Genomic DNA, 57,671 nt, shown 5'->3' with positions numbered 1-57,671 from the left:
GCGAGCGCGGAGAACCCCGCTGACGGGCAGACCGCGGCGAAGGCGGTCGACGGGGTCGTCTCGGGCTACCCGGCGAACCCGTCCGCGGAGTGGGTGGCGCCGAACGGCCGCGCCGGCACGTGGATCCAGCTGTCCTGGACCTCGGCGCGGCGACTCGTCGAGGTCGACCTCGCCGACCGGCCGAACACCACCGACCAGGTGACCGGTGGGACGCTGACGTTCTCGGACGGGTCGAGCGTGACGGTGCCGGCGCTGCCGAACGGTGGCGCGGTGCAGCAGGTGACGTTCCCTGCCCGGTCCGTGACGTGGGTGCGGTTCACCGTGACCTCGGTGAGCAGCGGGACGCAGAACACGGGGCTCGCGGAGATCCGGGCGATCGCGGCGACGGACTCGGGCACCACGACGCCGAGCCCGACACCGACGCCGACGCCAACGCCGACGCCGAGGCCGACGCCCACCCCGACGCCGACGCCCACGCCGACGCCGACGCCCACCCCGACGCCGACGCCCACCCCGACCCCGGGTGACGTCACGGGTTCGGCCACCCCGACCGCGAGTGCGCAGAACCCTGCCGACGGGCAGACCGTCCAGAAGGCCGTCGACGGCGTCGTGTCCGGGTACCCGGCCAACCCCTCCGCCGAGTGGGTCGCGCCCAACGGGAAGTCCGGTACCTGGATCCAGCTCACCTGGTCGTCGGCGCAGAAGCTCGGACGGATCGAGCTCCACGACCGACCCAACACGACGGACCGGATCACGAGCGGCACGCTCACGTTCTCGAACGGCACGAGCGTCCGCGTGGGCTCCCTGCCGAACGACGGATCGACGCTCAACGTCGACTTCACCGGTCGGTCCGTCACCTGGGTGCGCTTCACCGTCACAGGGGTTTCCTCCGGCACGCAGAACACCGGCCTCGCGGAGGTGCGCGCGTGGACGACGAGCTGAGCCGGTCGACGACGGTGGACCTCGAACTGGTCCGCCCCACCACGGTGGACCCCGAGGCGGCGTCCGCGAACGGCGCGCCGCCCGCACACGGCACCGGGCTCTCCCGGCACCGGCGACCCGGTCGTCCTGCGCGGCGGAACCTGGCGATCACCGCAGGGGCCTTCGTGGTCACGGCGGCGATCGTCGCAGCCGCGGCCACCGGATCCTCGACCGGGAGCGCCGTCGACCCGAGCGGCGAGACCATGCCCACCGCCGCCGCGTCGGGGTGGAAGCGCGTGTTCTCCGAGGACTTCGCCGAGCCGACGGCGACCGGCCGCTTCGAGCAGTCCTACGCGGACCGGTTCTCGGTGTACCACGGCTTCGCGGACACGGCCGGCACCGGACGGTACTCGGCGTCCGCGTTGACGGCGCACGACGGCGTGCTCGACATGCGGATGCGCACCACCGCCGGCGGGACACCGCTGGCAGGCGGCATCGTGCCGCTCGTGGACGGGAAGTGGGGCGGTCAGACCTCCGGCCGGTACAGCATCCGGCTCCGGAGCGACGAGGTCGACGGGTACGGCGTCGCCGTCCTGCTCTGGAGCGACCGGAACGTGTGGGCGGACGGGGAGATCGACTTCCCGGAGGGGGCGCTCGGCGCACCGGCGTGGCTCAACGTGCACTGCCTCGTCGACCCTGCAGAGAAGTGCATCCACCAGGAGACGGCAGCCTCGCTCAAGGACTGGCACACGTACACGATCGACTGGACGCCGCAACTAATGACGTTCTCGATCGACGGTCGGCAGATCGCGTCGACGGACAAGGACATCCCGACGATGCCCATGCACTTCGTCGTGCAGGCCGGGTCGCTCGGCGGGGTACCGCCGAAGGACTCTGACGGCTCACTGCTCATCGACTGGATCACGGTCGACGTCCCCGAGGGCTGATCGCGGTACCGTCACCAGGTGGCTGACCTGGACCGACGACTCGTCGACCTCGACACGGGTACGACATCGCGCTGATGACGGGGAACGTCGTCCAGCACATCGGCGACGACGATTGGCGCCGCACGCTCCGTGACCTCTCCTCGATGCTGCGCCCGGGAGGGACGCTCGGGTTCGACAGCCGGAACCCGCGTGTGCGGGCGTGGACGCACTGGACGACGAGCGGGCGGAGCGTCCTGGCGACCGAGCACGGCCTGCTCGAGGAGTGGTCGACGGCCGACGTCGTCGCTCCCGGTGTCGTGCGACTCGTGGCGTCGAACCGGTTCGCTGACGACGACCGAACGCTGGAGTACACGCAGGACCTGCGGTTCCGCGACCGCGACGAGCTCGAGCACGACCTGCGCGCAGCCGGGTTCGACTCGGTCGAGGTCTCCGGGGACTGGCAGCGGACACCGTTCGGGGACGACGATCCGGTGATGGCGTTCGTCGCCACCGCAGGCTGACCTCCTCGGATCAGCGTCGCGCGTGGTCCTCGAGCGCCGCGAGCAGCGCGGCGACGTGCGGGGTGCGGCCGTAGCGCGCACTCACCCAGGCCCGGCAGCGGGCACCGAGCGAGGGATCGACCGCGGCCTCGGTGAGCACCTCGACGATCCGTGCGGCGAGGGCGTCGGCGTCGGTCGGGTCGACGGTGTACCGCGCCCACTCGTCGGAGAGGATCTCGGCGGTGCCGCCCGACGCCGCCGCGACGACGGGCGTCCCGGTGGACATCGCCTCGACGACCGTGCGGCCGAAGCCCTCCGGCTCGATCGACGGCACGACGACGAGGTCCGCCGCGTGCAGGAGCGGCAGGACGTCGTCGCGTTCGGGGAGCACCACGACGCTGCCGTCGGGGAGCGCGTCGACCGCCTGCTGGACGGCGTCCCGCTCGTCGGGGTAGAGCGCACCCGCGAGGACGAGGACCGGCGCGCTCGACGTGGTACCGGCCGCGGACGGGCAGGCGACCCGTTCGCGGACGTGGGCCGCCGTGCGGACGCGACTCCATGCCTCCAGGAGGGCGACGACGCCCTTGGCACGGCTGAGGCGGCCGTAGTAGAGCACCACGGGGGCGTCGGCCGGCAGGCCGAGCTGCTCGCGCGCCGCGCGGGAGTCGTCGACCGTCGGCGGCGGGAACTCGGCGGTGTCGACGCCGTTGGGGACGATCGTGATCCGGTCGCGCGGCGCGCCGACCGCGGCCCACGCGTCGGCCATCGCCGAGGAGACCGCGAGGTACCGGGTCCGGCCGCCGGCGAACGGGCGGAGGCGGCCGTAGTTGGGGGCGTGGTGGAGGTGGACGGCGAGCGGTACCCGCGACACTGCCGACACGACACGGCCGAACGGGAGGTACTCGGGCCGGTTCAACCAGATGACGTCCGGACGCCAGCTGCGGACGCGGAGCCCCTCCCGGACGAAGCGGAGGACGTCACGGAACGCGGTGCGGACGCCGAAGCGTGGGTCGGTGCCGTGCACGAGACGCACGCCCAGCCGCTCGTAGGGCGGTCGGCCCTCGCCGGCACGGGCCATCTCGTCGTCCCGGTGCCAGACCACGACGTCGTGGCCGGCTGCGACGAGCTCCTCCGTGTCCTCGAGGACGCACCGCTCGAGCCCGCCGGTGATCGCCAGCCCGGAGGTGACGAGTGCGATGCGCAGGGGGCGTGCGGTGGTCATGAGGACCCTCCTCGGGCAGCTCGGAGACGGCGGACGAACCAGGGCAGGCAGGCGAGCGCCCCGGCGAAGCGGAACCAGTTCCAGAAGACGTCCTGCGGGACGAACAACGTCGCGACGGCCACGGCGAGCGCAGCGGCGACCGGCACGGTCACACGCCAGCCCGGACCCTTCCACGCGCGACGGTCGGGCAGTGACGCCTGCTGCAGGACGGCGAGCACGACGTACGCCACGACGGTCGCCACGGCTGCGCCGGACAGGCCCAGCCACGGGACGAGGACGAGGTTCGCGCCGATGTTCACGACGCCGGCGATCGCGGCGATCACCCCGACGGCGACGCCCCGCCGCTCGATGACGAGCAGTCGGCCGGTCGCGCCGCTGGCGACCACGGGCAGGGCGGTGACCGCGACGATGAGGACGACGACGGTCAACTCGTGGACGCGGTACGACGCGGGCGCCAGGATCGGCAGGGCCACGGGCGACACCAGGGTCACGGCGAGGAGCACGGGCGCGAGCATCCTGTAGAGCTCGTCCCGGGCGTGCATCGCGAGGTCGCGGCGGGCGACGGCGTCGCGGAGTGCGGCGAAGTGCGGGGCCCACGCCTGGTTGGTGAACGAGAGCAGGAGGATGACTGCCGACCCGACGACGTAGGCGATCTGGTACCGCGCGACCTCCTCGGGGCCGAGGATCCGCTGCACGACGATGCGGTCGCCGGCGTTCAGGACGAAGTACGACAGGTTGCCGAGTGCGATCGGGATGCCGAGACGGAACGCCCGGGCGGTCGTGGCGCGGTCGAACAGGCCGGCGATCCGGGGGCGCGTGGCCGCGACACCGATCACCATCGCGATGCCCTGCGCCACGACACCGCCCCACGCGTAGGTGACGGCGTCGGCGTGCACGAACGTGAGGAGGCCGAGACCGATGATCGACCCGCCGACCGACGAGAGCAGGCTCGTCACGGCGAACACCCGGATGCGGTCCTGCGCGACGAGGAGCGCGAGCGAGAGCTGCACGATCGCGGCCGGACCGACCCAGAGGACGGCGATGAGGAGCAGCGGGTGCTGCCCGACGAACCCGGCGGCGTCACCCCACACCGGGATCGACGCGAGCGCGACGACCGTGACGAGCACGGCGGTCGTGATGCCGACGCTCAGCAGCCCCCGAGCGCGACGGTCGTTCCCGTCCTCCGCGCGCTGCAGGACCGCGGCCTGGTCGAGCCCGGCAACCGCGAGCACGCCGAGTGCCTGGTAGAGGGCGATCGCGGAGGCGAGGACGCCGAACTCGGCTGGCGGCATCAGGTGCGCCAGGACGGGGGAGATGAGGGACGAGACGACGAGCTGCATCGACCAGACGACGACGTAGAGCAGCCCGCGGCCGAACAGCTTCGACGACACGGTGCGGGTCGTGCCGGTCGTGGTGCCGGTGCCGGGCTCGGACGCGTCGGACGCAACGGACGACACGGCGGGGGCGATGTCGCGCGCTGCCTGCGCCGACCGTGCTTCCCGTGCCTCGCGTCGCGTCGCCGGCTGGTCCGTCCGGGTCTCCTGCGGCACGCTCACCGGATCACCACCCCGTGGTCGACCCCGGCGGTGTCGTGCCGCTCCGCCGCACGCAGCCCGAACGCCGCGTCGACGAGGTCGAGCAGCTCCGAGCTCCGGTCGGTCGAGAACTTCCGGGCGAACAGCTGCGGGGCCCGACGCGCCTCGGCGGAGGGCTGGGTGCGCCACTCCAGCAGTCGTCCGGCGTCCGCGAGGGTCAGCCACGGCGGGCTCTTCATCGCGGAGCCGTCCCACCCGATCCACCACAGCGAGTGCGGCACGTGGGCCTCGCGGAACCCCGGCGTCAACGACTCCGTCCAGAGCACGGACGGCACGAAGGTCTCGTCCGCGATCCACACGCGCTGCCAGAACCGGACGAGGTCCGGCCGGGTGTCGACGGCGCGGACGACGGCCTCGGCGTGCTCCCGGGCGAGGACCTTGAGCTGCGAGCCACCGGCGGGCGTGAGGTCGCGGGGGAGCCGTCGCGGGACGGGGACGCGCACCATGTGCTTCCGCCACGCCCAGTGCGGGTAGCGGAGCCGCGGGAGACCGCCGCCGCGTCCCCACTCGGCGTACGGCAGCGGGTGCACGCCGAGGAACGACGTCCCCCGGTGCTGCTCGAGCAGTGCGGTGAGTTCGGCGGGGTTCCCGAGCGGGTAGTCGCTCCCGGTGAGGACGGCCACGTGCGAGGCGTCGGTCGCGGCCAGCGCCGCCCGGTAGCCCTCGACCTCGGCGGCGACGTTCTCCCACTTCGCCCACCCGGTGCGCATGCGTGGCAGCAGCCGGACGCGCGTCGGCAGGTCGGTCGTCATCGCGGACCACTCCGACTCGGACGTGCGCGCGTCGACGTGCAGGAACACCGGGAACGGTGCGAGCGCTTCGATCAGGCGGCGGACGTGTGCCGGGTCCTCGTGGGCGAGGACGACGCACGCCACGGCGGGGGAGTTGGCCATGACCGCGACGCTACGGTGGCCGCCGGACCCCGACAAGGCGGGGTCGGACCGGGTGCGGGGAAGCAGCGGTTTCCCGCACCCAGGCTCCTGATCAGCGCTTCCCGCGGAACTTCGGGCAGTCGCAGAGCGCGCAGTCGGTGCCGGGGCGGTAGTGCTCGTGCGCCTCGCGGACGTGTCCGCACACACAGGTCACGGCGTCGTCGAGCACGACCTCGAGGAGCGTCCCGGACTCGGTCGTCGGGCCCAGCGGCATGCGTCCTCCTCGCGCCCCGACCGGATGCCCGGGATCCCCACGATCCTAGGGGAGCGGAGCTGCCAGGTGGCGGCAAACCGCAAGGTCCGCGCACGCGCCCTCGACCGTCGTTGACCGTCGCCCGACACCACCGGAGCATCGGAGCATGACCGACCGTCCCACGATGACCGGCGTGCTCACCCTGCAGCCCGCGATGCCCGCAGCGGACGCACCGACCTGGTCCGGTGCCGCCTGGGTCGGCGCCGTCGACCGACGCGAGGCGCTCGACGCCGACGCCGTCGTCCTCGCCGGTGCGGCGGGCTTCCGACGCGCGCGGCTCCTCGTCCGGGACGGCCGCGAACTCGCGGGCTCCGTCGACCTCGCGGTCGGCGAGGGCGGTGCCCTGGACCCGGCCGAGACGGCACGTGCGCTGCGCGCCCTGCGGGCCACGGGCCTCCCGGCCGCCCCGCAGGGTCCGACCGTCGGTCGGATCACCGTCGTCGTCGCGACCCGGGACCGACCGGAGGACGTGCGCCGGTGCGTCGCGTCGGTGCTCGCGTCCGAGTGGGACGACCTCGAGGTCGTCGTCGTCGACAACGCTCCCAGCTCCGACGCGACCCGCGAGGTGGTCGCGTCGTTCAGGGACCCCCGCCTGCAGTACGTCCTGGAGGCCCGTGCCGGGGTCTCGCGGGCACGGAACGCCGGTCTCGCGGCGGCCACCGGCGACGTGGTCGCCTTCGTCGACGACGACGTGGTCGTCGACCGGTGGTGGGCCGGGGCGCTCGCTGATGCGTACGCCCGCGACGCGGACGTCGTCTGCGTGACGGGACTCGTGCCGAGCGGGGAGCTCCGGACGCCGACGCAGCGGTACTTCGACGAGCGGGTGACCTGGGCGCGCAACACCGAGCGCCGGGTCTACCGGACGTCGGCGCCGCCGGCGGACCTGCCGCTCTTCCCGTTCTCGGTCGGCGCGTTCGGCACGGGCGCGAACATGTCGCTCCGTCGCACGGCGGCCCTCGAGCTCGGCGGGTTCGACGTCGCGCTCGGTCCGGGCACTCCGGCTCGTGCCGGCGAGGACCCGGACCTGTTCACCCGGGTGTTGTTCTCGGGTGGGGCGCTCGCCGTCGAGCCCTCGGCGATCGTGTGGCACAAGCACCGTGCCGATCGGGAGGCACTGCGCTCGCAGGCCCTCGGGTACGGCTCCGGGCTCGGGGCCTGGGTCGCGAAGCTGATGAGCCGACCGGGTACCGCGCTCGCCGTGCTCCGGCGGGCCGTCGGTGCACTCCGGCAGCTCGGGGCGCTCGGCCAGGGGAGCGGCGGTGCGGGTGGTGCCGATCAGGTGTCGGCGGCCGTGGACGCGGTCGGCGGGTGGCCGGTGGACGACGAGTTCCGCGCCGCCACGGCCGGGTTGCAGCGTGCCGAGCTCACCGCGGCGCTCGGCGGCCCGTGGCGGTACGTGCGCGGGCTGGTCGCGGCGCGTCGGTAGCGTCGGGCTGCTCGCGGTCGGCGGCCGGTCGGGCGCTGGCTGAAGCGCGCGCGGAGTGGTTGCCCGAGGGGAGGCCCCGCCGGTGACACGCGCGCGTTTCGACGTCCCGCGAGTCGATCGACTCGTAGCACGTCGCACGATGCGCTCGCATGGAGCGTCGTTGAGCGAGTTCGACGATGTGCGCGTCGATCGACACGAGCAATGTCGTGTCCGTGTCGGACGGCCCCTGGCGCTCCGCGGGCGAGGCCGGGCGAGAGCCTGGTCTGGCCGAGCTGGGCAGGGCCGGGGGAGCCGGGCGGGGCGAGCGTCGAAACGCACCCGTTCCGACGTCCCACGCGTTGATCGACACGCGGGACGTCGCACGATGCACCCGCATGATCTGGCGCACTGACACGTCGACGTTGCGCGCGTCGAACGACACGCGCAACGTCGCATCGATCTCCGAGATCGCGGAACACCGCGAATCCGCGCCGCCGCGCCGCCGCGCCGCCGCGCCGCCGCGCCACCGCGACCGGGGCAGGCCGGGTCAGGGGCGGAAGCGCCCCTCCTCCACGTCCCGCCAGAACCGACGGCTCCGGACGTACGCGGCCGGGCCGGCCGGGAAGCCCCGGAACTCGTGGTAGGCGAGGGACCGCGGGATGCTCGTCGTCGAGGCCTCCGTCACGGTCTCGGGTGCCGCGTCACGCTTGCCGGCGAGCCGGGTGACGAGCTGCTTGAGCTTGACCTTCGCCGCGATCGGCATCAGCCGGGTGAGGGCCGTCAGGTGCCGACGGTCCTTCACGATGAGCGCACACATGAGCGCGGTGAACCCGACGCCGTTCGAGTGCAGCTGGTGGTGCAGCCCCTCGAGGTCCGCCCGGTGCGTGTGGTGCACCACGGCCTTCGGCTCGAATCCGATCCGACCGCCGCCCCACAGGATGTCGATGAAGATCGCGAGGTCCTCGCCACCGCGTGCGGGGACACCGGCGCCGAGCACCGGGTCGAAGCCGCCGGCGGCACGGAACGCCGAGGTCCGGACTGCCCAGTTCGCGCCCGCTCCGTAGCCGCCGATGCCGTACACCGCGAAGTGCTTCAGGACCGTGCCGTCGGGGGCGATCGCGCGGACACGGGCGTTGCGCATCGCACCGGGGACGTCGTCGGGGACGATCGTGACCGGCTCGAAGGTGCGCTCGCCGCTGAACCCGCCGTAGTACGCCTCGTACCAGATCTGCGCGGGGGTGGAGAGCTCCTCGGGCAGGATCAACCCGGTCACCGCGGAGAGCGACGGCTCTCGGACGAACCGCGACCCGATCATCCGGAGCCACTGCGGGCTGATCCGGACGTCGTCGTCGGTGAACGCGATGACCTCGCCCTTCGCCGCCGCGACCCCGGCGTTCCGGCCGGCCGAGCATCCGGGGCGGCGCTCGACGACGAGGCGGACGTTGTGGCCCTCGAGGATCCGGGGGAGCTGGTCGTCCGCCGGTACCTTCACGCGGTTGTCGACGATGATGACCTCGTACCGCGGGTAGTCGAGCTGCTCGAGGACGGCCAGGAGCGTCGTGATGGTCTCGATGCGCGCGACGATCGTCGACACGACGACCGAGATGAGCGGGAGGTCCTCGTCCGGCACGGGCGTCGATGGCCCGGTGTCGGCGGTGACCGATGCGGTCTGCGCAACGAGGGGCTCGACGGCGCGCCGGGCGTCCGCGGGGTCGTCGGTGAGGAGCACGTCGAGCGTCGTCACCGGGAACCCGCCGCGGTAGCCGACGACCAGCGCAGAGGAGCCGCGCTCGTCGGCGACGAGCTCGGGGAGCGGCGCGTCGAGGTCGAGGCTGACGACGCGACGCGGGCCGGGCACGGTGACGGGGGAGATCAGGGCCATGTCCGCGACGCTACGGAGCCTGCGGGCAGCGGACAACGGCGCGGCCGGGCGACGGCGGGGTTCGTGCGGACTCCCGCACGCCCGCAGGACGACTCCGCACACGACGAACCCAGGATCCACGGGAAAGTGAGCGCGCACTTTCGGTCGTTCCACAGAAACCACCCGCCGGAAGGTCATCACGACCAGGTCACGGAACCAATGCAACCGGTTGCGGAACGTCGGAGCTGGGCGTAGCTTCCTCCGTCAGCAGGCAACGTCGCCTGCTCCAGGCCGCGTCGAACGCACCCGATCGGCGCCCCTGGTGATCTCGATGAGGAGACAACCCTGTGAAGACAACACGTGCCAAGGTGCGGTTCGCCTCCGTCGCCGGCATCGCCGCGATCGGGCTCGTGCTCACCGGCTGCTCGAGCGGCGGGTCCGCGAACTCCGGCGACGCCCAGAACGGCCAGGACAGCCGCGGCCCGATCACCTACGTGCAGGGCAAGGACAACTCGAACGTCGTCCGCCCGCTGATCGCGAAGTGGAACAAGGCCCACCCGGACGAGAAGGTCACCTTCAAGGAGCAGTCCGACCAGGCCGACCAGCAGCACGACGACCTCGTGCAGCACTTCCAGGCGAAGGACGAGAACTACGACGTGGTCGACGTCGACGTGGTCTGGACCGCGGAGTTCGCCGCGAAGGGCTGGCTCACGCCGCTCACCGGGAAGATGAAGATCGACACGTCGAAGCTCCTGCCGGCCACGGTGAAGACCGCTACGTACAACAACACGCTGTACGCGGCTCCGCAGACGTCGGATGGCGCACTGCTCTACTACCGCAAGGACCTCGTCAAGACCCCGCCGACCACGTGGGACGAGATGATGAAGGACTGCTCGATCGCGAAGCAGGCCGGCATCGGCTGCTACGCGGGCCAGTTCGCGAAGTACGAGGGCCTGACCGTGAACGCCTCGGAGGCGATCAACGGCTCGGGCGGCTCCGTGCTCGACAAGAGCGGTTCGCCGGACGTCGACACCTCGGACGCGAAGGCCGGTCTGCAGAACCTCGTCGACGCGTTCAAGGACGGGAACATCCCGGCCGAGGCGATCACCTACCAGGAGGAGCAGGGTCGCACCGCGTTCGAGAACGGCAAGCTCCTGTTCCTGCGCAACTGGCCGTACGTCTACAACCTCGCCAAGACCGACGGCTCGTCGAAGGTCAAGGACACCTTCGGCATCGCCCCGATCCCCGGCAAGGACGGCACCGGCGCCTCGACGCTCGGTGGCCACAACGCCGCGATCAGCGTCTACTCGAAGCACAAGGCGACCGCGCACGACTTCCTGGAGTTCCTGGAGTCGAACGACACGCAGAAGTTCTTCGCCACGCAAGGCTCGCTCGCCCCGGTGGTCGGTGACCTCTACACCGACTCCGAACTGACGAGCAAGCTCCCGTACCTGCCGACGCTGCTCAAGTCGATCGAGTCCGCGGAGCCCCGCCCGGTCACGCCGTTCTACCCGGCCGTGACGAAGGCCATCCAGGACAACACCTACGCGGCCCTGAAGGGTTCGAAGAGCGTCGACGAAGCCCTGAAGGACATGCAGGACGCCCTGAAGACGGCGACCAGCGGCAACAGCAACTAGCGGCTCGCGCCGCGTCGGACTGGAGGCACGGTGCCAGCGTGCACCGTGCCTCCAGTCCGCCCCCACTCGCGTCCCGACACCCGGCAAGGAGGCCGTCACGTGTCAGCAGCAACCGAGATCCCCGCCGCCATCCCCAACCCGACGGGGATGGAGCCGCCGAAGCGGCGGAAGGGCGGCCTCAACGCCGAGCACGGCCGGTGGGCCGTGTACCTCATCGGCCCGACGATCGTGCTCCTCGCCATCGTCATCGGCTACCCCGTCGTCAGTGCCGTCATCCAGTCGTTCCAGCTCGACGCCGGTCTCGACAAGGCGACCGGGCTCTTCGTGGCCGGCGGCTTCGCCGGGGTCACGAACTACGTGCACTGGCTGGGGCAGCAGTGCGGCAACACCGCCTGCCCGCCCGGCAACCTCGGGTCCCAGTTCTGGACCGCGATGGGCAACACGTTCTTCTTCACGGTCGTGACCGTCGCCCTCGAGACCGTCATCGGCGTGTGGATGGCGATCATCATGAACCGCAACTTCAAGGGGCGGGCCTTCGTCCGCGCCGCGATCCTCGTACCGTGGGCCATCCCGACCGCCGTCACCGCGAAGCTCTGGTACTTCATCTTCGACGCGAACGGCGTCCTCAACCACGTCATCGGGCACCAGGTCCTCTGGTTCTCGGGGGAGTGGGCGTCGCGGTGGGCGATCATCATCGCCGACACGTGGAAGACGACCCCCTTCATGGCGCTCCTCATCCTCGCCGGCCTCCAGCTGATCCCGGACGAGGTGTACGAGGCCGCGAAGATGGACGGCGCGTCCACGATGCAGCGCTTCTGGAACATCACGCTCCCGCTCGTCAAGCCGGCGCTCATGGTCGCGGTGCTGTTCCGTGTCCTGGACGCCCTCCGCATCTACGACCTCATCGCCATCATGACCGGCGGCGGTGGTGGTTCCGGCAACGCGACCGTCTCGCTGTCCGTCCTCGTCGTCGACCAGATCCGGCAGGGCTTCAACTCGGCGTCGGCCCTCTCCACGATCACGTTCCTCGTGATCTTCCTCGTCGCGTTCATCTTCGTCCGGTTCCTCGGCGCGAACGTCGTCCAGACCCAGGCAGCCCAGCAGAAGGGTGAACTCCGATGAGCATCGCCGCAGACCGACCCCGTTCCACGACGAGGTCCCGCGAGCGCGAGGTCGACCGGACGCAGGTCCGGGTCCAGCGCCACACCGGTCAGAAGCTCCGGACCGGGATCCAGGCGGTCGTCATCGCCGTCTGGTGTCTCCTGCCCTTCTACTGGATGGTCGTGACGAGCTTCCGCGACGTCGGGTTCACCTTCGACCCGACGCCGTGGTTCACCCACTTCACGTTCGCCAACTACGAGACGGCCTTCTCGACCGCGCTCGGCAACCACCTCGGACGCGCACTGCTCAACAGCGTGTTCATCGGCGTCACCGTGACCGTCATCGCGCTGCTCGTCGGCACGAGCGCGGCGTACGCCCTGGCACGGCTCGAGTTCAAGGGGAAGTCACTGATCGCCGGTGCGATCCTCGCCGCGTCGATGTTCCCGGGCGTCGCGCTCATCTCGCCGCTGTTCCAGCTCTTCACGGACATCGGGTGGATGGGCACGTACCAGGCCCTGATCCTGCCGAGCATCTCGTTCGTGCTCCCGCTCACGGTGTACACGCTCGCGAGCTTCTTCCGCGAGATGCCGTGGGACCTCGAGGAGGCGGCCCGGATCGACGGCTGCACGCGCATCGGAGCGTTCCGGCGGATCATCCTGCCGCTGGCCGCGCCCGCCGTGTTCACGACCGCGATCCTGGCGTTCATCTCGTCCTGGAACGAGTACCTCATCTCGTCCCAGCTGTCCTCGGACGCCACCCAGCCGGTCACGGTCGCGATCGCGTCCTTCGCCGGGTCGCAGCCGCACCAGGAGCCCTACACGGCGGTCATGGCCGCCGGCACGATCGTGACGATCCCGCTCGTCATCCTCGTGCTCGTGTTCCAGCGGCGCATCGTGGCCGGCCTCACCGCCGGCGGCGTGAAGGGCTGACGACGATGGCACAGCGCGGCCCCACCCGCCCCACGGCCCGGATCGAGGAGGCGATCGGTTTCGTCGGCACCTTCGGCGTCCTGTTCCTCGGGGTGACCGTGTTCTGCGAGGTCACGGAACGGCCGGCGCTCGGCTGGGCCCTCACCCTGCTGGCGGCCGTCGTGGCGATCGTGCTGCTCGACCGCTGGCGGGTGTCCGTGCTCCGGCGGCACCACGAGGCCACCGGCGAGGTGGACGGCGTCGGCGCGGTCCCCGCGCGGACCGCCCCGGCCCGCACCGCACCGGTCCAGGGCGCGTCGAGCCGGTCGGCGACAGCCGGGGCGCCGGCCGGCCACGCCCGGGTCGCGGCGGACGGGCATGCGCACGTCGGCTGGGACGAGGTCGCGGCCCGCGGGCGCCGGACCAGCCGTCCCGCCCGCCCGACCGGCGTCGTCCGGTCCGCACCGGTCGCCCCGGCCGGCCACGGGACGGACGCGGGTCGCCCGGCGGACGGGTGACGCGCCTCCAGGCCGAACCCATGGGCATCCAGGAGATCGCCACCGTCACCGGACTGTCGAAGTCGACCGTGTCCCGTGCCCTGCGCGGCCTGCCGTCGGTGGCGGGGCCGACGATCGACCAGGTGCGGCGGGTCGCCGACGAACTCGGGTACGTGCCGAGCTCGGCAGCGGCCGGCCTCGCCACCGGGCGGCAGCGCGCGGTCGGCGTCGTCGTCCCCGTGATCGACCGGTGGTTCTACGTCAAGGCGCTCGGCGGGGTCGACGCGGAGCTCCGCCGGGCCGGGCACGACCTGGTGCTGTACAACCTCGGCGGCCCCGGGGGTGACCGCGACCGGGCCTTCCGGCGCTCGATGCTCCGGCACCGTGTCGACGCGCTCGTGCTGCTGTCGCTCGTGCTCGACGAGACCGAGCGCGCGGAGCTCGAACTCACCCGGCACCCGATGATCGTGATCGGCGGACCCGCCCCGGGCCTGCGGAACGTCGGGGTCGACGACGCGGTGGTGTCGCGTCTGGCCGTCCACCACCTCGTGTCGCTCGGCCACCGGGCGATCGCCTACATGGGTGGACAGGACGAGGACGGCATGAACGTCGCCGTGCCGTACCTCCGGCACGACGGGTTCGTCGACGCGATGACCGCGTGCGGCGTCGATGCCCGTCCGGACTGGATGGTGGACGGACGGTTCTCCTTCGCCGGTGGGGTCGAGGCGGGTGCAGCCCTGCTCGCCGACACGACCGACCGGCCGTCCGCGGTCTTCTGCGCCTCGGACGAGATGGCGCTCGGGCTGCTCCTCGCCGCGAGCCGGGCGGGCCTCCGTGTGCCGGAGGACCTCTCGGTCATCGGCGTGGACGGGCACGAGTACGGCGCCACCGTCGGTCTGACGACGATCGCGCAGGACCCGGAAGACCAGGGGCGCACGGCTGCCCGGGCGGTGCTCGCCGAGGTGGACGGGCTGCCGACGGAAGCGCTGACGCCCGCAGCGGCCGAACTCGTGGTGCGGGGGACGACGGCGCCGCCGCGGTGACCATCCCGCGCGTAGGGTCGCGAGCATGGAGGTCACGAAGCTCGAACACGCCTGCCAGGTGCTCACCCGCGACGGTGCACGGCTCGTCCTCGACCCGGGGAACTTCACCCGGCCGGTCGACGTCACGGGCGTCGTCGGCGTCGTCGTCACGCACGCCCACCCCGACCACGTCACGCCCGAGCAGATCCAGCGGATCCTCGCCGCGAACCCCGGTGCGGTCGTCATCGGCCCGGCGGGGGTCGCCGACGCGCTTGCGGACAGCGGCCTCGCGGTGGACGTGGTCACCGACGGGGACGCCCGAACCGTCGGGCCGTTCGACCTCACGTTCCACGGCACACGGCACAACGTCATCCACTCGACCGTCCCGGTCATCGACAACACCGGCGTGCTCGTCGACGGGCGGCTCTTCCACCCCGGCGACGCGTACACGGTCCCCTCGGCGCCCGTCGAGGTGCTCGCCACGCCGATCGGCGCCCCCTGGCTGAAGATCGGCGAGCTCATGGACTGGGTCGCCGCCGTCGCGCCGCGTCGGGCGTACCCGGTCCACGAGGCGACCCTCTCCGAGATCGGGCTCGACATGCACGTCGGCCGCCTGCGCGAGGTGGTCGAGCCCGACGGCGAGGTCGTCGTCATCGCCCCCGGCGACACCGTCACCGTCTGACGGCGCTCGCCGACGGCCGGTCGGGAGGCGCGCCTCCCGGCCGTCACGCCGGGCGGGACCCGACGGGGTCGGTCACCAGGCGCGCGAGCCGGAGGGTGTCCCAGGGGGCATGTCGCTCGGCATCGTTGTCGAAGAAGACCCAGACGTCACGGCCAGCGTCGACGTGTCGACGGATCGTCGTCCGCCACGCCGTGAGCGCCTGCGGGGAGTAGCCGTCGTGGTAGGTCCGCGGCGCCCCGTGCAGCCGGAGGTACGCGAGCGGTGCGCCCGTGTCCGCACGGAACCGGGGGAAGTCGCCGGCGTGGGAGTCGACCAGCGCCGTGCGGTGCGAACGGAGGACCGCGAGGTGGTCCTCGGAGACGGCGCCCGCGTTCCGGACCTCGAGCACGTGGTCGATGTCCTGCAGCGGGACGTCGGTGGTCGTCGACGGCTCCCGGACCTTCCCGTCGTGCGCACCGGCGAGCGTCGCGGCCGCGCCCTGCGTCCGGGGGAGGGAGCCGAGGAAGGTGTCCAGCACGGCCGGCTCCGGCACGAACCGCTCCGGGAGCTGCCAGAGCACCGGACCCATCGTCGGCCCGAGCTCGAGCGGGCCGGACGCGAAGAAGTTCGCGAGCGCCGTGGTCGCGTCGCGGAGTCGCAGCATGTGCGTCAGGTACCGGCCGCCCTTGAGCGCGAACCGGAAGTCCCCGGGGACGACCGACCGCCAGTCGCGGTACCGGGTCGGTCGTTGCAGCGAGTAGAAGGAACCGTTGATCTCGACCGTGGGGAAGTGCTCGCCGACGTACCCGAGCCAGCGCCGCTTCGGGAGTCCAGCGGGGTAGAAGTCGCCGCGCCAGGCGTCGTACTGCCACCCGGACAGCCCGATCCGCACGACCATGCGACCACAGTAGGTCGGTCCGCCTCCGAGGTCCCTCGGCACGGCACACCCGGGCGACACGCCTCGTTTTGGCGAGATGCAGGCGCTGTGCCATACTTGTCGAGTTGTCGGAACGGCCCCATCGTATAGCGGCCTAGTACGTCGCCCTCTCACGGCGGTAACGCGGGTTCGAATCCCGCTGGGGTCACCACAGGTGGCTAGCCTCCGAGTCCGACAACGTGTGTGCCCTGCTCTCGAGCCGGGCCACGGCCCCATCGTATAGCGGCCTAGTACGTCGCCCTCTCACGGCGGTAACGCGGGTTCGAATCCCGCTGGGGTCACCACCGGAACGCCCCGCTCCTGCAGGAGCGGGGCGTTCGTCGTTCCCGTCGTCCGGGGTGTCCACTACGGTGAGCGCGTGGAGTTCCCGGGGGAGGCGGATGACGTACGCGGTACGTCGTCCTCTCCGGGGTCACCCCGGGGGACGCAGGACCAGCAGGACACCACGCCCCGAGCGGGCGGGCGCGCTCCGCGCGCGATGCCGCACGGACGCACCGACGGGTCCCCCGGGAACGCCACGCCCCTCGACGTGATCGCGGTCGCCCTCGCCGACGGGTTCCTCGCCGCCGGCGGCTGGGACATCGCGACGCTCCGGGCCGCGGGTCACGACACGGTCGGCGTCGAGCGGTCGTTCGTCGGCGCGGCGGTCGCTGCTGCGCTCGACGCGTTCCCGAGACCACCGAGGGACGCGCCCCGAGCCCTCGCCGACGTGCTCGCGACCACGCCCCGGCTCGTCTCCGAGCACACGCGGCGGCTCGCTCGTCGCCCCGTGGCCGTGGTCGCCCGGCAGGTCGCCCCGGTCCGCGCCGGCCGACACGTCGCGGGGCCGCTCGTCGTCGACACGCTGCCGGAACTGGCCCGTGCACTCGACCTCACGGTGGGTCGCCTGCTCTGGCTCGCCGACACGAAGGGCTGGAACCGGCGCGCCGACCCCGAGGGGCCGCTGCACCACTACCGGCACACGTGGACCGTCCGGCCCGGCCGGACGCCGCGGCTGATCGAGGCGCCGATGCACCTGCTCCGCCGGACGCAGCGGACGGTGCTCGACGAGCTCCTCGCGGGGATCCCGGTGCACGACGCGGCGCACGGCTTCGTCCCCGGGCGGAGCGTCGTGACGGGTGCTGCGCTCCACGTCGGGACGGAGGTCGTCGTCACGATGGACCTGACGTCCTTCTTCGCCACGGTCCGGGCGCCGAGCGTGTACGGGGTCTTCCGGCGGGCAGGGCTCGCGGAGCCGGTCGCGCACGTCCTCACCGGGCTCTGCGTGCACCGGGTCCCGCCGCACGTCCTCCGGGCGATGCCGAGCGGTGGCGCCGGCTCCGTCGACGAACGGTCCGCGCTGCGGCGTGCCCTGACCGAGGCGCACCTGCCGCAGGGTGCCCCGACGTCCCCGGCGCTCGCGAACCTCGTGCTGCGCCACCTGGACGCACGGCTCGCCGGCTGGGCGTCCGCCGCAGGGGCGACGTACACCCGGTACGCCGACGACCTGACCTTCAGCGGGGGAGCAGCGCTCGCGGCGCGGGCGGACGCGTTCGTCGCCGGGGTCGAGCGGATCGTGCGGGACCAGGGCCACGCCGTCAACCCGCACAAGACCCGGGTCCGCCGTCGAGGGGTCCGGCAGTCGGTGACCGGTGTGGTCGTCAACGACCGACTGTCGCCGGGCCGGGCCGAGGTCGACCGGCTCCACGCGATCCTGCACAACTGCGTCCGGTCCGGTCCGGAGTCGCAGAACCGGGACGGGCACCCGGAGTTCCGCGCCCACCTGCTCGGGCGGATCGGGTGGGTCGGGCAGACGCACCCCGGGCGCGCCGCGCGGCTCCGTGCGGAGTTCGACCGGATCGACTGGCGCTGACCTCCCGGGCACCCAGCGGTCTCTCCGCGCACCCGGCGGTCCCGGTGGCGGAACGACCGTTCTTCCCCGGTTCGAGGTTTCGCTCGTGCCGCTTGTGAGGTTAGCCTTACCTAACGTGAACAGCGTTACGCCTCAGCTCGACATCCTCGGCGCCGTCTCCGCCGACCGCTACCGCGACGTCGTGACCGCGGCCGTCGCCCGCACGGCCGCCCGGTTCGCCACCGTCACGACGCCCACGACCAGCACCCCCGCGCACGTCCTCCGGGAGCGCATCGCCGCCGTCGACCTCGACATCCCGCTCGGCAACGCCGACGCCGCCGCGGACGAGGTCGACCGGCTCTTCAGCGCCGAGGCCGTGTGGTTCCACCACCCGGACTCCCTCGCACACCTCAACTGCCCCGTGGCACTGCCCGCCGTCGCCGCCGAGGCCGTGCTCGCCGCGGTCAACCCCTCCGTCGACACGTGGGACCAGTCGCGCATCGGCACCGAGATCGAGCGACGGGTGGTCCGGTGGGCCGCGGGGACGATCGGGTTCGCGGACGGCGACGGGGTCTTCACCTCGGGCGGATCGCAGTCGAACCTGCACGCCCTGCTGCTCGCCCGTCAGGCCGCGACGAGCGCGCCCGTCGCGACCAGCGGGCCGGCCGCGACCGGTCGCTCCGCCGGCCCGGGCCAACGAGGCCGTCCGGCGCTCGCGGACCTCGCCGTGTTCGCCACCGCGTCCAGCCACTTCAGTGTCCGGAAGTCCGCGATGGTCCTCGGACTCCCGGAGCACGCGGTCGTCGACGTCGCGACGGACCCCGCCGGCAGGATGCGCCCGGATGCCCTGGCCCACGCGGTCGCCGACGCCCGCCGCGAGGGCCGGGTGCCGATGGCCGTCGTCGCCACCGCCGGCACCACCGACCGCGGGTGCATCGACCCGCTCGAGCCGATCGCCGACGTGTGCGACCTCGAGGGCGTCTGGCTCCACGTCGACGCCGCGTACGGCTGCGGGCTGCTCGTGTCCCCGACGCGCCGACACCTGCTCGACGGCATCGAGCGCGCGCGGAGCGTCACGGCGGACTTCCACAAGTCGTTCTTCCAGCCGGTGTCCTCGAGCGCACTGCTCGTCCGGGAGCCTGCGGACCTCGGACTCGCCGCGTGGCACGCCGACTACCTCAACCCCGAGGACGCCGACGAGCCGAACCAGGTCGACAAGTCGCTGCAGACGACCCGCCGGCTCGACGCGCTGAAGCTCTGGGCGACGCTCCGGGCGAGCGGGGCCACGGCGGTCGGCCGGGCGTTCGACACCGTGCTCGACGTCGCCGCCGAGGTGCACGAGCACGTCCGACGGCACCCCGACCTCGAGCTCGTCGCCCCGACGCAGTTGAGCACGGTACTGTTCCGCTGGAGCCCGGACGACGTGACCGACGATCGAGCGGACGCCCTCGTGGCTCCGCTCCGGGCCGCGCTGCTGGCCGAGGGGCGGGTGCTCATCGCGAAGACCGTGATCGACGGTCGACCGTGCAACAAGCTGACGCTGCTGAACCCCGGCACGAGCGCGGAGCAGGTCGTCGCGGCGCTCGACCACGTCACCCTGACGGCCGGACGGCTGCACGCCGCGCTCCACTCCGACCAGACGACCGGAGCAGCACGATGACCGCGAGCACCGGCACCAGGACCGGCATCAGCACCGCGGACGTCGTGCACGACGTGGTCGGCATCGGCATCGGCCCGTTCAACCTCGGCCTCGCCTGCCTCACCGATCCGCTCGACGACCTCGACGCCGTGTTCCTCGACCAGGCCGACGGCTTCGCCTGGCACCACGGCATGATGCTCGACGACGCGACGATCCAGGTCCCGTTCCTCGCCGACCTCGTGACGATGGCCGACCCCACGTCGCCGTTCTCGTTCCTCGCCTGGCTCAAGGAGACCGGCAGGCTCTACCCCTTCTACATCCGCGAGGACTTCCACCCCCTCCGGGTCGAGTACGACGCCTACTGCCGTTGGGCCGCGAACCGCCTCGACACGCTGCGGTGGGGTCGCCGGGTCGTCGCCGTCGAACACGACGAGGCCACCGACCTGTTCACCGTGCACGCCGAGACGGCCGACGGACCGGAGCGCTACCGGACCCGCCACGTCGTGCTCGGCATCGGCACCGAGCCTGCCGTGCCCGAGGCGCTGGCGGGACTCGCAGGCCCGGCCGTGCACTCCGCGGGCTACCTGCACGCCCGCGAGGACCTCCGCAGTGCCGACTCGATCGCCGTGATCGGGAGCGGACAGTCCGCCGCCGAGGTCTACCGCGACCTCCTCGAGGGCATCCGTGACGGCGGCTACCGCCTCGACTGGATCACCCGGTCGCCGCGGTTCTTCCCCATGGAGGACACCAAGCTCACACTCGAGATGACCAGCCCCGAGTACACGGACCACTTCCACGCGCTCCCGCGCGAGGTCCGCGACCGTCTCGGCCGCGAACAGCGTGGGCTGTACAAGGGCATCAGCGCGGACCTCGTCGACGAGGTCTACGACACGCTCTACCGCACCAGCGCGCGCGGACCCGTCCCGACGACGCTCCGGACCGACACGAGCGTCGTCGCCGCCAAGTGGCTCCCCGACCGGGACCGGTACCGACTGACACTGCGGCACGGACAGCTCGGCACCGAGGCGACGCACGAGGTCGCCCGACTCGTCCTCGCGACCGGGTACCGCCCGCGCACACCCGACTTCCTCGCCCCCGTCGAGCACCTCGTGGCCCGCGACGAGCGCGGTCGGCTCGCGGTCGCACGCGACCTCCACGTCGACACGCTCGGTGGTCGTCTCTGGGTGCAGAACGCCGAGGAGCACACGCACGGACTCACCGCCCCCGACCTCGGCATGGGCGCGTGGCGGAACGCGTCGATCATCCGGTCCGTCACGGGGCGCGCCGTGTACGGCCTGGAGGAACGGATCGCCTTCCAGGAGTTCGGCCTGCCCGGTGGACGACCGGCTCCACAGCCACCGGCCACCACCGACGCGCCGGGGACCGCCCGACCGGCGGACGCCGCGGCCGCGGCCGCTCCCCACGCGACCGGTGCGGTCGCGGCCGCTCGCCGCGCGACCGCGGAGGTCTCGGCGTGAGCGCCCCCGGTACGGTCGCCGTCGTCACGGACGCAGCCACGGGCCTCCCGTCCGTCCAGCGCGTCGACCCGGACCGCGACGCGGCCGTCGTTCAGACGTGGCTCGCGCACCCGGCGGCCGCGTGGTGGGGGATGACCGACCACGACGTCGCGGCGGTGCGCGCGTACCTGCGCGCCGTGCAGCACGACCCCGCCCAGCAGGGCTGGCTGCTGCACCGCCACGGCGCACCGATCGCGTACGCCGAGACGTACGACCCGGCGGCGGTCCTGCTGACCGACGTGTGGGACGCGGAGCCCGGGGACGTCGGCATGCACCTGCTCGTCGCACCTCCGCCCGCCGACGCCGCACCGGGCGGAGGTCGCGTGCACGGCCTGACGAGCGCCGTGATGCGCGCCGTCGTCGAGCACTGCCGTGACGCGCTCGGCGCCCGCCGGGTCGTGGTCGAGCCGGACGTGCGGAACACGGCGGTCCAGCGGAAGAACGCCGAGGTCGGGTTCCGGGCGCTGCGCGTGGTCGACGTCGACGGCAAGCGGGCACTGCTGTCCGTGCTCGACACGGAACGGATCGGGGCGCCCGACGACGACGGTCCTGCGGCGCACCTCCGCCCCGAGCACCTCGAGCCGTCGCAGCGGCACCTCGTCGCGAAGGCGATCGCCGAGTTCACCCACGAACGGCTGATCAGTCCGCACCCGGACGGCGACGGCTGGGCGCTCGACGCCGGGGACTCCACCTACCGCTTCCGCGCTCGCGTGCACGCGCTCGAGCACTGGTCGCTCGACGAGGCGTCGCTCACCCGGGTGCGTTCGGGGTCGCCGGCGCCGCTCGACGCGCAGGACCTCGTGCTCGCCCTGCACACCGTCCTCGGCATCCCCGACGAACTGCTCGGCACCTACCTCGAGGAGGTCGCGTCGACCCTCGCCAGCGCTGCGGCGAAGCACCGTCGTGGTGGTCCGTCCGCAGCACAGCTCGCCCGGGGGCGGTCCGACGGCGACGTGGTCGCGTCGTTCCAGGACGCCGAGGCCGCGATGACGGAGGGGCACCCCGCCTTCGTCGCCGCGAACGGCCGAATCGGGTTCGGACTCGACGAGTACCGCGCGTACGCCCCCGAGACCGGCGGGCGGTTCCGCTACCGCTGGCTCGCCGCCCGTCGTGAGCACACGCACCTGGCGCTCGCCGCCGGCCGCACCGAGGAGGCGCACTGGCGGGCCGAGCTCGACGCCTCGACCGTGGACCGGTTCCGGGACACGCTCGAGCGTCGCCGCCTCGACCCGGACGCGTACACGTGGTTCCCGGTGCACCCGTGGCAGTGGCAGCACCGGATCGCGGTCACCTTCGCGCCGGACCTCGGTCGGCAGGACCTCGTCGACCTCGGGGCGGGACCGGACGACCACCAGCCGCAGCAGTCGATCCGCACGGCGTTCAACCGGTCGCGTCCGGAGCGGTCGTACGTGAAGACGGCGCTCGCGGTGCAGAACATGGGGTTCCTCCGGGGGATGTCGCCCGCCTACATGCGCACCGCGCCCGCCGTGAACGACTGGGTCGCCGGTCTGGTCGCCGCCGACCCGGTCCTCGCCGACTGCGGGTTCGGGGTGCTCCGTGAGCACGCCGCGATCGGGTACACGGGCGACGCGTACCACCGGGTCGACGTGGTCTCGCCGCAGCGCAAGATGCTCGCCGCGCTCTGGCGCGAGAGCCCGGTGCCACGGCTCGCTCCGGGTGAGCGACCGATCACGATGGCCGCCCTGCTGCACCGCGACGCCAGGGGTCGGTCCGTCGCCGCAGCCCTCGTCGAACAGTCCGGGCTCGAGGCTGCGACCTGGGTCCGCCGGTACCTCGACGCCTACCTCCGGCCCGTGGTGCACTGCCTCACCGAGCACCAGCTGCTGTTCATGCCGCACGGCGAGAACCTCGTGCTCGTCCTGCGCGACGGGGCGGTCTCACGGGTGTTCATGAAGGACATCGGCGAGGAGGTCGTCGTGGTGGGGGACGTCGACGTGCCCGCCGGGACCGAGCGGATCGTGCAGCCGGTGGACGACGACGAGGCGGCGCTCGGTGTGTTCACCGACGTGTTCGACGGGGTGCTGCGGTACCTCGCGGCGATCCTCGACGAGGACGGCGTGCTGCCGGGCGCGGTGTTCTGGCGGCTCGTCGGGGAGTGCGTGGACGGCTCCGTCGGGCGGACCCGGTCCATCGACTTCCGCGTCCCCGACTTCGAGCACTCGTGCCTGAACCGCCTGCAGTTGCGGAACACCGTGCAGATGGTCGACCTCTCCGGTCAGACCGAGTCGCTCATCCGGGCGGGACGGATGCCGAACCCGGTCGCGCGGCGCTGACGGGCGGCGCTGCCGCGCGTGCGCGGGTGACGCGGCAGCCACGTGCCTGGCAGGGTCGGACCATGTCCTCCGCCGTGCAGCTCATCCGGTCCGCAGCGCTCAGCGACGTCGCGGAGTACGCGTACGCCGCGACGGCACCGGCGAGCGCACGGCTCGTGTTCCTGGCCGGTGCCTGTCCCCTCGACGCGGACGGCCGGACCGTCGCGGTGGGGGACCACGCGGCGCAGGCCGAGCAGTGCGTGGCGAACCTGGAGACGGCGCTCGCCGCGGCGGGCGCGTCTCTCGATGACCTCATCAGCACCCGGGTCCTCGTCGCGTCGTCCCGGCAGGCGGACCTCGTGACGGCGTGGCAGGTCGTCCGACGGGCGATGGGGGAACACGACGTGCCGAGCACCCTGCTCGGCGTCACCGTCCTCGGGTACGACGACCAGCTCGTGGAGATCGAGGCGGTCGCAGCGGTCGTCGACTGAACGGGCTGCGCGTCAGGCGACGAGCGCGGCGGCGAGCCGATCGGGAGCGCCCGGGTCGGCCTGGGGCAGGAACAGCGAGGGCTCCACGAGCTCGACCTCCAGCACGAGCGACGTGCCGTCGTCCGCGCGGACGAGGTCGACCCGGGCGTAGGGCAGGACACCGAACCGGGCGGTGACGACGGCCATCGCCGCCCGGGCGACCTCGACCTGCTCGGCCGTCGCGACGTGCGGCGCGTTGACCTCGGCCGCGAAGAGACCCTTGACCAGTGCGGCCTCGGGCAGGGCGACCCGCTTGCTCGCCGCGTGGCTGTACGCGCCGCCGAGGAACACGAGCGGCCACTCGCCCTCGACCGGGACGGAGCGCACGAACGGCTGGACGAGCACGACCTGCCCCGCGTCGTGCAGTGCTCGCACGTGGTCGGCAGCGGCGCCGTGCTGCGTCGGCCCGTACGCCGCCGCCCCGCGACTGCCGGCACCCACTGCCGGCTTCACGACGAACCGGCCCTCGGGGAACACCGGGTCCTCGCCGGGCGGGACGAAACGGGTCGGCGTGATCGGGACACCGGCGTCGTCGAGCTCGCGGAGGTACCGCTTGTCGGTGCTCCAGAGGACGGCGGGCAGTGGGTTGACGAGCGCCGTCTGCTGCTCGACCCGGTGCAGCCACGCGGTGAAGTCGTCGAGCCGGTCGTCGTAGTCCCAGGTGGACCGGAGGGCGACCCGGTCCCAGGCAGACCAGTCGACGTTCGGGTCGTCCCAGTCCACGACGTCCACAGTGACACCCGTGCGGCCCAGTGCCGCGAGTGCGAGGTCCTCGTCCTCGTCGAGCCCGCGTGCGGGCGCGGTGGTGACCCAGGCCAGGGAAGTGGTGCTCACCCGCACAGTCTGTCGGTTCGGACGCGGCGCCGCGCTACAGTGGGTGCGTCGTCAGACCCGGCAGTGGGGCCTGCCGGACCCAACCGCGGGCCGAACCGCCAACGGTCCCTGTCCCGAGGAGAGTCGCACGCGCCACGGTGCTGCGTGCTCGGCGATGGGAGAGTCATGCCCCGGGAACGACCCGCGCCCCACGAGGCACCGACGGCACACGAACGCCCGGTGCACGTGCGCTGGCGGTACCTCGGTCTCGTGGCCGTCGGCGGTGCGATCGGCACCGGCGTCCGTGCCGTCCTCGCCGGTGCGTTCCCGCCCGGAGCTGGCATCAGTTGGGCGATCCTCGCGATCAATGTCATCGGCGCGTTCTGCCTCGGGCTGCTGCTCGAGGCCCTCGCGCACCGCGGTCCCGACGTCGACCGGCGTCGCTCCCTCCGGTTGTTCATCGGGACGGGCGTCCTCGGTGGCTTCACGACGTACAGCACGCTCGCGGACGACACGGCACAGCTGCTCGACGCCGGTCGGTGGGCCGCCGGCAGCGGGTACGCGCTCCTGTCGGTCGTGCTCGGACTCGCGGCGGTCGCGGCCGGAGTGGGGCTCGCCGCCCGGCTGCGTCCGCGTCGTGCGGGAGACGCGTCGTGAACCCGCTCGAACTCCTGCTCGTCGCCGTCGGCGGCGGGGTGGGAGCGGCCCTGCGGTTCCTGCTCGACGGTGCCGTGAAGGCCCGGGTGTCCGCGTTCCCGCTCGGCACGCTCGTCATCAACGTGTCCGGATCGCTCGTGCTGGGCGTCCTCACGGGGGCAGGACAGGCCGGCGCACTGGCGCTCCCGACGGTCGCCGTGCTCGGGACGGGCATGATGGGCGGGTACACGACGTTCTCGACGGCGAGCGTCGAGACCGTGCAGCTCCTCCGATCCGGCAAGCCCCGGCTCGCCGTCCTGAACGGCCTCGGGATGCTCGTCGTCTCGGTCGGCGCAGCCGCGCTCGGCCTGCTCATCGGAAGGAACACATGACCTCGGAACGCCCCGGCGAACTCGTCCTCGTCCGTCACGGAGAGACGGAGTGGTCGAAGAGCGGGCAGCACACCGGCCGCACCGACATCCCGCTCACGGAGAACGGCATCGAGCAGGCGGAGCGCGCCGGACGGTACCTCGCCGACCGCAGCTTCGCGCTGGCCCTGTCGAGTCCGCTGCAGCGTGCGCGGGAGACGGCACGACTGGTCGGCGTCGACCCGGAGCTCGACGAAGACCTCTACGAGTGGGACTACGGCGCCTACGAGGGCCTGACCACCCCGCAGATCAAGGTCAAGCGGCACGGCCCGTGGGACCTCTGGACCGACGGCGTCCCCGCCGGTGACACCCCGGGCGAGAACGCCGCCGAGGTCAGGGTCCGCGTCGAGCGCGTCCTGGACCGCGTCCGACCGGTGCTCGCCGAGGGCGACGACGCGATCGTGGTCGCACACGGCCACGTCCTGCGTGCGCTCGGCGCCGCCTGGATCCGACTCGCCCCGCAGGACGGCGCGGGGCTCAAGCTCGGCACCGCGACGGTGAGTTCGCTCGGCTACGAGCACGGCCGCCCGGTCATCGACTCCTGGAACATCCAGCCGCGGGACTGACGCGCCAGGTCGTCTCGTCCCGGAGGGCGTGCACGTTCCTTCCCCTGTCACGTGCGATGGCGGGTGGGAACGGGCGTACCTGGTCGAAAGGACCGACAAGGTACGCCCGGATCGACCAGGTACGCCCGCTTCGACCAGGTACGCCCGGCCTCTCAGACGGTCGGGATCGCACTCGTCGCGCCGAGTGGACGGCCACGCCGACGTTCGACCGCGCGGCCGACGAGCAGCAGCCCCACGCTCACCAGCGCACCGAGCACGGTCTGCGCGATCCGGTCGAGTGCGAGGAGCTGCGGCGTCTCGGGGAGGCTCAGCCACGACACCGCGAGGGCGAGCGGCGTGAGGAACAGCAGCGTGACGGCGTACCGTCGTGCGACGAAGATCTCGGCGAAGAACTGCCCCACGACGGCGATCACGACGATCCACCAGACGCCGGGCTCGAGCAGCAGGATGCCGACCGCGATGACCGTCCCGCCGACGGTCCCGATGACACGCTGCCACGCACGACGGAGCGTGTGGCGCTGCCGGAGCGCCGGCAGCGTCGACACCACGGCGATGACCGCCCAGTAGGGGTGGCCGAGTCCGGGGATCGCCTCGGCGACGCCGCCGGCGACGAGCGACCCGACGACGTTGAGCGCGACGGTCTCCCGGAGCGCCGGGGTGCGGAGGACGTCGAGTGAGCGGTGCTTCCGCGGCGCGAGCGGCCGGAAGCGGTGCGGTGCGTGCGGGTGGAACACCCGACGGAGCACGACGCCGGACATCGCGACGAGCCACGCCCACGCGACCGAGCAGACGATGATGAGCAGGACCGTCGGGACGTCGGACGGTCGGAGCGGCACGAGCGCCGACACCACGAACGCGAACACCGGGAAGATCGGCTGCGCCGGGATCGTCTGCAGCGCCGTGAGGGTGCACACCGCGACGACCAGCACGGCCACCAGGCCGATCGCCTGCAGCCACAGCGGGTGCCCGAGCAGCGCCACGCCGATGCCCGCGAGCATGCAGGCCGCCTGCAGCGTTCCGGCGACACCGGTGGTCACGGCACGCTGTCGGTACGGTTCCGTCGCACCGAAGATCGCGGTGAACCCGGCGAACATCGCGAACGCGGCGTACCCGGGCATCCCGAGGGCGATGAGCAGCGCGAGCGGTGCGCCGCCGGCGATCGCGGCGCGGGCTGCGCCCTCGAGGTTCACGGTCCGGGTCGAGTGCGCAGGTGTCGTCATGTCGCACCCATCTTCCCACCGCGACGGATGTCGCCGGCCCGGGCCGCGCCTCCAGGCGGTTGCCGCCACCGGCCTGGAGGCGCGTGGCGGGCTCGCCACGCGCCTCCCCTCCGGACTGACGTGGCTTGGTATACCAACCTGCTAGAGTGACCGGAACGAGCCGCGACAGCGGCGTACCGACGTCAACGAGGAAGGGCCGGGCCGATGGGAAAGACGCTCGCCGAGAAGGTGTGGGACGACCACGTCGTGGTCAAGGGCGAGGACGGGAACCCGGACCTCCTCTACATCGACCTCCACCTCGTGCACGAGGTCACGAGCCCACAGGCGTTCGACGGCCTGCGCCAGGCGGGCCGTCCGGTGCGCCGCCTCGACCTGACCATCGCGACCGAGGACCACAACACCCCGACCCTCGCGATCGACCGGCCCATCGCCGACCCGACGAGCCGCACCCAGATCGAGACCCTGCGTCGCAACTGCGAGGAGTTCGGCGTCCGCCTGCACTCGCTGGGCGACAAGGAGCAGGGCATCGTGCACGTCGTCGGTCCGCAGCTCGGACTGACCATGCCGGGGATCACCGTCGTGTGCGGTGACTCCCACACGTCGACCCACGGCGCGTTCGGTGCGATGGCGTTCGGCATCGGCACGAGCGAGGTCGAGCACGTCCTCGCCACCCAGACCCTGCCGCTGAAGCCCTTCAAGACGATGGCGATCACGGTCGAGGGCACGCTGCGTCCGGGCGTCACCGCGAAGGACATCATCCTCGCCGTGATCGCGAAGATCGGCACCGGCGGCGGTCAGGGCTACGTGCTCGAGTACCGCGGCTCGGCGATCCGTTCCCTCTCGATGGAGGGGCGCATGACCATCTGCAACATGTCGATCGAGGCCGGCGCCCGCGCGGGCATGGTCGCCCCCGACCAGACGACCTACGACTACGTGCAGGGCCGCGACCACGCGCCGACCGGGCAGGACTGGGACGACGCCGTCGCGTACTGGGAGACGCTGCGCACGGACGACGACGCGGTCTTCGACGCCGAGGTGTTCATCGACGCCGACGAGCTCGAGCCCTTCGTCACCTGGGGTACGAACCCCGGCCAGGGCGTCTCGCTGTCCGAGGCCGTGCCGGACCCCGCGAGCTACAGCGACCCGAACGACCAGGCCGCCGCGCAGCGTGCGCTCGAGTACATGGACCTGCAGGCCGGGACCCCGATGAAGGACATCGCGGTCGACGCGGTCTTCATGGGCTCGTGCACGAACTCCCGCATCGAGGACCTCCGCGCCTTCGCGTCGATCATCCAGGGCCGCAAGAAGGCCGAGGGTGTCCGGGTCATGGTCGTCCCGGGGTCCGCCCGGGTGCGGCTCGAAGCCGAGGCCGAGGGGCTCGACAAGGTGTTCACGGACTTCGGCGCCGAGTGGCGCTTCGCGGGCTGCTCGATGTGCCTCGGCATGAACCCCGACCAGCTCGCGCCGGGGGAGCGGTGCGCCAGCACCTCGAACCGCAACTTCGAGGGCCGCCAGGGCAAGGGCGGCCGGACCCATCTCGTCTCGCCGCTCGTCGCCGCCGCCACCGCTGTCCGCGGCACGCTGTCGAGCCCGTGGGACCTGGAGACCGACGACGCGCTGGCGTCGGTCAGGGACACCGAGACCGCCACCACCGAGGGGACCTACTGATGGACAAGATCACCACCGTCACCGGGATCGCCGCACCGCTGCAGCGGTCGAACGTCGACACCGACCAGATCATCCCCGCGGTGTACCTCAAGCGCGTCACGAAGACCGGCTTCGAGGACGCCCTGTTCGCGGGCTGGCGCCAGGACCCCGACTTCGTACTGAACCGGCCCGAGTACCAGGGCGCGCAGGTGCTCGTCGCCGGACCGGACTTCGGCACGGGGTCGAGCCGTGAGCACGCGGTCTGGGCACTCCGGGACTTCGGCTTCCGCGTCGTCGTCTCGAGTCGCTTCGCGGACATCTTCAAGGGCAACGCGGGCAAGCAGGGCCTGGTCACCGCGATCGTGACCGAATCGGAAGTCGAGGCACTCTGGGCCGAGATCGAGCGGAACCCGGGGGTCTCCGCGACGGTCGACCTCGTGGCGCAGCGCGTGTCGCTGGGCGATGTGGACGTCCCCTTCGAGATCGACGCTTACACTCGTTGGCGGTTGATGGAAGGGCTCGACGACATCGGGCTCACCCTCCGTGACGAGACCGCGATCACGGAGTTCGAATCCCGCCGCTCCCGTTGGCGGCCGAAGACATTGCCGGTGAAGTAGTGAACTCTCTCGTACAGGACGCCGCAGCCGCAGGGGCTCGCGTGGGGCTCAAGTCGGACGAGATCGTCATCCGGGGCGGCAAGCCGCTCGTGGGACGCATCGAGGTCCGCGGAGCGAAGAACCTCGCGACGAAGGCCATGGTGGCGGCACTCCTGGGCGACACCCCGTCGATCCTCAAGGACGTCCCGGACATCTCCGACGTCAAGGTCGTCCGCGGCCTGCTCGAGGTCCACGGCGTGCGCATCACGGATCCTGCACGAGGCGAGCTCATCCTCGACCCGTCGAACGTCGAGTCGGCCCACTTCGCCGAGATCGACGCGCACGCCGGGTCGAGCCGTATCCCGATCCTGTTCTGCGGCCCGCTGCTGCACAAGCTCGGCGAGGCGTTCATCCCCGACCTCGGCGGCTGCCGCATCGGCGACCGCCCGATCGACTTCCACCTCGACGCGCTCCGTGCCATGGGTGCCGTCGTCGACAAGCAGGTCAGCGGGATCCACCTGACGGCGCCGAACGGCCTGAAGGGTGCGGAGATCGAGCTGCCGTACCCGAGCGTCGGCGCGACCGAGCAGGTGCTGCTCTCCTCGGTGCTCGCCGAGGGCGTCACCGAACTCCGCAACGCCGCGATCGAGCCCGAGATCATGGACCTCATCGCGATCCTGCAGAAGATGGGCGCGATCGTCACGGTCGAGCCGAACCGCACGATCTTCATCGAGGGCGTCGAGTCGCTCCGCGGCTACACCCACCGGGCGATCAACGACCGCAACGAGGCCGCGAGCTGGGCCTCGGCCGCACTCGCGACCAACGGCGACATCTTCGTCGAGGGCGCGAAGCAGCAGGAACTCATGACGTTCCTCAACGTCTTCCGCAAGGTCGGCGGCGGGTTCGACGTCCAGGAGGACGGCATCCGCTTCTACCGCGAGCGCGAGGTCCTCCGCCCCGTGGTCGTCGAGACGGACGTGCACCCCGGCTTCATGACCGACTGGCAGCAGCCGCTCGTCGTCGCGCTGACCCAGGCGGACGGCCAGAGCATCGTGCACGAGACCGTCTACGAGAACCGTTTCGGCTTCACGGACGCCCTCAACGAGATGGGCGCCGACATCGTCGTCCACAAGGACGGGCTGCCCGGGCACGACCGTCGCGTCGCCCGTCGCCCGTTCGAGCAGGCCGCGGTCATCACCGGCCCGACGAAGCTCCACGCCGCGGACGTCCGCGTGCCGGACCTGCGCGGCGGCTTCAGCCACCTCATCGCGGCGCTGACCGCCGAGGGCGAGTCGCGGATCTCGAACGTCGGCATCATCAGCCGCGGCTACGAGCACTTCATCCCGAAGCTCCGCAAGCTCGGCGCCGACTTCGACTTCGCCGGCTGAGCGCCGTGAGTGCTGCAGGTGACGGCCTGGAGGCGCGGCGTGACCCCGCCTCGCAGGTCACCACGGGTCTGCCCACGCCCGGGCGCCGGTGGCGCCGCGGTGAGCTGAACACCGCCTTCCGCATCACCGCGTCCGTGGTGATCCCGGTCTTCCGGTTCTCCGCGCGCTACCACTGGCACGGGCCGAGGCGCCTGCCCGAGGGCGGCGCGTTCGTGCTCGCGCCGAACCACTTCACGAACATCGACCCACTCGTGGTGGGCACGGCCGTGTGGCTGTCCCGTCGTGCTCCGCGGTTCCTCGCGAAGGCCTCGCTCTTCAAGGTCCCCGTCTTCGGCAAGCTCATGGCGGGCATGGGGCAGATCCCGGTCGAGCGGTCCGGACGGACCCGGCTCAGCGACCCCCTCGGCGGCGGCAAGTCCGTCATCGAGCAGGGCGGCGCGATCATCGTCTACCCGGAGGGCACGCTCACCCGCGACCCGGACCTGTGGCCGATGCGCGGCAAGACCGGTGCGGTGCGGATCGCGCTCGAGAACGACGTGCCGCTCATCCCGATGGCCCACTGGGGCACGCAGGGGATCATGGCGCGCTACGGCAAGAAGCTGAAGCTGTTCCCGCCGACGCGCGTCGACGTGATCGTCGGCGACGAGGTCGACCTCTCCGCCTACCGCGGCCGACCGATCGACCAGCAGATGCTCGTCGAGGCCACCGCGATCGTCATGCAGCGCATCACCGAACTGTTGGAGGAGCTGCGCGGCGAGACGGCCCCGGCGACCCGCTGGGACCCGGCAGCCAACAACCAGAAGGAGACCGGCAAGTTTGAGTGACCACGGCCCGGGCCTCCGCCCGCACGAGGACCACCCGGACCCCGTCGTCGCCGCACCGGGCGCCGTCGACACCGCCGCCATCCGGGTGGTCATGCAGACGACCGACAAGCCCCGCGTCGCCGTCATCGGTGCCGGCAGCTGGGGGACCACGTTCGCCAAGGTGCTCGCCGAGGGCGGTGCCGACACCGTCGTGTGGGCCCGGCGGCCCGAGGTCGCGCGGGAGATCACCGAGACGAAGCGCAACTCGGAGTACCTGCCCGGCATCAACCTGCCGCGGACGCTCACCGCGTCGACCTCGCTGTCCGCCGTGCTCGACGGCGCGCAGCAGGTCTACGTGTCCGTCCCGTCGCAGTCGCTGCGGTCGAACCTCGCCGCCATCGCGCCACTCCTGCCCGAGGCCGTCCCCGTCGTCAGCCTGATGAAGGGCGTCGAGAAGGCCACCGGCCTGCGCATGAGCGAGGTCCTGCACGAGGGGCTCGGCATCGACCGCGACCGGATCGCCGTCGCGAGCGGTCCGAACCTCGCGCTGGAGATCGCACGACGACAGCCCACCGCGGCCGTCGTGTCGTCCTCCTCGCTCGACACCGCCACCGCCGTCGCCGCGGTCGCCACGAACCCGTACTTCCGGTCGTTCATCAACACCGACGTGATCGGCACCGAGTTCGGCGGCGTGCTGAAGAACCTCATCGCGGTGGCGATCGGCATCGTGGACGGTGTCGGCTACGGCGAGAACACGAAGGCGTCGATCATCACCCGCGGCCTCGCCGAGATGACCGACTTCGCGGTGTCGCTCGGTGCCCAGGCCTCGACGCTGTCCGGCCTGGCAGGGCTCGGCGACCTCATCGCCACCTGCCAGTCACCGCTGTCGCGCAACAACACCGCCGGGCGCCTGCTCGGCCAGGGGTACCGGTTCGACGAGGTCGTCCGGCAGATGAACCAGACCGCGGAGGGGCTCGCGTCCGTCGCGCCGATCCTCGAGCTGGCGCGGACGAACGGCGTCGACATGCCCATCGTCAGCCAGGTGGGCAAGGTGCTCGCCGGTAGGCTCGACCCGCGCAACATCGCGCCGCACCTCACCGAGACCGACGAGCCCCAGGGCGAGTGACGGGTCCGCGACCACCCAGGGGGTCCTCCATGGCCAAGACCACCGTCGCCGTGCTGTTCGGCGGCCGTTCCAGCGAGCACGCGATCAGCTGCGTGACCGCCGGCGGGATCATGGACGTCGTCGACCGGGACGCCTACGACATCGTGCCGATCGGTATCACGAAGGACGGCGCGTTCACCCTGCAGCCGGACGACCCGACACGGTGGGCGATCCACGACCGTCACCTGCCCGAGGTCCTCGACAACGCCACGCGCGTGGCGTTCCCGACGTCGCCGGCGACCCGCGACCTCGTCGTCTCGCACGCGGACGGGTCCGTCACGACCGTGCCCGACGTCGACGTCGTGTTCCCGATCCTGCACGGCCCCTTCGGCGAGGACGGCACGATCCAGGGCCTGCTCGAGATCGCCGGCCTGCCGTACGTCGGTGACGGGGTGCTCGCGAGCGCGCTGGCGATGGACAAGCACGTCGCGAAGGCCGTCCTCGAGCACGCCGGACTGCGGGTCGCGCCGTGGACGACCGTGCTCCGACGGCAGTGGCTCTCCGACCCGGTGGACGTCGCCGAGTCGGTGGCCGCGCACGGGTTCCCGGTGTTCGTGAAGCCCGCCCGGGCCGGGTCGAGCATGGGCGTCTCCCGGGTGGACGAGCCGTCGCAGCTCGGTGCCGCGATGGACCTCGCGTTCGAGCACGACTCGAAGGTGATCGTCGAGCCGCGGGTGATCGGCCGCGAGGTCGAGGTCGCCGTGCTCGAGGGCCGCGACGGTGTGCCGCGTACGAGCCTCCCGGGCGAGATCGTCGTTGCCCAGGACGGCTTCTACGACTTCGAGTCGAAGTACCTCGGCGGCGACGAGTCCCTGCTCTGCCCGGCGCCCCTGACCGAGTCGCAGACCGACGAGATCCGGTCGATCGGCGCCCGTGCGTTCGAGGCGATCGGGGGAGCCGGTCTCGCGCGGGTCGACTGCTTCCTCACCGACGACGGCTTCGTGGTCAACGAGGTGAACACGATGCCGGGGTTCACCCCGCTGTCGATGTACCCGCGCTGCTGGGCCGCCACGGGCGTCTCGTACGGTGAGCTCGTCACCGAACTCATCGAGCTGGGCCGCACCGCCGTCCGCTGAGCGGGCGCGCCGCGAGCGGCCCGCGCGCGGCTGTCGCTCATGCGAAAGCGACAGTCCGCGGCCCGTTGACGCCGCCGATCTGTCGCTCTTGCGAAAGCGACGGGTCGCAACTGTCGCTTTCGCGGACCGGATGCTCTCGGGGCGTCCTCCGTTCGACGACGCGGAGCGATCAGCCGTTGACCTCGGAGGGGTCGAGGCACCGGTGGCCGTCCTTGGGCAGTGTCGACACCGCGGTGCCGATGTCCTGCAGGACCTGGTCGGTCGCCTTCGAGGACTCGATCACGACCTGCACCGCCGGTGACCGGCCGAACGTCGTGTACACGACCTGTGCGCCACGGTCGTCCCGGATCCAGTCCACGGAGCCCTTCGAGAAGCACGGCAGGTCGGACACGGTCGGCACCGCGACACCGCAGTGGTAGATCGCCACGGCCGGGTCGCCCCACGCCGCCGTCGACTGCGCGTCGGTGTTGCGGAGCGCCGCGTCCTGTCCGACCACGCTCGGGAGTCGCACCTGGGCGTCCGCGCACGCGGCCGCGTTCGCCGACGGCGCGGCGGTCATCGAGACGGCGTTCGTGCACCCGGTGAGGCCCGCGGCGAGGGCGATCGCCACGCCGACGATCGCGGCGGTACGGGAGGTGCGGCGCGCGGTGTCCATCGACGTCCAGGCTACCGTTCTCGTGTGGACGCGCAGCACCGGGACCAGCCCGCACCGACCGTGGGGGAGCTCGGTGAGCTCGACGTCCTCGACCGTGTCGTCCGTCGGCTCCCGGTGGGCGACCCGCTCGTCGGTCCCGGTGACGACTGCGCGGTCCTCGCCGCCCCCGACGGCCGGTACGTGGTGACGACCGACATGATGGTGCACGGTCCGGACTTCCGCTGGGCGTGGTCCTCACCGGAGGACATCGGCTGGAAGGCCGCCGCGACGAACCTCTCCGACGTCGCCGCGATGGGTGCCCGACCGACCGGGCTCGTCGTCGCGCTCGCGGCACCGCAGGACACGCCGGTGACCGTCCTCGAACGGTTCGCTGACGGGGTGCGGCTCGCCGTCGAGGCCCTCGCCCCGGGCTGCGGCGTGGTCGGCGGCGACCTCTCCACGTCGTCGACGTTCACGGTCGCGGTCACCGCGTTCGGCGACCTCGCCGGCCGCGCCCCGGTGCTCCGGTCCGGGGCACGAGCGGGTGACGTCGTCGCGGTGTCCGGTGAACTCGGTCGCGCCGGCCGGGGGCTCGCGCGGCTCTTCCGCGACGGGGTCGACGAGGCCGGGGAGCCCTCCCGCGCGGCGACGGTCGCGAGCGGGGCCGACACCGACCCGGACGTCGGCCGGCAGCGACGACCGGTCCCGCCGATCGGGGACGGGGTCCTGGCGGCGGCGTCCGGAGCGACCGCGATGCTGGACGTCTCGGACGGGCTCGCGATCGACGGTGGACGGCTGGCGCGGGCGAGCCGGGTGACGATCGACCTCGAGCCGCAGGCGCTGCCGGACGCGTTCGCCCTGCACGGCGGCGAGGACCACGGGCTCCTCGCGACCTTCCCCGCGGGCACGGCGCTGCCCGGCGGGTTCCGGCGCATCGGCACCGTGCGGGAGCGTGGGACGCACGACGTGCTCCGGGACGGAACACCCGTCGAGACGACCGGCTGGGACCCCTACGCGGACTGGGACGGTGCGTCGGGCTGACGCCACCGCCAGCCGTGCAGCGATACGCATCACGTCCGGTCCCGCGTCGTGCGGCGCGACCCGTCGTGGGACGCGCGTCGAGCCGACGCACCGACCCGTGCCTCCAGGCTGCCACGCGGAGCGTGACGGTCAGGAGGCGGCGACCACGGCCTCCCACGCGACGGTCTCGCCGTAGCTGCGCTTGCTGAACGGCTCGAGCCCCGCCGGCCACGTCGGCTCCGGCGACCGCTTGCTGCGCTCCACGATGACGACCGCGTCGCGGGTGAGCCGTGGCACCAGCGCCTCGAGCACCTCGCCGATCTCGTGCTCGGTGACCTCGTACGGCGGGTCGAGGAACACGAGGTCGAACGTCCGCACGGTCTGCCGCAGGAACCCCAGCGCCGGCTGCGCGTGCACGTCGATCCGCACACCGGGTACCCGCTTCCGGACCGCGCGCGCGTTCTCCTTGCACGCCGCCGCCGCACCGGGTGCCCGGTCGACGAGGACGACCTCGACCGCGCCCCGGGACGCCGCCTCGAGCCCGAGGGCGCCCGTCCCCGCGTACAGGTCCGCCACGGCCGTGTCGTCGACCAGGCCCCGCGACTCGAGCGACGAGAACACCGCCTCGCGCACGCGGTCGCTCGTCGGCCGGGTGCCGGACCTCGGCACCCGGAGCGTCGTGGAGCCGGCGGCGCCGGCGATGATGCGGGTCATGCAGCCACCGTAGCGGCCCGGAAGGACGCTCCAGCGTTCTCCACGGGCCGGCCTGGAGGCACGGTGCGCGTCGGTCGTGCCGGGTAGCGTTGTCGCGTGGTCACCATCCGTCCGAACGCTGCCCCGGCCGCGCCCGTGCCGTCCGCCGACGGCGGGCTCGACACGCGGCTGTCGAGCGTGCTCGGCGGACGGACCGCGAGTGCGATCGAGAAGGCGTTCGGGTACCGCACGGCGGGGGAGCTCCTCGAGCACGCGCCGCGTCGGTACGCCGAGCGCGGTGCACTGACCGCGCTGGACTCGCTCGCGATCGGTGAGTCCGTGACGATCGTCGCCGAGGTCGTCGACGTCCGCGAACGCACGATGCGTGCTCGCCGTGGGTCCATCCTCGAAGCCAAGATCGGCGACGGCAAGGGCTTGCTCACGCTCACGTTCTTCAACCAGGGCTGGCGGACGAAGGACCTCGTCCCGGGCGCGCGTGGGGTGTTCGCCGGCAAGGTCGGCGACTACCGGGGCGCCCGGCAGCTCGCCCACCCCGACTACGAGCTGTTCGACCGCGACGACCCCCGCTCCCTGGCCGACCCCGGCTCGGACGAGGCCATCCGGTGGTCGCGGCAGCCGATCCCGATCTACCCGGCGACCGCGTCGCTGTCGTCGTGGCAGATCGCGAAGGCGATCGGGGTGGTGCTCGACACCCTGCCCGACCTCGACGACCCGATCCCGGCGTCCGTCCGCGCCCGACTCGACCTCGTCCCGTACCGGCGGGCGCTCGAACTGCTCCACCGCCCCGAGAAGGTCGCCGACTTCAAGCGCGCACAGGACGCCCTGCGCTACCGCGAGGCCTTCGTGCTGCAGACCGCCCTCGTGCAGCGACGCATCGCGGCGCGGGCCGTCGCCTCGACGCCGCGGTCGGCCGCACCGGGGGGCATCCTCGAGCGGTTCGACGCGTCGCTGCCCTTCACGCTCACCGACGACCAGCGCTCGGTCGGGGCCGAGATCGCGTCGGACCTCGCCGGCAGCTGGCCGATGCACCGACTCGTCCAGGGCGAGGTCGGTTCCGGCAAGACGCTCGTGGCGATCCGCGCGATGCTCACCGTGGCCGAGTCCGGCGGACAGTCGGCCCTCATCGCCCCGACCAAGGTCCTCGCGGCGCAGCACCTGCGGTCGATCGTGAAGTTCCTCGGGCCCGACCTCGCGGCCGAGCTGCGTCCGGTGATCCTGACCGGGTCGCAGTCCACCGACGAGCGCCGACGTGCCCTGCTCGCGGCCGCGTCCGGCAGCTCGCGGCTCGTCGTCGGGACGCACGCGCTCCTCGGCGACCGGGTCGACTTCGCCGAACTCGGACTCGTCGTGGTCGACGAGCAGCACCGGTTCGGCGTCGAGCAGCGCGAGGCCCTGCGCACCAAGGGCCAGACCCCGCCGCACGTCCTGGTCCTCACCGCCACGCCGATCCCGCGCACCGTCGCGATGACGGTGTTCGGCGACCTCGACGTCTCCACGATCGCAGGCGTGCCCTCGGGGCGGGCCGGCGTCGAGACCTTCACCGTCGGGCTCGCCGAGCACCCCGGCTGGGAGTCCCGCATCTGGTCCCGCATGGCCGAGGAACTCGCCGCCGGGCGTCAGGCGTTCGTGGTGTGCCCGGCGATCGACGACGTGCACGCCGAGGACGACGGCGAACCCGTGCCCGACGCTCCCTCCGACGACACGCCGAAGCGCGCCCCGGCCACGGTCCTCGCCACGGCGGAGCGGATGCGGCAGATGCCGGTGCTCGACGGTCGGCGGATCGAGGTGCTGCACGGGCGGATGACCGCGGACGAGAAGGACCGCGTCATGACGACCTTCGCCGCCGGGGGCATCGACGTGCTCGTCGCGACCACCGTGATCGAGGTCGGGGTCGACGTGCCCAACGCCTCGATGATGGCGGTGCTGGACGCCGACCGCTTCGGGGTGTCCCAGCTCCACCAGCTCCGTGGGCGCATCGGCCGCGGGCAGTACGCCGGCGTGTGCCTGCTCGTCACCACGGCGGAGCTCGAGTCCCCGTCGCGGGAGCGTGTCGACGCCGTCGCCGCGTCCGACGACGGGTTCGAGCTCGCGCGGGTCGACCTCGAGCTCCGGCGCGAGGGCGACGTGCTGGGGGAGCGGCAGTCAGGTGGTCGTTCGTCCCTGAACCTGTTGCGCGTCGTCGAGCACGCCGACCTCATCGTCGATGCGCGCGAGGAGGCCGAGCGCGTCCTCGAGCCGGACCCGGAGCTCGTCGGGCACCCGGCGCTCCGGGAAGCCCTGGCCCGACGCCTGGACGAGTCCGACGCGGCCTTCCTCGGCAAGAACTGAGCCGGGTCACGGGCGCCCGGTAGGGTCGCTGGCATGGCGCAGATCGCGGTCGTCCCCGGCTCCTTCGACCCCGTGACCCTCGGGCACCTCGACGTGATCGGGCGCGCGGCGGGACTCTTCGACGAGGTCCACGTGCTCGTCGTCCACAACCCGGACAAGAAGCCCGCGATGTTCGAGGCCGCCGAGCGTGTCCGGCTCATCGAGGAGTCGCTCGTCGAGACGGGCGTCCGCGACAACGTGCGCGTCGGGGAGTGGACCGCCGGGCTCCTGGTCGACTACTGCCGTCAGGTCGGTGCGACGGTCCTCGTGAAGGGGGTCCGCTCGGGCGAGGACGTCGCGTACGAGACCCCGATGGCGATCATGAACCGGCACCTCGCCGACGTCGAGACGGTGTTCCTGCTGCCCGAGGCCTCCCGTGCGCACGTGTCGAGCTCGCTCATCCGCCAGGTCGCGACCCTCGGCGGTGACGTCACCCCGTACGTGCCCGAGGTCGTGGCGCACGCCCTGGCGGAGCAGACGGCCCGCTGAACCGGATGCTCCGGCGGGGACACGCGGGGTACCCGCCTCGACGTACCGTCCGGATGCCGCTAGGCTTGTCGATCGTGTCTTCCCCCGTGAACAGCCCCTACGCCCTGCGCGTGCGCGACCTCGCGCACCGTCCGGGCGAGATGCGCGAGCACTCGCTCGACGTCGAGGTGCCGGACGCGATGGGTGCCGGGGTCATCTCCGTCCGTCAGGGCGCGCCGATGCACCTCGACGTCCGACTCGAAGGGCTGCACGAGGGCGTCCTCGTGTCCGGACACGCGTCGGCCGAGGCGTTCGGGGAGTGCTCCCGGTGCCTGATCGAGATCAGCGAACCCGTCGAGGTCGATTTCGCGGAGCTCTTCGCGTACGATGTCTCGGAGGATTTCGACTTCTTCGTTCGCGATGACCACGTGGACTGCGAACCGGTCGTTCGAGATGCGGTGGTGCTGTCGCTGCCGTTCCAGCCGGTCTGCCGACCGGACTGCCCAGGCCTCGACCCGGAGACGGGGGAGCGACTGGCTGACCTCGAGGACCACACCCCTCGTGAGGTCCTGGACCCGCGCTGGGCCGCCCTGAGCGGTTTCCAGCCGACCGACGACAGCAACACCCCTGACCAGAGCCCCGAGGGCGACGGCCGCACGTCGGCCTGAACCGCCCTCGCCACTGACCACCGACCAACCGAAAGAGAACCACCATGGCCGTTCCCAAGCGCAAGCAGTCCCGTGCCAACACGCACGCCCGTCGTTCGCAGTGGAAGGCCGCGCCGGTCCAGCTCGTGAAGACGATCGAGAACGGCAAGGTCACCTACAGCCTCCCGCACCGCGCGAAGGTCGTCGAGGACTCGGCCGGCACCCCGCTGTACATGGAGTACAAGGGCCGCAAGGTCGCCGACGTCTGATCGGACCGAACGCATGACCACGACGTCCGGCGCCACGGGGTCCCGCCCCGTGGGGCCGGACGTCGTTCGTCTGCGTGAGCAGCTCGCGGTCGACATCGACCTCGAACTGCTGCAACTCGCCCTCACGCACCGTTCGTTCGCGTACGAGCACGGTGGGATCGGGCACAACGAGCGGCTCGAGTTCCTCGGCGACTCGATCCTCGGCCAGGCCGTGACCGTGAAGCTCTTCCGGTCGTTCCCCGACCTCGACGAGGGCGAGCTGGCCAAGCGCCGCGCGAGCCTCGTCTCGACGGTCGCCCTCGCCGAGATCGCCCGCATGATCGGGCTCGGCCAGTACCTCCGCCTCGGCAAGGGCGAGGAGCAGACCGGTGGCCGCGACAAGTCGTCGATCCTCGCCGACACCGTCGAAGCCGTGATCGGCGCGACGTACCTCTCCGCGGGCCCGGATCCGGCGACCGAACTCGTGCTCCGGCTCGTCGAGCCACTCCTGGTCGACCCGGACCGCTTCGGGGCCGCGATGGATCCGAAGACGAGCCTGCAGGAACTCGCTGCGACGCTCGCACTGGGCAACCCCGCCTACCGGGTCACCGAAGAGGGCCCCGACCACGACAAGACCTTCCACGCCACGGTGGTCCTGCAGGGTGCGGACGTCTCGTCCGGTGCCGGTTCGAGCAAGAAGGCCGCCGAGATGGCCGCCGCGCTTCAGGCCTGGACGAAGCTCTCCGGCCGCGACGGCTCGCCGCGCGTCGACGCCGACAGCACCGCCGGGACCGCGTAGCCGGTGCCCGAGCTCCCCGAGGTCGAGGTCGTCCGCGCCGGTCTCGAGCCCGCCGTCAGCGGCGCCCGCGTGCTCCACGTGGACGTCGTCGACGACCGCGCGCTCACCCGGCACGACGGCCCCGCGGAGGACTTCGCGGACCGCCTGACCGGCCGGACCATCGCCGCCGCCGTCCGGCGCGGCAAGTTCCTCTGGTTCCCGCTGCGTCCCGAACACGACGACGACCGCCCCGAGGCGCTCGTGACGCACCTCGGCATGTCTGGCCAGGTGCTCCTCGGACGTGACCGCCCCGCAGCGAAGCACCGGCGGATCCTCATCGAGGTGCAACCCGGCTCGACCGACCGTGACGGTGTGCCCGAAGTGCCCGTCCAGCTCGAGTTCGTCGACCAGCGCACGTTCGGGTCGATGGCACTGGACCCGATGGTGCCGACGGTGGACGGCGCGCCCGCGGGCTTCGCCGGGCACGTCGACGACGCCGACCCGGACGCGCCGTGGCGTCGGAGCATCCCGCACCAGGTGTCCCACATCGCGCGCGACCCGCTCGACCCGGCGTTCGACGACGACCGCTTCATCGCCGTGGCACGGAAGCGCGCGAGCGGCATCAAACGGGTGCTCCTCGACCAGGGCGTCGTCAGCGGCATCGGCAACATCTACGCCGACGAGTCCCTGTGGGCCGCGAAGCTGCACCACGACCGCCCGGCCGAGCGGCTGACCCGAGCCGACCTCCGCACGCTGCTGGCCGAGGTCCGGAGCGTCCTCGGTCGGGCGCTCGAGGACGGCGGGACGAGCTTCGACGCGCAGTACGTCAACGTGAACGGCCAGTCCGGGTACTTCTCGCAGCGACTCAACGTCTACGGGCAGCAGGGGAAGCCGTGCCCCCGGTGCGGCACGACGATCGTGCGTGAGGCCTTCATGAACCGGTCGAGCCACCGCTGTCCCGTGTGCCAACCCGCTCCGCGCCTGCGCAGGCGTTAGCCTGACGCCCAGCAGCCCAGCCCGCAGCACACCGCCAGCAGCAGCGCAGCAGAACGCCCGGAGACCGCATGTACTTGAAGAGCCTGACCATCAAGGGGTTCAAGTCCTTCGCGCAGCCGACGACGTTCGCCTTCGAGCCCGGGGTCACGTGCATCGTCGGACCGAACGGCTCGGGCAAGTCGAACGTCGTCGACGCCCTGGCGTGGGTGATGGGGGAGCAGGGTGCGAAGACCCTCCGCGGCGGCAAGATGGAGGACGTCATCTTCGCCGGCACCTCGACGCGCGGGCCGCTCGGTCGCGCGCAGGTGCTCCTGACGATCGACAACACCGACGGCCTCCTGCCGATCGAGTACTCCGAGGTGACGATCTCCCGCACCCTCTTCCGGAACGGCGGCAGCGAGTACGCCATCAACGGCGAGAACTGCCGGCTGCTCGACGTGCAGGAGCTCCTCAGCGACACCGGCCTCGGCCGCGAGATGCACGTCATCGTCGGCCAGGGGCAGCTCGACAAGGTCCTGCACGCCACCCCGGAGGACCGCCGCGGGTTCATCGAGGAGGCAGCTGGCATCCTCAAGCACCGTCGTCGCAAGGAGAAGACGCTCCGCAAGCTCGAGGCGATGCAGACGAACCTCACACGGTTGTCGGACCTCGCGGGGGAGATCCGCCGTCAGCTCAAGCCACTCGGTCGGCAGGCCGAGGTCGCGCGCAAGGCGCAGTCCGTCGCCGCCGTCGCCCGGGACGCCAAGGCGCGCATCCTCGCCGACGACGTGGTCCGGCTCCGTCGCGAGCTCCACGAGCACCTCGAGGTCGAGACGGGCCGGAAGTCCGAGCGCATCGTGCTGCAGGAGCGGCTCGACCAGACCCGTGCCAGGCAACAGCAGGTCGAGCAGAGCATGGTCGGCGACGACGTCGACCGCGCCCGGACGGTCGTGCACCGGTTCGAGAGCGTGCAGGAGCGACTCCGCGGCCTGTCGAGCCTCGCGAACCAGCGCCTGATGTTCCTCGCACAGCAGGCCGACGCGCCGCAGCAGGGCCCGACGGTCACACCCGAGCGGGTGGAGTCCGTCCGGGACGAGGCCGACCGGCTCGAGGCACGCGCCGAGGAGATGGCGGCTGACTCCGGCGCTGCCGCGGCCCGGGTGCAGGACGCGCGGGCGGCGCTGGACGCCCTCGACGAGCAGATCGCCGCGCAGGCGGCCGTGGTGTCGCAGCACGACCTCGAGGCGCAGCGGCTGGCCTCCGCGGTGGACGTCGCCCGGTCGAAGCGCGGCTCCGCCGTCGCCGACCGGGAGCGGCGGGAACGCGCGCTGGCCGAGGCGACCGAGCGCGCCGAGCGCGCCGCCGCGGCCCTCGCGGACATCGGGACCGACCCGTCCGAGGGCGTGGACGAAGCCGCCCTGACGGCTGCGGTCACGGCCACCCGCGAGCAGCAGCAGGCTGCGCAGTCGACGCGTGACGAGCTCCGCGACCGACTCCACGCCCTCGAACGCGAGCGGGACGCGCTCGACGCGCGGGTCACGGCCCTCGCCATGTCGATCGACGTCCGTGACGGGTCGCAGGCCCTCATCGAGGCCGGGCGTGCGGGCATCACCGGTCGCCTCGCCGACAGCCTCACGGTCGAGCCGGGCTGGGAGGCCGCGGTCGCCGTGGCGCTCGACGGACTCGCCGACGCCGTGCTCGCGGCGGACCGGACGGTCGCGCTCGACGCGGTCGCGCACGCGCGGACCACGGACATCGGGCGCGTCGACGTCGTCGTCGCGGAACCCGACCCGGCCGCTGCTGCGGCAGCAGGGACCCTGCCGGACGTGCTCCCCGCTGGCGTCCGCCGGGCCGTCGACCTCGTGCAGGGGCCGGCGGCGATCGCGGCGATCCTGCGCGACACCGTGATCGCCGTGGACGAGGACGTCGACCTGGAGGCCGTGCTCACCGCCGCCCCGCAGGCGACGGTCGTCACGCGGTCCGGTGACGTCGTCCGCGCCGTCCGGATCACGGGCGGTGGTGAGCGGATGACCAGCCGCATCGAGCTCGTCGCCGAACGCGACGACGCCGTGACCCGTCGCGACGCGGTCGCGAGCGACGTCGAGGACGCAGCCACGCGCCTCCAGGCCGCCCGTGCCGCCGTCGACGAGGCACGACGCCGGGCGGAGGAGGCCGACCAGGCGTCGCGAGCGCACGCGAAGGCCACCGCGGAGTACGACCGCAGCAGCGCGTCCGCGCGGGCGCGCTCCGAGAACGCGACGGCCGAGGTCGAGCGGCTCCGGGCGGCCCTGGCCGAGACGGACGGCGCGGTCGAGTCCGCCGAGGCCGTGCTCGCCGAGGCCGACGCGGCCCTCGCGGCGTTCACCGACCGGCCGCGCCCGACGGTCGATGCTTCCGGTCGACCGGCGCTGCAGGAGGCACTCGAGGCTGCCCGGGCGGCCGAGATCGAGCAGCGCATCCAGGTGGAGACCGTCCGCGAGCGCGTGCGCGCCGAGCGGAACCGTGCCGCCGGGCTCGAGCGGCAGCTCCGAGCCGAGCGGGCCGCCGCCGAGGAAGCCGCCCGTCGTGCGGTGGTCCGCCGCGGGCAGATCGCCGTCGCCGAGGGCGTCCTCGCCGACCTGCCGGGGGTGCTCGGTGCGGTCGACCGGTCACTCGCGGAGGCCCGCGTGCGGCTGGCGAACGAGGAGTCCGAGCGGTCGAAGCGCAACACTGAGCTGCAGACGATCCGGAACGAGGAGCGGGAGCTCCGCGACCGCCTGCAGACCCTGACCGACGGGGTGCACTCGCTCGAGATGGAGATCTACGAGAAGAAGCTGCACGTGTCGGGCATCCTCGACCGGGCGCAGAGCGAGCTCGGCCTGGTCGAAGCGGTGCTCGTGGCCGAGTACGGGCCACACGTGCCGGTGCCGGTGGACGTGCTCGTCGACCCGCGGGTGCTCGCGCGCAAGCACCGGGAGGCCGAGCGGGAGCGGCTGGCGGCAGCGGCAACGGGGGCGGACACGGCGCCGGACGCTGACGACGAGGTCGACCCGGACGAGGTCGACCCGGACGAGGTCGACCCGGACGAGGTACTCGTGGACGCCGAGTCGACGCTGCCCGGCGGCCCGGCGCTGCCCGAGTACGACGCCTCGGACGACGTCGACCTGGACGCGGTCGAGACGGTGCCCTACGTCCGCGCCGAGCAGGAACGCAGGCTCAAGGCCGCCGAGCGTGATCTCGGGCAGCTCGGCAAGGTGAACCCGCTCGCCCTCGAGGAGTTCCAGGCGCTCGAGCAGCGGCACGCGTTCCTCGCGGAGCAGCTCGAGGACCTCCAGAAGACCCGCACCGACCTCATGACGATCATCGAGGAGCTCGACCAGAAGATGCAGACCATCTTCGAGGCCGCGTTCCACGACACCCGCGAGGCGTTCGACGTCATCTTCCCCATCCTGTTCCCGGGCGGCTCGGGGTCGATCACGTTGACGAACCCGGACGACCTGCTCGCGACCGGCATCGACGTGCAGGTCAAGCCCGCGGGGAAGAAGATCGACCGGCTCACCTTGCTGTCCGGCGGCGAGCGGTCCCTGGCCGCGGTGGCGCTCCTCGTCGCGATCTTCACCGCGCGTCCGTCGCCGTTCTACATCATGGACGAGGTCGAGGCGGCGCTCGACGACGCGAACCTCGGGCGGCTGTTGACCGTGTTCGAACGGCTCCGCGAGTCGTCGCAGCTCATCGTCATCACGCACCAGAAGCGGACGATGGAGATCGCCGACGCCCTGTACGGGGTGTCGATGCGGCAGGACGGGGTCTCCGCGGTGGTCGGGCAGCGGGTGCAGGCGCGGTCGGCGGAGCCGGCCGACGCGGTCGCGTAGCGCCGCGGCGATCTGTCGCTTTCGCGAAAGCGACAGATCGCCGCGCTCCGGCCCGACGGATCTGTCGCTTTCGCGAAGTGAACCGGGGCCAGCTCGCCGGATCCGTCGCTTCCGCGATCCGGACGACGGACGGGAGGCGCGGTGCCAGCTGGCACCGCGCCTCCCGTCCGTCAGGTGGAACCGACTACTGCGCGTCGGCCTCGACGGCCTCCTTCGGCTGCCCCGTCGGGGTGAGCCCGCGCTCCTGCCGCTTCTTCGAGACCACCAGCGAGGCGACCGTCGCAACGGCGATCGTCAGCGCGATGAAGCTCAGCGAGAACCAGATCGGGATCTCCGGCGCCCACTCGATGTGCTCGCCGCCGTTGATGAACGGCAGCTCGTTGACGTGCATCGCGTGGAACACGAGCTTCACGCCGATGAAGGCGAGGATGACCGCGAGGCCCTGGCCGAGGTAGATGAGACGCTCGAGCAGGCCCGCGATGAGGAAGTAGAGCTGCCGCAGACCGAGCAGCGAGAAGGCGTTCGCGGTGAACACGATGAAGGCGTCCTGGGTCAGCCCGAAGATCGCCGGGATCGAGTCGAGGGCGAACAGCACGTCCGTGAGGCCGATCGCGACCATGACGAGCAGCATCGGAGTGAAGAGGCGCTTGCCGTCGATCTTCGCGGTGAGCTTGTCGCCGTGGTAGTCGTCGGTCGTCGGGATCACCCTGCGCAGGGTCCGGATGAGCTTCGAGTCGCCCTCGGAGTCGTCGTGGCCGCCGCCCTTCGCCTGCGACCAGGCGAGCCAGAACAGCAGTGCCCCGAACAGGTAGAACACCCACGAGAAGTTCTCGATGATCGTGACGCCGAGGGCGATGAACACGCCGCGGGCCACGAGGGCGATCGCGACGCCCACCAGGAGGACCTTCTGCTGGTACTCCTTCGGCACCGCGAAGCTCGTCATGATGATGAGGAAGACGAACAGGTTGTCGACGGACAGTGCCTTCTCGGTGAGCCAGCCCGCGAAGTACTCGCCACCGGCCTGCCCGCCGCCGAAGACGAGGATGCCGACGCCGAACAGGATCGCGAGCCCGACGTAGAACGCCGACCAGAACGCCGATTCCTTGATGTGCGGGACGTGCGGGGTGCGCACGTGCGAGTAGAAGTCGAAGATCAGCAGGCCGAGGATGCCGGCGATGGTGATCAGCCAGACGAGGATGGGGACGTCCACGGGTCCTCCTTCAGGTCAGGGACGCGCCGTCACGGCGCGTCGGAGCCTGAAGGTCTCTTCCGCCGTCGGGCCGCAGGAGCGGATCGAGGGCCGGCGCCCCGGGTCCGGATCGTCCCGGACCGTACTGACGAGGTCGCCGAGGAGGAATACTCCCCTTCGTGTGACCGATCGTACCGGGCACAGCGCACACCCGCCGCGCTCTAAGCTGGGAACATGGCGAGTTCCTGGTCACTGTCCTCCCGGCTGCGCGGGCTGTTCCAGCGCAAGACGATCGACGAGACCACGTGGGACGACCTCGAGACCGCGCTCATCGGAGCCGACTTCGGACCGGACATCTCCGAGGCGATCATCGAGGACCTCCACGAGCGCGTCGACCGCTACGGCACGACGGACCCCGCCGACCTGCAGCGCATGCTCCGCGAGGTGCTCGAGGAACGGCTCTCGAAGCTCGACACCACGCTGAAGCTCAGCAACCGACCGGCCGTCGTGCTCGTCGTCGGCGTGAACGGCGTCGGCAAGACCACCACGATCGGCAAGTTCGCCAAGTTCCTCAAGACGTACGACCGCTCCGTGGTCGTCGGGGCGGCCGACACGTTCCGCGCAGCAGCGGTGGAGCAGGTCGCGACGTGGGCCGAGCGTGCCGGGGTCGACGTCGTCCGGCCCGCCCAGCCCGGGCAGGACCCGGCGTCGGTGGCGTACCAGACGGTCGAGAAGGCGATGCGCGAGGGCACCGAGATCGTCGTCATCGACACCGCGGGCCGGCTGCACACCAAGGCCGGGCTGATGGACGAGCTGTCCAAGATCAAGCGCGTGGTCGAGAAGCAGACCGAGATCGCCGAGGTGCTCCTCGTGCTCGACGCCACCACGGGGCAGAACGGGCTCGCGCAGGCGCAGGCGTTCATCGAGGGCGCCGGGGTCACCGGACTCGTCATCACGAAGCTCGACGGCTCCGCGAAGGCCGGCTTCGTGCTGAGCGTGCAGGAGAAGACCGGGATCCCGATCAAGCTCATCGGTCAGGGCGAGGGCATCAACGACCTCACGGGTTTCACGCCCCACGTGTTCGTGCAGAACCTCGTCGGCTGAGGGCCGCCTCGTCGGTTGAACGACACCCGTCCGCGAACGCGCTCGCCGCGCGGCGAGTAGCGTCTCGGTCGGCCCGGGCACCCGCTCGGTCTTCGTTCCAGGGATTGGAGACCCCCATGCCCGCACTGCTGATCATCGCGATCATCGTCGGCCTCGTCCTGCTCTTCAGCGGCATCTTCGTCGGTGCCCTCAAGTTCCTGCTCTGGGTGGGACTCGTGATCGTGATCCTCGCGATCATCGGGTGGCTGCTGCGGAGCATCCGCGGCCGCGCCTGACGCGACGCGACCCATCGACGGACGGGAGGTGCGGTGCCAGCTGGCACCGCGCCTCCCGTCCGTGCCGTGGTGCGTCCCGGTCGCGGAAGCGACAGTCTGCGCCGCACCGTCCGCGTGGTCCTGTCGCTTTCGGGAGGTGAGCACTGTCGCTTTCGCGAGAGCGACAGTCTGCGCCCGACGGTTCGCGCGCTCTTGTCGCTTTCGCGGGGGCCATCGCCCAGTCCGCGTGCGGCGGCGCGCCCCGCGGCGCGCGCCTGTCAGACGGCTTGGCGGCCGGCCGGTGCCTCGAGCAGGTGCGACAGGTGCTCCGGCACCGTGCCGCCCCGCGCCACCGTGGCCCGCGCCCAGAGGCGGCCCGCGCGGTAGGACGAGCGCACGAGCGGCCCGGCGAGCACGCCCGAGAACCCGATGTCCTCGGCGATCTCGCGGAGGTCGACGAACTCCTCCGGCCGCACCCAGCGCGCGACCGGGAGGTGCCGCGGCGACGGGCGGAGGTACTGCGTCAGCGTGATGATGTCGGTGCCGGCCTCGTACAGCTGCTCGAGCGCGTCGATGACCTCGTGCCGCTCCTCGCCCATGCCCAGGATGAGGTTCGACTTCGTCACGAGCCCGGCGTCCCGACCCTGCGTGATGACGTCGAGCGAGCGTTCGAACCGGAACGCCGGACGGATGCGCTTGAAGATCCTGGGGACCGTCTCGACGTTGTGCGCGAAGACCTCGGGGCGGGCGTCGAACACCTGGCCGAGCTGGTCCGGGCGGCCGTTGAAGTCCGGCACGAGGATCTCGACGCCGGTGCCGGGGGAGTGCTCGTGGATCTGGCGGATCGTCTCGGCGTAGAGCCACGCGCCGCCGTCGTCGAGGTCGTCCCGCGCCACACCGGTGACGGTCGCGTACTTGAGGCCCATCGACACGACCGAGTCCGCGACGCGACGCGGCTCACCCCGGTCGAGCGGTGAGGGCTTGCCGGTGTCGATCTGGCAGAAGTCGCACCGCCTCGTGCACTGCGAGCCGCCGATGAGGAACGTGGCCTCGCGATCCTCCCAGCACTCGAAGATGTTCGGGCAGCCGGCCTCCTGGCAGACGGTGTGCAGTTGCTGCGTCCTGACGAGGGCGGACAGGTCGCGGAACTCCGGCCCCTGGGTGGCGCGGGTCTTGATCCACGCGGGCTTCGTCTCGATCGGGGTCTCGGCGTTCCGCGCCTCGACGCGGAGCATCCGGCGGCCCTCGGGGGCGATGGTCATGCGGGGGTCTCCTGCAGGTGGATGGTGCGGTCCGGGCCGGACGGGAGGCGCGAGTGGCCCCCGGCGGACCGGTCCGGGCTGGTCGGCTGGTCCGGGCTGGTCGGGTGGTCCGGCTCGACGGGCGGGGTCGGCTCGGCTGCGCGACCGGTCCCGGCTGCGCGGCTCGTCTGGGCTGCTCGGCTCGTCTGGGCTGCTCGGGCGCCGGACGCGATGCGGTGGCCGGTGTGCATCCCGTCGAACGCAGCCTGCACGCCTTGCGCGACGAGCGTGGCTACCTCCTCCACCGGCACCGGGCGACCGACGGCCCGGCTGAGGGTGGTGACCCCGGCGTCCGCGATGCCGCACGGCACGATCGCGGCGTACGCGTCGAGAGCGTTCGCGCAGTTGAGGGCGATCCCGTGACTCGTCACACCCTCGGCGACGTGCAGGCCGATGGCTCCGACCTTGTCGTGGTTCGCCCGGTCGGGCCGGGGGACCCAGGCGCCGCTGCGGCCCTCGACGCGTTCCGCCGTCACACCGACGCCAGCAGCGGCGTCGAGGAGCACCTGCTCCAGGTCGCGCACCCACGCCACGACGTCGAGCGGCTGCGCCAACCGGACGATCGGGTAGGCGACGAGCTGCCCAGGTCCGTGCCAGGTGATGCGTCCGCCGCGGTCGACCTCGACCACGGCGGAGCCGTCGGTCGGCAGGTCGCTCGGCTCGGTGCGGCGCCCCGCGGTGTAGACCGACGGGTGCTCGCACAGGACGAGCGCGCCGGGGGAGCGGCCGGCGACGACGTCGGCGCGGAGGCGCTGCTGCAGTGCGAGGCCCTCGGCGTAGTCGAGCAGGCCCGGCACCCGGACGATCTCGAGTTCCGGCATGGGCGCCAGCGTACGTCAGTTTCTGGACGCCGTACAACAACCGATCACGCGGTGGGAGGCTCGGGTGAGCGACCGGTCATCACGAGCTCGGTGTGCAGCAGCTGCGCACGCTCACGGTGCGGTCGGTCCACCACGATCCCGCGCACGGTGACGACCGCCCACACGACGGCCGAGCTGCCCGTCAGGAGCGCACCGTCGAGGTCGTGGTCGCCGACCAGGTCGGCGACGGCGGTCGCGCCGAACACGACCGCCATCGCCGCGCCGAGCCAGAGGTACCAGCCGGTCCGGTCGACGGTGTCGCGCAGGAACCGCATCTTGCGGTCGCGCCGCACGCCGTCGGGTTCTGAACCGCCGCGGACCCAGGCCCGCAGTGCCCGGTGCGCGGCGTACCCGCCCCCGCCGGCCCACGCCGCGACCACGACGACCACGAGACCGACTGCGGTGGCCACGCCGACCAGCGCGATGACCGTCGCGGAACCGGTGAAGCGTGCCGTGAACACCGCCGCCGTGAAGCCGCCGAACACGGCCGCGCCGGTCGCCCGGAGCCAACCGGCGACGTCGATCTCCCTCAGGTGCACGGTGTGGACGGTAGTCCCCGGGGTACCGGCGCGGTCGCGGTCGGGCTGTCGGCGGTCGCCTTGTAGAATCGTCGGATCATGGCGCAATTCGGTTCACTCTCCGACCGGCTGACAGAGACCTTCCGCAACCTGCGGAGCAAGGGTCGCCTGTCCCCGTCCGACGTCGACGGCACCGTCCGCGAGATCCGACGGGCGCTCCTCGACGCCGACGTCGCGCTCGAGGTCGTCAAGTCCTTCACCGCCTCGGTCCGCGAGCGTGCCCTCTCGGACGAGGTGAACAAGGCGCTCAACCCGGCACAGCAGGTCGTCCAGATCGTCAACGAAGAACTCGTCGGCATCCTCGGCGGGCAGCAGCGTCGGCTCGAGTTCGCCAAGCGTCCGCCGACGGTCATCATGCTCGCGGGGCTCCAGGGCGCCGGCAAGACGACGCTCGCGGGCAAGCTCGGCAAGTGGCTCAAGAAGGACGGCCACACCCCGATGCTCGTCGCGGCGGACCTCCAGCGTCCGAACGCCGTGCAGCAGCTCCAGGTCGTCGGTGAGCAGGCCGGTGTCCACGTCTTCGCGCCGGAGCCCGGCAACGGCGTCGGTGACCCGGTCAAGGTCGCGAAGAACGCCATCAAGGCAGCCGTGGACCAGCAGTACGACACCGTGATCGTCGACACCGCGGGTCGGCTCGGCGTCGACGCCGAGCTGATGAAGCAGGCCGCGAACATCCGCAAGGCCGTCGACCCGGACGAGGTCCTGTTCGTCATCGACGCGATGATCGGTCAGGACGCCGTGGCCACGGCACGTGCCTTCCAGGAGGGCGTCGACTTCACCGGCGTCGTCCTGTCGAAGCTCGACGGTGACGCCCGCGGTGGCGCGGCCCTGTCGGTCGCGAGCATCACCGGCCGCCCGATCATGTTCGCGTCCACGGGCGAGGGGCTCGACGACTTCGAGCCGTTCCACCCGGACCGCATGGCGAGCCGCATCCTCGACCTCGGCGACATCCTCTCGCTCATCGAGCAGGCCCAGCAGGCGTTCGACGAAGAAGAAGCGCGCGCCGTCGCCGAGAAGATCGCGAGCGACTCGTTCACGCTGGACGACTTCCTCGGCCAGATGCAGCAGCTCCGCAAGGCCGGCTCGATCAAGGGCATGCTCGGCATGCTCCCCGGTGCGAAGGGCATGCGAGAGGCGCTCGACAACTTCGACGAGGGTGAGATCGTCCGCACCGAGGCGATCATCCAGTCGATGACGAAGCAGGAGCGCCAGCTCCCGAAGCTCCTCAACGGCTCGCGTCGTCTCCGCATCGCGAAGGGTTCCGGCACCACGGTGACCGAGGTCAACGCCCTCGTGAACCGCTTCGAGCAGGCCGCGAAGATGATGAAGACCGTTGCCCGCGGTGGCGTGCCGCAGATGCCGGGCATGGGTCCGATCCCCGGCATGCACGGCGGCAAGAAGAAGCAGCAGCCGCAGGGCGGCAAGAAGAAGAAGGTCGGCAACCCCGCCAAGCGCGCTGCGCTCGCGTCGGGTGCCGCGGCCCAGCCGCAGCAGCAGGCGGCGAAGGGATCCGGCTTCGGCTTCGGCGGTGCGAACGCGAAGAACCCGAAGGCGCCCACCGAGGAAGAGATGCAGTCGCTGCAGAAGTTCCTGGGTCGCTGACGCGACCAGCCGACAGACTGGAGGCCCGTGGCGGATCCGCCACGGGCCTCCAGTCGGTCTGCCGGGTCGCGTCGCGGACGTTCCTTCCCATGACGGCCGCGATGGAAGGCGGAATCGGGCGTACCTGGTCGGGAGGTTCGACCTGGTACGCCCGGAACGACCTGGTGCGCCCGGAACGACCTGGTGCGCCTGGGGTGACCGGTGCGCTCGGGGCGGCGGCGCCCGGAGGCGGGCGGCTACAACGAGTCGCGCAACTCGGTGACCAGGTGGCGGACGACCGCGCGGAGGTCGCCGCCGTTCTCCTGCGCCACCTGCAGCTGCCGCTGGTACGACGCCCCGTGCTCGATCATCGTGTCGAGGTGGTGGAGCTCTTCCTGGCAGCCGAGCCGCTCGGCGATCGGGTCGAGGCGCGCGACGAGGTCGTGCACCTCGTCGGTGACGAGCCGCTCGTCGCCGGCGGCGTTCGTGATGATCTCCGCCTCCATGCCGTACCGGGCTGCGCGCCACTTGTTCTCGCGGATGAACCACTGCTGCATGGAGGGCAGGACCTCGCCGCGGTCGAGTCGGTCGGACAGTGCGGTGACGAGGCACTGGACGAAGGCCGTGACCGCGCCGACCTCGTGCAGCGTCGAGATGCCGTCCGACACCCGGTTCTCGAGGGTGCCCCAGCCCGGCGACGGGCGGATGTCCCAGCGGAGGTCCTTGAACCCGTCGATCACGCCGGTCTTCGTGAGGTCGTCGACGACCGTCTCGAAACCGCCCCAGTCGTCGATGCCCGGCGGCAGTCCGCCCGTCGGGAGCTGCTGGAACATGAGCGCCCGGTTGGACGCGTAGCCGGTGTCGGTGCCGCCCCAGAACGGGCTCGACGCCGTGAACGCCTGCAGGTGCGGCACGTACGCGAGCATCGCGTTCATGATCGGCACGGCCTTGTCGCGGTGGTCGATCCCGACGTGCACGTGCACGCCCCAGATGAGCATCTGCCGGCCCCACCAGCGTGTGCGGTCGATGAGGGTGTTGTAGTGCTCGCTGTCCGCCGTGATCTCCTGCTGGTCCCACACCGCGAACGGGTGCGTCCCCGAGCACATGACCTGGGCGTCGAGGGGTTCGGCCGCGTCGATCACCTCGCCGATGATCCCGGAGAGCTCGGACGTGGCCCCCGCGACGGTGGTGTGCACGCCCGTGACCACCTCGACGGTGTTGGTCAGGAGCTCCTCGGTGACCTTGTCCGGATCACCGAGCCGCTCCTGCACCGCCCGGATCACCGCCGGAGCACGGGGGGCGAGGTCGCCGGTGCCCCGGTCGACCAGCGGCAGTTCCCACTCGACACCGATGGTCGACGGATGGGACTCTGTGAAGCGGATGTCCATGCGGCCATCCTGCCGGTCGGTTGTCGGACATGCACAAGGAACGCCGTCGCCGGTCGTGCACCTCGCTCCACCTAGTTGTTCCATCACGGTACTACCGTGGAAACGCTCACAGGGAAGAGGTCCGCATGCAGTTGGTCGTGCGCGGTTCGTCCGCACCACTCGTCGGGGAGATCGACGTCCCGGTCTCCAAGTACCACGCGCACCGAGCGCTGGTGCTGGCATCACTCGCGAAGGGGACGAGCATCGTCTCCGGCATCAGTTCCACGCGACAGGTCGAGTGGACCGTCGGGACGCTCCGGGCCCTCGGCGTCGACGTCAAGCGCCGAGGGGACGAGTACCACGTCACCGGCCTCGGCGGGCGCTACGCGGCGACGGACGTCGTCGACCACGGGTCCCGCGGCGCGGACGGGATCCTCAACATGGGGTCCTCGGGCACGACGCTGTACTTCATGACCGGGCTCGCCTCGTTGGCCGACCGACCGATGACGCTGGTCGGCATGAAGTACTTCCAGCGCCGACCCATCAAGGCGCTGCTGACCTCGCTCACGCAGATGGGCGTGGAACTCGAGGCGACGAACGACTGCCCGCCGGTCACGGTCCAGCCGCGGAGACCTCGCGGCGGAGACGTCTCGATCGCCGGGACACTCTCGCAGTGGATCTCCGGTCTGCTCCTCCTCGCGCCCTTCGCCGAGCAGGAGACCCGGATCCACATCACCGGCGGTCGGCTCAACGAGCAGCCCTACGTCGAGCTGACGGTCCGGATGATGCGCGAGTTCGGACTCACGGTCGAGGTGTCCGACGACTGGCTCGAGTACCGGGTCCCTGCGGGGCAGCAGGCGACCCCGCACGACTACGTCATCCCACCGGACATCGGTTCCGCGGCGTTCGGGATCGCCGCCGCGGGCATCCGCCGGTCGGACCTGCTGCTCCGGGGCATGCGGGCGACCACCACGGCCCAGACCGACCACCCGGAGAGCGAGTTCCTCGACCTCGCCACCGCGATGGGCGTGCCCATGCGGATCGACGAGGAGACCGGTTTCGTCCGGATCCAGCACGACGGCTCGCCGCTCCGGGCGCTCGACATCGACTGCCAGCCGATCCCGGACCTCCTGCCCGTCCTGTCGACGATGGCGACCTTCGCCGAGGGCACGACCCGGCTCTGGAACGTGGCGCACATCCGGTTGAAGGAGTCCGACCGCGTCGCAGCGATGCTGCAGCTCAACCGCATGGGCGGCCGCGCCGAGCAGGGAGCCGACGAGCTCCGCGTGACCGGCGTCCGGCCCGGCGAACTGCACGGCTCGCCGATGTCCTCCTTCAACGACCACCGCGTGCTCATGTCCCTCGCCGTCGCCGCGTCGAAGGCCGAGGGCACGAGCTCCCTGACGTACCCGCGCGCCTACCGCATCTCGTACCCGACCTTCCTCGAGGCCATGAACGGCGTCGGGCTCGACATGGAGGTCGGCGACGCCCTGCTGGCCCGCGTCGACCGGGACGACCGGGTGGACGCCGCCACGTCCGAGCCGACCGACCTCGGCGAGGACACCGGGACGCCCGCCACGCAGGAAGCACCGGACGCGGCGCTCGTGACGTCTCCCGACCTCCCCGAGCTCGTCGGGGTCGACGCCGAGCCGCTCGTCCTCAGCGAGAAGGTCCGGATGCTGTCCGAGCAGGACCCGGACGGTCTCGCGGTCGTCGAGGTCGGCGGCGTCGCCCCCGTCGAGACCACCTGGAAGCAGCTGCAGGACGAGGCCGACCGGGTCTCCGCGCTGCTGCTCGAACTCGGCGTCCGGCGGGGCGAATCCGTCGCGATGCAGCTGCCGAACTGGCGCGAGTTCGTGTCCATCACGCTCGGCGCGGTCCAGATCGGAGCCGTCGCGACGCCGATCATGCCGGTCTTCGGTCCCCGCGAGACCACCATGACCCTCGCCCGTTCGAAGGCCCGCGTGGTGTTCCTGCCGAACGTGTTCCGGAAGCGCCGACCCGCACTGGAGCTGCTCGACGTCGTCGACGAGGCACGGGCACAGCGGCGCCGGCTGTCGGTCGAGCACGTCGTCGTCCTGCGTGCCGAGGCCCGTGGCCAGGGCGACCTGCCGAACGACCAGCCGCCCCTGCCGGCCGATGCCGCCGAACGGGTCGCATCGAGCGCCTGGAACTGGCGTTGGTTCGACACCGCCCTCGGGTCGGTGCAGGTGGACGTCGACCAGATCCGCGCGCACGCGCCCGGCCCGGACGACGTCTGCCAGCTCCTGTTCACGTCGGGTACCACCGGCGAGCCGAAGGGCGTCCAGCACCCGCACCGCACGCTCGGTCTCGCGACCGCGATGCACGTCGCGCAGTCCGGGCTCACCCCCGACGACCGGATCTACATCCCGTCGCCGCTCGCGCACCAGACCGGGTTCCTGTACGGCATGCTCCTCGCCTTCCGGCTCGGCGCGCCGCAGGTCATCCAGCCGGTGTGGGACGGCCGGGTCGCGCTCGAGCAGGCGTTCGGCGCCGCGAAGGCGTCGTTCGTGCAGTGCGCCACACCGTTCCTGACCGACCTCGTCGACCTCGTCGAGGGCGGCGCACCCGCTCCCGAGAGCCTGCGCATCTTCGTCCCGACCGGCGCCGCGGTGCCGCGCGCGCTGGCGCAGCGCGCGAGCACGGTGCTCGGGAGCGCGATCCTCGGGGCGTTCGGCACGAGCGAGACCTGCCTCGGCGCGCTGTCGAGCCCGTCGGACGACCCGGCCGACGCGTACGGACACGACGGCCGAGCCCTGCCCGGCATCCGCATCCGCATCGTCGACGACGAGGGGCACGAGCTCCCGGCGGGCACCGAGGGCAACTTCGAGCTGCACTCGCCGACGATGTTCGACGGGTACCTGGACCGACCGGACCTCACCGACGACGTCTTCACCGAGGACGGCTGGTACCGCACGGGCGACCTCGCGACCGTGGACGAGAAGGGCTTCCTCTCGATCACCGGGCGCGTCAAGGACGTCATCAACCGCGGTGGCGAGAAGATCCCGGTCGTGGAGATCGAGAACCTGCTCTACCAGCACCCGCTCGTCACGGACGTCGCCATCGTCGCGATGCCCGACGAGCGTCTCGGCGAGCGTGCCTGCGCGTTCGTGGTCCCGGCAGCGGGGGAGCGGCTCGACCACCGGGGGCTGCAGGAGTACCTCGACAACGCGGGCGTGAGCAAGTACTACTGGCCGGAGCGCCTCGA

50 protein-coding genes, 2 tRNA genes and 1 pseudogene (2 of these 53 only partly in view) are annotated in these 57,671 nt (G+C 72.0%); 38 read left to right on the top strand and 15 right to left on the bottom strand.

Annotated elements, in window-relative coordinates; translation table 11 throughout:
• The 3 genes from ABC270_RS12545 to ABC270_RS12535 form a co-directional block, all read left to right on the top strand.
• A protein-coding gene (locus ABC270_RS12545; RefSeq protein ID WP_412881098.1) for a DUF7402 domain-containing protein crosses the window boundary here: on the top strand, positions 1–942 show its end. 1,470 nt of this gene lie to the left of the window's left edge; 942 of the gene's 2,412 nt are visible here — the last part of the coding sequence; its start codon lies beyond the left edge, outside the window; it ends in the stop codon at positions 940–942.
• The gene (locus ABC270_RS12540) at positions 927–1,868 is read left to right on the top strand and encodes a glycoside hydrolase family 16 protein (RefSeq protein WP_412881097.1); all 942 of its coding nucleotides are present in this window, start codon (positions 927–929) and stop codon (positions 1,866–1,868) included. Before ABC270_RS12545 ends, ABC270_RS12540 begins: the two co-directional genes overlap by 16 nt.
• A 74-nt stretch (positions 1,869–1,942) precedes the next feature.
• The gene (locus ABC270_RS12535; RefSeq protein ID WP_412881096.1) at positions 1,943–2,368 is read left to right on the top strand and encodes a hypothetical protein; all 426 of its coding nucleotides are present in this window, start codon (positions 1,943–1,945) and stop codon (positions 2,366–2,368) included.
• Positions 2,369–2,378: 10 nt separating this feature from the next.
• Here the strand turns inward: ABC270_RS12535 and ABC270_RS12530 are convergent, their stop codons facing one another.
• The 4 genes from ABC270_RS12530 to ABC270_RS12515 all read right to left on the bottom strand — a co-directional run bounded on the left by ABC270_RS12530 (position 2,379) and on the right by ABC270_RS12515 (position 6,310).
• A complete protein-coding gene (locus ABC270_RS12530; RefSeq protein WP_412881095.1) occupies positions 2,379–3,569 on the bottom strand; it encodes a glycosyltransferase family 4 protein in 1,191 nt (396 codons plus the stop codon).
• Positions 3,566–5,119: a lipopolysaccharide biosynthesis protein gene (locus ABC270_RS12525; RefSeq protein WP_412881094.1), complete on the bottom strand. Its 1,554-nt coding sequence runs from the start codon at positions 5,117–5,119 to the stop codon at positions 3,566–3,568. Before ABC270_RS12525 ends, ABC270_RS12530 begins: the two co-directional genes overlap by 4 nt.
• 2 nt (positions 5,120–5,121) lie before the next feature.
• On the bottom strand, positions 5,122–6,057 hold the full coding sequence (locus ABC270_RS12520; RefSeq protein ID WP_412881093.1) for a beta-1,6-N-acetylglucosaminyltransferase: 936 nt from the start codon (positions 6,055–6,057) through the stop codon (positions 5,122–5,124).
• A 91-nt stretch (positions 6,058–6,148) separates the two neighbouring features.
• Complete coding sequence (locus ABC270_RS12515) at positions 6,149–6,310, bottom strand: hypothetical protein (RefSeq protein WP_412881092.1); 162 nt, start codon at positions 6,308–6,310, stop codon at positions 6,149–6,151.
• Positions 6,311–6,455: 145 nt separating this feature from the next.
• Between ABC270_RS12515 and ABC270_RS12510 the strand changes: the two genes are divergently transcribed.
• Entirely contained in the window at positions 6,456–7,775 is a 1,320-nt protein-coding gene (locus tag ABC270_RS12510; RefSeq protein WP_412881091.1) for a glycosyltransferase family 2 protein, read from the top strand.
• Between the two features lie 526 nt (positions 7,776–8,301).
• Here the strand turns inward: ABC270_RS12510 and ABC270_RS12505 are convergent.
• Entirely contained in the window at positions 8,302–9,636 is a 1,335-nt protein-coding gene (locus tag ABC270_RS12505; protein WP_412881090.1) for a glycosyltransferase, read from the bottom strand.
• A 326-nt stretch (positions 9,637–9,962) separates the two neighbouring features.
• Between ABC270_RS12505 and ABC270_RS12500 the strand changes: the two genes are divergently transcribed.
• From ABC270_RS12500 to ABC270_RS12475, 6 genes are all read left to right on the top strand, one after another.
• Positions 9,963–11,252: an ABC transporter substrate-binding protein gene (locus ABC270_RS12500; protein ID WP_412881089.1), complete on the top strand. Its 1,290-nt coding sequence runs from the start codon at positions 9,963–9,965 to the stop codon at positions 11,250–11,252.
• A 147-nt stretch (positions 11,253–11,399) separates the two neighbouring features.
• Positions 11,400–12,374, top strand: coding sequence for a carbohydrate ABC transporter permease (locus ABC270_RS12495; protein WP_290134219.1), 975 nt, complete (start codon positions 11,400–11,402; stop codon positions 12,372–12,374).
• The gene (locus ABC270_RS12490; RefSeq protein ID WP_412881088.1) at positions 12,371–13,282 is read left to right on the top strand and encodes a carbohydrate ABC transporter permease; all 912 of its coding nucleotides are present in this window, start codon (positions 12,371–12,373) and stop codon (positions 13,280–13,282) included. Before ABC270_RS12495 ends, ABC270_RS12490 begins: the two co-directional genes overlap by 4 nt.
• A gap of 5 nt (positions 13,283–13,287) precedes the next feature.
• Positions 13,288–13,779: a hypothetical protein gene (locus ABC270_RS12485; protein ID WP_412881087.1), complete on the top strand. Its 492-nt coding sequence runs from the start codon at positions 13,288–13,290 to the stop codon at positions 13,777–13,779.
• Positions 13,780–13,799: 20 nt separating this feature from the next.
• Complete coding sequence (locus ABC270_RS12480) at positions 13,800–14,801, top strand: LacI family DNA-binding transcriptional regulator (RefSeq protein ID WP_412881086.1); 1,002 nt, start codon at positions 13,800–13,802, stop codon at positions 14,799–14,801.
• Between the two features lie 25 nt (positions 14,802–14,826).
• Positions 14,827–15,462, top strand: coding sequence for an MBL fold metallo-hydrolase (locus tag ABC270_RS12475; RefSeq protein ID WP_412881085.1), 636 nt, complete (start codon positions 14,827–14,829; stop codon positions 15,460–15,462).
• Positions 15,463–15,505: 43 nt separating this feature from the next.
• On the opposite strand, the gene ABC270_RS12470 is transcribed toward ABC270_RS12475, so the two are convergent.
• Complete coding sequence (locus ABC270_RS12470; RefSeq protein WP_412881084.1) at positions 15,506–16,339, bottom strand: DUF72 domain-containing protein; 834 nt, start codon at positions 16,337–16,339, stop codon at positions 15,506–15,508.
• A 114-nt stretch (positions 16,340–16,453) separates the two neighbouring features.
• Between ABC270_RS12470 and ABC270_RS12465 the strand changes: the two genes are divergently transcribed.
• The 7 genes from ABC270_RS12465 (at position 16,454) to ABC270_RS12435 (ending at position 24,129) form a co-directional block, all read left to right on the top strand.
• Positions 16,454–16,529 (top strand) — tRNA-Glu (locus ABC270_RS12465).
• 57 nt (positions 16,530–16,586) lie between these two features.
• A tRNA-Glu gene (locus tag ABC270_RS12460) sits at positions 16,587–16,662 on the top strand.
• 194 nt (positions 16,663–16,856) lie between these two features.
• Complete coding sequence (locus tag ABC270_RS12455) at positions 16,857–18,230, top strand: reverse transcriptase family protein (protein ID WP_412881083.1); 1,374 nt, start codon at positions 16,857–16,859, stop codon at positions 18,228–18,230.
• Between the two features lie 115 nt (positions 18,231–18,345).
• Positions 18,346–19,869 carry a pyridoxal phosphate-dependent decarboxylase family protein gene (locus tag ABC270_RS12450; RefSeq protein ID WP_412881082.1) on the top strand — a complete coding sequence of 508 codons (1,524 nt, stop codon included), beginning with the start codon at positions 18,346–18,348 and terminating at the stop codon, positions 19,867–19,869.
• The gene (locus tag ABC270_RS12445) at positions 19,866–21,326 is read left to right on the top strand and encodes a lysine N(6)-hydroxylase/L-ornithine N(5)-oxygenase family protein (protein WP_412881081.1); all 1,461 of its coding nucleotides are present in this window, start codon (positions 19,866–19,868) and stop codon (positions 21,324–21,326) included. The genes ABC270_RS12450 and ABC270_RS12445 overlap by 4 nt, the downstream gene beginning before the upstream one ends.
• A complete protein-coding gene (locus ABC270_RS12440) occupies positions 21,323–23,659 on the top strand; it encodes a GNAT family N-acetyltransferase (protein WP_412881080.1) in 2,337 nt (778 codons plus the stop codon). Before ABC270_RS12445 ends, ABC270_RS12440 begins: the two co-directional genes overlap by 4 nt.
• Positions 23,660–23,721: 62 nt before the next feature.
• Positions 23,722–24,129, top strand: a complete 408-nt coding sequence (locus ABC270_RS12435) for a RidA family protein (RefSeq protein ID WP_412881079.1) — start codon at positions 23,722–23,724, stop codon at positions 24,127–24,129.
• Between the two features lie 12 nt (positions 24,130–24,141).
• On the opposite strand, the gene ABC270_RS12430 is transcribed toward ABC270_RS12435, so the two are convergent.
• A complete protein-coding gene (locus ABC270_RS12430) occupies positions 24,142–25,002 on the bottom strand; it encodes an ATP-grasp domain-containing protein (protein WP_412881078.1) in 861 nt (286 codons plus the stop codon).
• Positions 25,003–25,167: 165 nt separating this feature from the next.
• Here ABC270_RS12430 and ABC270_RS12425 point away from each other — a divergent pair, with 165 nt between their 5' ends.
• The 3 genes from ABC270_RS12425 to ABC270_RS12415 are packed head-to-tail and all read left to right on the top strand — an operon-like array spanning position 25,168 to position 26,611.
• Positions 25,168–25,638, top strand: a complete 471-nt coding sequence (locus tag ABC270_RS12425; protein ID WP_412881077.1) for a fluoride efflux transporter FluC — start codon at positions 25,168–25,170, stop codon at positions 25,636–25,638.
• A complete protein-coding gene (crcB, locus tag ABC270_RS12420) occupies positions 25,635–26,009 on the top strand; it encodes a fluoride efflux transporter CrcB (RefSeq protein ID WP_412881076.1) in 375 nt (124 codons plus the stop codon). Before ABC270_RS12425 ends, crcB begins: the two co-directional genes overlap by 4 nt.
• Complete coding sequence (locus ABC270_RS12415; RefSeq protein ID WP_412881075.1) at positions 26,006–26,611, top strand: histidine phosphatase family protein; 606 nt, start codon at positions 26,006–26,008, stop codon at positions 26,609–26,611. The genes crcB and ABC270_RS12415 overlap by 4 nt, the downstream gene beginning before the upstream one ends.
• Positions 26,612–26,763: 152 nt before the next feature.
• On the opposite strand, the gene ABC270_RS12410 is transcribed toward ABC270_RS12415, so the two are convergent.
• Complete coding sequence (locus ABC270_RS12410) at positions 26,764–27,831, bottom strand: FUSC family protein (protein ID WP_412881074.1); 1,068 nt, start codon at positions 27,829–27,831, stop codon at positions 26,764–26,766.
• 204 nt (positions 27,832–28,035) lie between these two features.
• On the opposite strand from ABC270_RS12410, the gene leuC reads away from it, so the two are divergent.
• The 6 genes from leuC to ABC270_RS12380 are packed head-to-tail and all read left to right on the top strand — an operon-like array spanning position 28,036 to position 34,506.
• Positions 28,036–29,499 (top strand): 3-isopropylmalate dehydratase large subunit, encoded by a 1,464-nt coding sequence (leuC, locus tag ABC270_RS12405; RefSeq protein WP_412881073.1) that lies wholly within the window; start codon positions 28,036–28,038, stop codon positions 29,497–29,499.
• Positions 29,499–30,095, top strand: coding sequence for a 3-isopropylmalate dehydratase small subunit (leuD, locus tag ABC270_RS12400; RefSeq protein WP_412881072.1), 597 nt, complete (start codon positions 29,499–29,501; stop codon positions 30,093–30,095). The genes leuC and leuD overlap by 1 nt, the downstream gene beginning before the upstream one ends.
• Positions 30,095–31,462, top strand: coding sequence for a UDP-N-acetylglucosamine 1-carboxyvinyltransferase (gene murA / locus ABC270_RS12395; protein WP_412881071.1), 1,368 nt, complete (start codon positions 30,095–30,097; stop codon positions 31,460–31,462). Before leuD ends, murA begins: the two co-directional genes overlap by 1 nt.
• A 5-nt stretch (positions 31,463–31,467) precedes the next feature.
• Positions 31,468–32,286 (top strand): lysophospholipid acyltransferase family protein, encoded by an 819-nt coding sequence (locus ABC270_RS12390; protein WP_412881070.1) that lies wholly within the window; start codon positions 31,468–31,470, stop codon positions 32,284–32,286.
• Positions 32,279–33,391 carry an NAD(P)H-dependent glycerol-3-phosphate dehydrogenase gene (locus ABC270_RS12385; RefSeq protein ID WP_412881069.1) on the top strand — a complete coding sequence of 371 codons (1,113 nt, stop codon included), beginning with the start codon at positions 32,279–32,281 and terminating at the stop codon, positions 33,389–33,391. Before ABC270_RS12390 ends, ABC270_RS12385 begins: the two co-directional genes overlap by 8 nt.
• Before the next feature lie 29 nt (positions 33,392–33,420).
• Positions 33,421–34,506 carry a D-alanine--D-alanine ligase family protein gene (locus tag ABC270_RS12380; RefSeq protein WP_412881068.1) on the top strand — a complete coding sequence of 362 codons (1,086 nt, stop codon included), beginning with the start codon at positions 33,421–33,423 and terminating at the stop codon, positions 34,504–34,506.
• A gap of 169 nt (positions 34,507–34,675) precedes the next feature.
• Here the strand turns inward: ABC270_RS12380 and ABC270_RS12375 are convergent, their stop codons facing one another.
• On the bottom strand, positions 34,676–35,161 hold the full coding sequence (locus ABC270_RS12375) for a DUF3515 family protein (protein ID WP_412881067.1): 486 nt from the start codon (positions 35,159–35,161) through the stop codon (positions 34,676–34,678).
• Positions 35,162–35,185: 24 nt separating this feature from the next.
• Between ABC270_RS12375 and thiL the strand changes: the two genes are divergently transcribed.
• A complete protein-coding gene (thiL, locus tag ABC270_RS12370; protein ID WP_412881066.1) occupies positions 35,186–36,181 on the top strand; it encodes a thiamine-phosphate kinase in 996 nt (331 codons plus the stop codon).
• 129 nt (positions 36,182–36,310) lie between these two features.
• Here the strand turns inward: thiL and ABC270_RS12365 are convergent, their stop codons facing one another.
• A complete protein-coding gene (locus ABC270_RS12365) occupies positions 36,311–36,874 on the bottom strand; it encodes an RsmD family RNA methyltransferase (protein WP_412881065.1) in 564 nt (187 codons plus the stop codon).
• A 96-nt stretch (positions 36,875–36,970) separates the two neighbouring features.
• Here ABC270_RS12365 and ABC270_RS12360 point away from each other — a divergent pair, with 96 nt between their 5' ends.
• The 7 genes from ABC270_RS12360 (at position 36,971) to ABC270_RS12330 (ending at position 46,208) form a co-directional block, all read left to right on the top strand.
• Positions 36,971–39,202, top strand: coding sequence for an ATP-dependent DNA helicase RecG (locus ABC270_RS12360; protein WP_412881064.1), 2,232 nt, complete (start codon positions 36,971–36,973; stop codon positions 39,200–39,202).
• Positions 39,203–39,235: 33 nt separating this feature from the next.
• On the top strand, positions 39,236–39,730 hold the full coding sequence (coaD, locus tag ABC270_RS12355) for a pantetheine-phosphate adenylyltransferase (RefSeq protein WP_412881063.1): 495 nt from the start codon (positions 39,236–39,238) through the stop codon (positions 39,728–39,730).
• An 86-nt stretch (positions 39,731–39,816) separates the two neighbouring features.
• Positions 39,817–40,377, top strand: coding sequence for a YceD family protein (locus ABC270_RS12350; protein ID WP_412882090.1), 561 nt, complete (start codon positions 39,817–39,819; stop codon positions 40,375–40,377).
• Between the two features lie 44 nt (positions 40,378–40,421).
• A complete protein-coding gene (gene rpmF / locus ABC270_RS12345) occupies positions 40,422–40,625 on the top strand; it encodes a 50S ribosomal protein L32 (protein ID WP_022905230.1) in 204 nt (67 codons plus the stop codon).
• Between the two features lie 13 nt (positions 40,626–40,638).
• Entirely contained in the window at positions 40,639–41,403 is a 765-nt protein-coding gene (gene rnc / locus ABC270_RS12340; RefSeq protein WP_412881062.1) for a ribonuclease III, read from the top strand.
• Between the two features lie 3 nt (positions 41,404–41,406).
• Positions 41,407–42,378, top strand: a complete 972-nt coding sequence (gene mutM / locus ABC270_RS12335) for a bifunctional DNA-formamidopyrimidine glycosylase/DNA-(apurinic or apyrimidinic site) lyase (RefSeq protein ID WP_412881061.1) — start codon at positions 41,407–41,409, stop codon at positions 42,376–42,378.
• 68 nt (positions 42,379–42,446) lie between these two features.
• The gene (locus ABC270_RS12330; protein ID WP_412881060.1) at positions 42,447–46,208 is read left to right on the top strand and encodes a chromosome segregation SMC family protein; all 3,762 of its coding nucleotides are present in this window, start codon (positions 42,447–42,449) and stop codon (positions 46,206–46,208) included.
• Between the two features lie 184 nt (positions 46,209–46,392).
• Here ABC270_RS12330 and ABC270_RS12325 read toward each other — a convergent pair whose 3' ends face one another.
• Positions 46,393–47,418: a TerC family protein gene (locus tag ABC270_RS12325; protein ID WP_412881059.1), complete on the bottom strand. Its 1,026-nt coding sequence runs from the start codon at positions 47,416–47,418 to the stop codon at positions 46,393–46,395.
• 213 nt (positions 47,419–47,631) lie between these two features.
• Here ABC270_RS12325 and ftsY point away from each other — a divergent pair, with 213 nt between their 5' ends.
• The gene (gene ftsY, locus ABC270_RS12320) at positions 47,632–48,501 is read left to right on the top strand and encodes a signal recognition particle-docking protein FtsY (protein ID WP_412881058.1); all 870 of its coding nucleotides are present in this window, start codon (positions 47,632–47,634) and stop codon (positions 48,499–48,501) included.
• Positions 48,502–48,617: 116 nt separating this feature from the next.
• Positions 48,618–48,776, top strand: a complete 159-nt coding sequence (locus ABC270_RS12315; RefSeq protein ID WP_141399257.1) for a DUF4175 domain-containing protein — start codon at positions 48,618–48,620, stop codon at positions 48,774–48,776.
• Between the two features lie 257 nt (positions 48,777–49,033).
• On the opposite strand, the gene lipA is transcribed toward ABC270_RS12315, so the two are convergent.
• From lipA to ABC270_RS12300, 3 genes and pseudogenes are all read right to left on the bottom strand, one after another.
• Positions 49,034–50,017, bottom strand: a complete 984-nt coding sequence (gene lipA, locus ABC270_RS12310) for a lipoyl synthase (RefSeq protein WP_412881057.1) — start codon at positions 50,015–50,017, stop codon at positions 49,034–49,036.
• A gap of 173 nt (positions 50,018–50,190) precedes the next feature.
• A pseudogene (lipB, locus tag ABC270_RS12305) lies at positions 50,191–50,877 on the bottom strand (lipoyl(octanoyl) transferase LipB); the annotation flags it as partial.
• Between the two features lie 44 nt (positions 50,878–50,921).
• Positions 50,922–51,455, bottom strand: coding sequence for a hypothetical protein (locus ABC270_RS12300; protein WP_412881056.1), 534 nt, complete (start codon positions 51,453–51,455; stop codon positions 50,922–50,924).
• A gap of 78 nt (positions 51,456–51,533) precedes the next feature.
• Between ABC270_RS12300 and ffh the strand changes: the two genes are divergently transcribed.
• Positions 51,534–53,096 (top strand): signal recognition particle protein, encoded by a 1,563-nt coding sequence (gene ffh / locus ABC270_RS12295; RefSeq protein WP_412881055.1) that lies wholly within the window; start codon positions 51,534–51,536, stop codon positions 53,094–53,096.
• A gap of 236 nt (positions 53,097–53,332) precedes the next feature.
• Here the strand turns inward: ffh and ABC270_RS12290 are convergent, their stop codons facing one another.
• A complete protein-coding gene (locus ABC270_RS12290; protein ID WP_412881054.1) occupies positions 53,333–54,463 on the bottom strand; it encodes a glutamate--cysteine ligase in 1,131 nt (376 codons plus the stop codon).
• A 125-nt stretch (positions 54,464–54,588) separates the two neighbouring features.
• Here ABC270_RS12290 and aroA point away from each other — a divergent pair, with 125 nt between their 5' ends.
• A protein-coding gene (aroA, locus tag ABC270_RS12285) for a 3-phosphoshikimate 1-carboxyvinyltransferase (protein ID WP_412881053.1) crosses the window boundary here: on the top strand, positions 54,589–57,671 show its 5' portion. 142 nt of this gene lie beyond the right edge of the window; the window shows 3,083 of its 3,225 coding nt (coding positions 1–3,083); its start codon is at positions 54,589–54,591; the stop codon falls past the right edge of the window.

Source organism: Curtobacterium phoenicis, assembly GCF_047238015.1.
Lineage (GTDB): Bacteria > Actinomycetota > Actinomycetes > Actinomycetales > Microbacteriaceae > Curtobacterium.
Note: the sequence above shows the minus strand (reverse complement) of the source record. Positions and strands in the feature narration are given on the sequence as shown.

Excerpts from the sequence above, each read along its gene's own strand:
- ABC270_RS12535 (WP_412881096.1), top strand. The coding sequence starts at position 1,943 with ATGACGGGGAACGTCGTCCAGCACATCGGCGACGACGATTGGCGCCGC.
- ABC270_RS12530 (WP_412881095.1), bottom strand. The coding sequence starts at position 3,569 with ATGACCACCGCACGCCCCCTGCGCATCGCACTCGTCACCTCCGGGCTG.
- ABC270_RS12520 (WP_412881093.1), bottom strand. The coding sequence starts at position 6,057 with ATGGCCAACTCCCCCGCCGTGGCGTGCGTCGTCCTCGCCCACGAGGAC.
- ABC270_RS12515 (WP_412881092.1), bottom strand. The coding sequence starts at position 6,310 with ATGCCGCTGGGCCCGACGACCGAGTCCGGGACGCTCCTCGAGGTCGTG.
- ABC270_RS12510 (WP_412881091.1), top strand. The coding sequence starts at position 6,456 with ATGACCGACCGTCCCACGATGACCGGCGTGCTCACCCTGCAGCCCGCG.
- ABC270_RS12505 (WP_412881090.1), bottom strand. The coding sequence starts at position 9,636 with ATGGCCCTGATCTCCCCCGTCACCGTGCCCGGCCCGCGTCGCGTCGTC.
- ABC270_RS12495 (WP_290134219.1), top strand. The coding sequence starts at position 11,400 with ATGGAGCCGCCGAAGCGGCGGAAGGGCGGCCTCAACGCCGAGCACGGC.
- ABC270_RS12490 (WP_412881088.1), top strand. The coding sequence starts at position 12,371 with ATGAGCATCGCCGCAGACCGACCCCGTTCCACGACGAGGTCCCGCGAG.
- ABC270_RS12485 (WP_412881087.1), top strand. The coding sequence starts at position 13,288 with ATGGCACAGCGCGGCCCCACCCGCCCCACGGCCCGGATCGAGGAGGCG.
- ABC270_RS12480 (WP_412881086.1), top strand. The coding sequence starts at position 13,800 with ATGGGCATCCAGGAGATCGCCACCGTCACCGGACTGTCGAAGTCGACC.
- ABC270_RS12475 (WP_412881085.1), top strand. The coding sequence starts at position 14,827 with ATGGAGGTCACGAAGCTCGAACACGCCTGCCAGGTGCTCACCCGCGAC.
- ABC270_RS12470 (WP_412881084.1), bottom strand. The coding sequence starts at position 16,339 with ATGGTCGTGCGGATCGGGCTGTCCGGGTGGCAGTACGACGCCTGGCGC.
- ABC270_RS12455 (WP_412881083.1), top strand. The coding sequence starts at position 16,857 with ATGCCGCACGGACGCACCGACGGGTCCCCCGGGAACGCCACGCCCCTC.
- ABC270_RS12445 (WP_412881081.1), top strand. The coding sequence starts at position 19,866 with ATGACCGCGAGCACCGGCACCAGGACCGGCATCAGCACCGCGGACGTC.
- ABC270_RS12435 (WP_412881079.1), top strand. The coding sequence starts at position 23,722 with ATGTCCTCCGCCGTGCAGCTCATCCGGTCCGCAGCGCTCAGCGACGTC.
- ABC270_RS12425 (WP_412881077.1), top strand. The coding sequence starts at position 25,168 with ATGCCCCGGGAACGACCCGCGCCCCACGAGGCACCGACGGCACACGAA.
- ABC270_RS12415 (WP_412881075.1), top strand. The coding sequence starts at position 26,006 with ATGACCTCGGAACGCCCCGGCGAACTCGTCCTCGTCCGTCACGGAGAG.
- ABC270_RS12410 (WP_412881074.1), bottom strand. The coding sequence starts at position 27,831 with ATGACGACACCTGCGCACTCGACCCGGACCGTGAACCTCGAGGGCGCA.
- leuC (WP_412881073.1), top strand. The coding sequence starts at position 28,036 with ATGGGAAAGACGCTCGCCGAGAAGGTGTGGGACGACCACGTCGTGGTC.
- leuD (WP_412881072.1), top strand. The coding sequence starts at position 29,499 with ATGGACAAGATCACCACCGTCACCGGGATCGCCGCACCGCTGCAGCGG.
- ABC270_RS12380 (WP_412881068.1), top strand. The coding sequence starts at position 33,421 with ATGGCCAAGACCACCGTCGCCGTGCTGTTCGGCGGCCGTTCCAGCGAG.
- ABC270_RS12375 (WP_412881067.1), bottom strand. The coding sequence starts at position 35,161 with ATGGACACCGCGCGCCGCACCTCCCGTACCGCCGCGATCGTCGGCGTG.
- ABC270_RS12365 (WP_412881065.1), bottom strand. The coding sequence starts at position 36,874 with ATGACCCGCATCATCGCCGGCGCCGCCGGCTCCACGACGCTCCGGGTG.
- coaD (WP_412881063.1), top strand. The coding sequence starts at position 39,236 with ATGGCGCAGATCGCGGTCGTCCCCGGCTCCTTCGACCCCGTGACCCTC.
- rpmF (WP_022905230.1), top strand. The coding sequence starts at position 40,422 with ATGGCCGTTCCCAAGCGCAAGCAGTCCCGTGCCAACACGCACGCCCGT.
- rnc (WP_412881062.1), top strand. The coding sequence starts at position 40,639 with ATGACCACGACGTCCGGCGCCACGGGGTCCCGCCCCGTGGGGCCGGAC.
- ABC270_RS12330 (WP_412881060.1), top strand. The coding sequence starts at position 42,447 with ATGTACTTGAAGAGCCTGACCATCAAGGGGTTCAAGTCCTTCGCGCAG.
- ftsY (WP_412881058.1), top strand. The coding sequence starts at position 47,632 with ATGGCGAGTTCCTGGTCACTGTCCTCCCGGCTGCGCGGGCTGTTCCAG.
- ABC270_RS12315 (WP_141399257.1), top strand. The coding sequence starts at position 48,618 with ATGCCCGCACTGCTGATCATCGCGATCATCGTCGGCCTCGTCCTGCTC.
- lipA (WP_412881057.1), bottom strand. The coding sequence starts at position 50,017 with ATGACCATCGCCCCCGAGGGCCGCCGGATGCTCCGCGTCGAGGCGCGG.
- ffh (WP_412881055.1), top strand. The coding sequence starts at position 51,534 with ATGGCGCAATTCGGTTCACTCTCCGACCGGCTGACAGAGACCTTCCGC.
- ABC270_RS12290 (WP_412881054.1), bottom strand. The coding sequence starts at position 54,463 with ATGGACATCCGCTTCACAGAGTCCCATCCGTCGACCATCGGTGTCGAG.